This is a genomic window from Caenimonas soli (assembly GCF_013155545.1).
In the GTDB taxonomy this organism is placed as follows: domain Bacteria; phylum Pseudomonadota; class Gammaproteobacteria; order Burkholderiales; family Burkholderiaceae_C; genus Ramlibacter; species Ramlibacter soli.
Genome location: NZ_JABJVV010000001.1, coordinates 1 through 55,592 on the forward strand (window position 1 = coordinate 1; position 55,592 = coordinate 55,592).

The following is a 55,592-nucleotide window of genomic DNA, read 5'->3' on the forward strand; positions in this document are numbered from 1 at the left end:
GGACAACGGCAGCGCCTACCGCTCCAGGCTGTTTGCCAAGACCTGCCAGGCCCTGGGCATCAAGCACACCTTCACCAGGCCGTATAGACCGCAGACCAACGGCAAGGCCGAACGGTTCATCCAGACCTGCCTTCGTGAATGGGCCTACGGGCGCACCTGGAGCAACAGCGCTGAACGCACTGGCTGGTTGCCCGCGTTCCTGGCCTACTACAACGCCCGCAGGCCCCACTCGGCCCTGGGCTATAAGCCTCCAGCTTCCCGTCTCGGCGGGAACAACCTATTGCAACTCAACAACTAGCGCGCCGCCGCTAGGTCGGGTAGCGCCGGGCACAACCGGTTTCCTGGCAGACCAGCCGCGTGGCCTCCGCGGCTGGAATAATCGGGCGCATCAAGTTAGAAAGCTCTACATGCTGCTCGATGCCGAAGATTCCCAACTGGTGCTGGTGGACTACCAGGACCGCCTGATGCCCGTCATCCATGAAAGCGAGGCCGTCCTGCGCAACGCGCTGCGCCTGGGCCGGCTGGCGCAACTGCTGGAGGTGCCGGCGTGGGGCACGGAGCAGAACCCGGACAAGCTGGGCCAGAACCCGGCCGAATTGCGCGCCCTGTGCCGCAAGACGCTGGCCAAGATGCATTTCAGCGGGGTGGCGGACGGCCTCACGGATCTGCTGCGGGCTCCGGCCCGGCCGCAGCAGGGCGGCAATGCGCGCAGCCTGCCCAAGCACCTGCAAAAAGCCCCCCAGCCCCAGGAGCAGCGCAACACCATCGTGGTGGCGGGCTGCGAGGCGCACGTCTGCCTGCTGCAGACGGCCCTGGACCTGCTGGAAGAGGAGTTCGACGTCTGGGTGGTGACCGATGCCTGCAGCTCGCGCACCGAGCGCAATCGCGACGCCGCCTTCGACCGCCTGGCGGGGGCGGGTGCCGAATTGGTGACCACTGAAATGGTGGCCTTCGAGTGGTTGCGCACCGCCGAGCACGAGGCCTTCCGCGACGTGCAGGCGCTCATCAAATAAGGAGAGGAACATGGGCTACGCAGAGTTCTACCGCCGCTCCATCGACGACCGCGATGCCTTCTGGGCCGAGCAGGCGCGGCTGATCGACTGGAAAGAGCCGCCCCGGACCATCTGCGACCACAGCCATCCTCCTTTCACGCGCTGGTTCGCCGGCGGCACCACCAATCTCTGCCACAACGCGGTGGACCGGCACCTGAAGGACCGTGCCGACCAGCCCGCCCTGATCTACGTCTCCACGGAAACCGGGGCCGAGCGAACCTATACCTTTCGCGAGCTGCATGGCGAGGTGCAGCGCGCTGCCGCGGCGCTCAAGGACCTGGGCGTCCAGAAGGGCGACCGGGTACTGATCTACATGCCGATGATCGCGGAAGCTGCGTTCGCGATGCTGGCGTGTGCGCGCATAGGCGCGATCCATTCGGTGGTGTTCGGGGGCTTTGCCTCGGTGTCGCTGGCCTCGCGCATCGAGGACGCTACGCCCAAGGTCATCATCAGCGCCGACGCCGGCTCGCGCGGCGGCAAGGTGCTGGCGTACAAGCCCTTGCTGGATGAAGCCATCCGCTTGTCCAGCCACAAGCCCGAATCGGTCTTGCTGGTCGATCGCGGCCTGGCGCCGATGGAGCGCGTGGCCGGGCGTGACCACGACTGGGCCGAGCTCACTGGGCGCCACAGCCCAGCCGCGGTGCCGTGCGAATGGCTGGACTCCACCGCCATCAGCTACACCATCTATACCAGCGGTACAACGGGCAGGCCCAAGGGCGTCCAGCGCGACGTCGGCGGCTACGCCGTAGCGCTCGCGGCGAGCATGAAGCACATCTTTTTGGGCGAGCCGGGCGAAACCTACTTCTCCACCAGCGACATCGGCTGGGTGGTCGGCCACAGCTACATCGTCTATGGGCCACTGATCGCCGGCATGGCCACCATCATGTACGAAGGGCTGCCGATTCGCCCGGATGCGGGCATCTGGTGGAGCCTGGTGGAAAAATACAAGGTCAGTGCCATGTTCAGCGCCCCCACGGCGGTGCGCGTGCTCAAGAAGCAGGACCCGGCGTTCCTGAAGAAGTACGACCTGTCCAGCCTCAAGGCCCTGTTCCTCGCCGGCGAGCCGCTGGACGAGCCCACGGCGCGCTGGATCAGCGACGGCCTGGGCGTCCCCATCATCGACAACTACTGGCAGACCGAGAGCGGCTGGCCCATTCTGACCATCGCCAACGGCGTCGAGAAGAAGTCCAGCAAGTTCGGCAGCCCGGGCGTGCCCATGTACGGATACGACGTCAAGCTGGTGCATGAGAGCACCGGCGAGGAACTGACCCGCCCCGACGAAAAGGGCGTGGTGGTGATCGAAGGACCCACGCCTCCCGGTTTCATGCAAACCGTGTGGGGCGACGACGAACGCTTCGTGAAGACCTACTGGCAGACCGTGCCGGGCCGGATGGTCTACAGCACCTTCGACTGGGGCATCCGGGACGAGGACGGCTATTTCTACATCCTGGGCCGTACCGACGACGTGATCAACGTCGCCGGCCACCGCCTGGGCACCCGGGAGATCGAGGAGAGCATTTCCAGCCACCCGAACGTCGCCGAGGTCGCCGTGGTCGGCGTCGCCGATCCGCTCAAGGGCCAGGCCGCCATGGCTTTCGTGGTCGCGCGCGATGCCTCGGCCCTGACCGACGACAAGGCCAAGCTCAAGCTGGAGGGTGACATCATGAAGTTGGTGGACGAGCAGTTGGGCGCTGTAGCCCGGCCGTCGCGCGTCCATTTCGTCAACCTGCTGCCCAAGACCCGCAGTGGCAAGCTGTTACGCCGGGCCATCCAGGCCGTGGCGGAAGGCCGGGACGCCGGCGACCTGACGACGATCGAGGACCCGTCGGCCCTGCAGCAAATCCGCGATCTCATGGGTCCCATCCAGAAATAGGCAGACAGCCGTCAGGATTAGGTGGCACAATCCGGGTCGCAACCAAGGCCCCTTCCAGCCCCACAGTCGCATCCGCCATCCGGTTCAGCCGTGTCGCGGAAGGTTTCCTAAACCAGCTAAATGTCTCCTGCAGGGGGACGGAAAGTAGCGCAAGCATGAGTGAGACCAGCACCGTCTACACGGCCTATCACGGCAATTCCTATCTCTTCGGCGGCAACGCGCCCTATGTCGAGGAGATGTACGAAAACTACCTCGCCAACCCCGGCAGCGTCCCCGATAACTGGCGCGATTACTTCGACGCGCTCCAGCACGTACCCGCCGCCGACGGCAGTTCCGCCAAGGATGTGCCGCACTTGCCGGTCATCAATGCCTTCGCCGAGCGTGCCAAGCAGGGCGGCACCCGGGTTGTCGTGGCAACCGGCGCTGATTCCGAACTGGGCCGCAAGCGCACCGCCGTGCAGCAGCTCATCGCGGCGTACCGCAACGTCGGCGCCCGTTGGGCCGACCTCGATCCGCTCAAGCGCGCCGAACGCGAGCACATTCCCGAGCTCGATCCTTCCTTCTACGGCTTCAGCGACGCCGACCAGGAAACCGTCTTCAATATCAGCAACACGTTCTACGGCAAGGAGACGATGTCCCTGCGCGAGCTGATCAACGCGTTGCGCGAAACCTACTGCGGCAGCATCGGCGCCGAGTACATGTACATCAGCGACCAGCACAAGAAGCGCTGGTGGCAGCAAAAGCTCGAATCGATCCGCAGCAAGCCGAATTTTCCCCCCGAGAAGAAGAAGCACATCCTCGACCGCGTCACCGCGGCGGAGGGGCTGGAGCGCTTCCTGCACACCAAGTACGTGGGCCAGAAACGCTTCTCGCTGGAGGGCGGCGAGAGCTTCATCGCCTCGATGGACGAACTGATCCAGGAAGCCGGTGTCAAGGGCGTGCAGGAGATCGTGATCGGCATGGCCCACCGTGGCCGCCTGAACGTGCTGGTCAATTCGCTGGGCAAGATGCCGGCCGACCTGTTCGCCGAGTTCGACCACACGGCCAAGGAAGACCTTCCCGCCGGTGACGTCAAGTACCACCAGGGATTCAGCTCGGACGTGACCACTCGCGGTGGCCCGGTCCACCTGAGCCTGGCTTTCAACCCGTCGCACCTGGAAATCGTGAACCCGGTGGTCGAAGGCTCGGTGCGCGCCCGCATGGACCGCCGCGCCGATCCCCAGGGCAAGCAGGTGCTTCCCGTGCAGGTGCACGGCGATGCGGCGTTCGCGGGGCAGGGCGTCGTCATGGAAACGCTGGCGCTGGCCGAGACCCGCGGCTATTTCACCGGCGGCACGGTTCACATCGTCATCAACAACCAGATCGGCTTCACCACCAGCGATCCGCGCGACAGCCGCTCCACGCTGTATTGCACCGACGTGGTCAAGATGATCGAGGCGCCGGTGCTGCACGTGAACGGCGACGACCCGGAGGCGGTGGTGCTGGCGACGCAGCTGGCGCTCGAGTACCGCATGGAATTCGCCAAGGACGTCGTGGTGGACATCGTCTGCTTCCGCAAGCTCGGCCACAACGAGCAGGACACGCCTGCGCTCACCCAGCCGCTGATGTACAAGAAGATCGCGGCGCACCCCGGCACGCGCAAGCTGTACGCCGACAAGCTGGCCGCGCAGGGCCTGGGCGAAACGCTGGGCGACGACATGGTCAAGGCATATCGCGCCGCCATGGACGCCGGCAAGCACACGGTCGATCCGGTGCTGACCAATTTCAAGAGCAAGTACGCGGTCGACTGGAGCCCGTTCCTGGGCAAGAAGTGGACCGATGCCGCTGACACCGCCATCCCCATGGCCGAATGGAAGCGCCTGGCGGACAAGATCACCACGGTGCCGCAGAACTTCACGCCGCACCCCCTGGTGAAGAAGGTGCTGGACGACCGCGCAGCCATGGGCCGCGGCGACGTCAACGTGGACTGGGGCATGGGCGAGCACATGGCTTTCGCCTCGCTGGTGGCCAGCGGCTACCCGGTGCGGCTCTCGGGCGAGGACTGCGGCCGCGGCACGTTCACGCACCGGCACTCGGTGCTGCACGACCAGAACCGCGAAAAGTGGGACACCGGCACCTATCTGCCGCTATCGAACGTCGCCGAGAACCAGGCTCCGTTCGTCGTGATCGACTCAATCCTGTCCGAAGAAGCGGTGCTAGGTTTCGAATACGGCTACGCCTCCAACGATCCCAACACCCTGGTGATCTGGGAAGCGCAGTTCGGCGATTTCGCCAACGGTGCCCAGGTCGTGATCGACCAGTTCATCGCTTCGGGCGAAGTGAAGTGGGGCCGCGTCAACGGCATCACCTTGATGCTGCCCCACGGCTATGAAGGCCAGGGCCCCGAGCACAGCTCGGCGCGCCTGGAGCGCTTCATGCAGCTGTCGGCCGACACCAACATGCAGGTGGTGCAGCCCACCACCGCCAGCCAGATCTTCCACGTGCTGCGCAGGCAGATGGTTCGCAGCCTGCGCAAGCCCTTGGTGATCATGACGCCCAAATCGCTGCTGCGCAACAAGGACGCCACGTCGCCGCTGTCCGAGTTCACGAAGGGCACCTTCCAGACCGTGATCCCGGAGAACAAGGAGCTGAAGGCCGACAAGGTCAAGCGCATCGTCGTCTGCTCGGGCAAGGTGTACTACGACCTGGCCAAGAAGCGCGAGGAAAAGGGCATCGACGACACGGTCATCCTGCGGGTGGAGCAGCTCTATCCGTTCCCGCACAAGGTCTTCGCGGCCGAGCTGCGGAAGTACCCCAACGTCACGGATATCGTCTGGAGCCAGGACGAGCCCCAGAACCAGGGCGCCTGGTTCTTCGTGCAGCACTACATCCACGAGAACATGGTCGAGGGGCAGAAGCTCGGTTACTCCGGACGGGCCGCTTCGGCTTCGCCGGCCGTGGGGTACTCGCACCTGCACCAGGAACAGCAAAAGGCACTGGTCGACGGCGCTTTCGGCAAGCTCAAGGGCTTCGTTCTCACGAAATAACGACGGGTCGGCAAGGCCGGGCTGCGCCCGGCCTTGTCCTTGCGCGTCAAAAGAACTTTAGGAAATACAAATGTCTATCGTAGAAGTGAAGGTCCCCCAGCTGTCCGAATCAGTTGCCGAAGCGACCCTGTTGCAGTGGAAGAAGAAGCCCGGCGAGGCCGTGGCGCTCGACGAGATCCTGATCGAGATCGAAACCGACAAGGTGGTGCTGGAAGTGCCGGCGCCCGCAGCCGGTGTGCTGGCTGAGATCGTGCAGGCTGACGGCGCCACTGTGATGGCCGAGCAGGTCATCGCGAAGATCGACACCGAAGGCAAGGCTGGTGCGGCAGCGCCCGCGGCAGCGGCAGCCCCTGCTGCGGCACCCGCCGCCCCGGCTGCGGCTGCGGCAGTCGCTGGATCGAAAGCCGGCATCGCGATGCCGGCCGCCGCCAAGATCATGGCCGACAGCAACCTGGCCTCGGGTTCCGTGCCGGGCACCGGAAAAGACGGCCGCGTGACCAAGGGCGATGTGCTGGGTGCCATCGCCGGTGGCGCCAAGCCGGTCACCGCACCGGTCGCCGCGCCCACCGGCGCACCCAAGGCAGCGTTGCCTCAGGTCAGCGCGCCCGTGTCGGCCCCCGACCTGGGCGATCGCCCGGAGCAGCGCGTGCCCATGAGCCGCCTGCGCGCCCGTGTCGCCGAGCGCCTGCTGCAGTCGCAATCCACCAACGCTATCCTCACCACGTTCAACGAAGTGAACATGGCGCCGGTGATGGAGATGCGCAAGCGCTTCCAGGAGAAGTTCGAGAAGGAGCACGGCGTCAAGATCGGCTTCATGAGCTTCTTCGTGAAGGCCGCGGTGCACGCCCTCAAGAAGTACCCGGTGCTGAACGCCTCGGTGGACGGCAACGACGTCGTCTACCACGGCTATTTCGACATCGGCATCGCCGTCGGATCGCCGCGCGGCCTGGTGGTGCCCATCCTGCGCAATGCCGACCAGATGGGTTTTGCCGACATCGAAAAGAAGATCGCCGAGTACGGCGCCAAGGCACGCGACGGCAAGCTGGGCATCGAAGAGATGACCGGCGGCACCTTCTCGATCTCCAACGGCGGTGTGTTCGGCTCCATGCTGTCCACCCCGATCATCAACCCGCCGCAGTCGGCCATCCTGGGCGTGCACGCCACCAAGGACCGTCCGGTGGTGGAAAACGGGCAGGTCGTGATCCGTCCGATCAACTACCTGGCCATGTCCTATGACCACCGCATCATCGACGGCCGCGAAGCCGTGCTGGGGCTGGTGGCGATGAAGGAAGCGCTGGAAGATCCGGCCCGCCTCCTGTTCGATATCTAAGGAGACTCAGATGTCGAAGAATTTTGACGTGATCGTCATCGGCGGCGGTCCTGGTGGCTACATCGCCGCGATCCGTGCGGCGCAACTCGGCTTCAACACGGCCTGCATCGACGAATGGAAGAACAGCAAGGGTGGCCCGGCGCCGGGCGGCACTTGCACCAACGTCGGCTGCATCCCCTCCAAGGCGCTGCTGCAGTCGTCGGAGCACTATGAACATGCCGGCAAGCATTTCGCCGACCACGGCATCGAGGTCAAGGGGCTGAACCTGCAGCTCGACAAGATGCTGGCCCGCAAGGACCAGGTGGTCAAGCAGAACAACGAGGGCATCCTGTTCCTGTTCAAGAAGAACAAGGTTTCGTTCTTTCACGGCCGCGGCTCGTTTGGCAAGGCGAGCGACGGGGGTTACGAGATCAAGGTCGGCGAGGAGACGCTGGTTGGCAAGCACGTCATCCTGGCCACCGGCTCCAATGCCCGTCCACTGCCGGGCGCTGAATTCGACGAAGAGAACATCCTCTCCAACGATGGCGCCCTGCGGATCCAGGGCGTGCCGAAGAAGCTGGGCCTGATCGGCTCCGGCGTCATCGGGCTGGAGATGGGTTCGGTCTGGCGCCGGCTGGGCTCCGAAGTGACCGTGCTCGAAGCACTGCCCACCTTCCTGGGTGGGGTGGACGAGCAGATCGCCAAGGAAGCCAAGAAGGCCTTCGACAAGCAGGGCCTGAAAATCGAATTGGGCGTGAAGGTCGGCGAGATCAAGAACGGCAAGAAGGGCGTGTCGGTGGCCTGGACCAACGCCAAGGGCGAGGCCCAGACGCTGGAAGTGGACAAGTTGATCGTTTCGATCGGCCGCGTGCCCAACACCATCGGGCTGAACGCCAAAGGCGTCGGCCTGAAGCTGGACGAGCGTGGCGCCATCCTGGTCGACGACGAGTGCAAGACCAACCTGCCCAACGTCTGGGCGGTGGGCGACGTGGTGCGCGGGCCGATGCTGGCGCACAAGGCCGAGGAAGAGGGCGTGGCGGTAGCCGAGCGCATCGCCGGCCAGCACGGCCATGTGAACTTCAACACCATCCCCTGGGTGATCTACACCAGCCCCGAGATCGCGTGGGTCGGCCAGACCGAACAGCAGCTCAAGGCGGCCGGCGTGAAGTACAAGGCCGGCACCTTCCCGTTCATGGCCAATGGCCGGGCGCGCGCGCTGGGCGACACCACCGGCATGGTGAAATTCCTGGCCGATGCCACCAGCGACGAAATCCTGGGCGTGCACATCGTGGGCCCAATGGCCAGCGAACTGATCTCCGAAGCCGTCGTGGCGATGGAGTTCCGCGCTTCGGCCGAGGACATCGCCCGCATCTGCCACGCGCACCCCTCGTTGTCGGAGGCGACCAAGGAAGCGGCGCTGGCCATCGACAAGCGGACGCTGAACTTCTAGTCGGCACCACAAAGTGCCCTCGGTCCGTGAAGTCTACGAAGCCGAGCTGAAGGCGCGCGGCTACGCCAGCGACCCGGCGCAGCTGCGTGCCGTCGCTGCGCTGGACCGCTGCGCCCGCGAGTGGGCGGAGTTCAAGGAGCAGCGCTCCAATGTGTTCAAGAAGCTGATCAACCGGCCCGAGATTCCGCGCGGCGTCTACATGTACGGCGGCGTGGGCCGCGGCAAGAGCTTCCTGATGGACTGCTTCTACACGGCGGTCCCGCTGGTGCGCAAGACACGCCTGCACTTCCACGAGTTCATGCGCGAAGTGCACCGCGAGTTGGCCGACTTGCAGGGAACGGTCAATCCCCTGGACGAACTCGGTGAGCGCATGGCGAAGCGCTATCGCCTGATCTGCTTCGACGAGTTCCACGTGGCCGACATCACCGACGCGATGATCCTGCACCGCCTGCTGGACGCCTTGTTCGAAAACGGTGTGGGCTTCGTCACCACGTCCAATTTCAAGCCCAATGATCTCTACCCCGACGGCTTGCACCGCGACCGCATCCTGCCGGCCATCGCATTGCTGAACGACAAGCTCGAGGTGATCAGCGTGGACAACGGGGTGGACTACCGGCGCCGCACCATGGAGCAGGTCAAGCTGTACCACACGCCGCTGGGGCCGGAAGCCGACGCCCAGATGTACGAGGCGTTCACCCGCTTGGCCGAAACCCACGACGAAAACGCTATCCTGCACATCGAGGCGCGCGAAATCCGGGCCCGGCGCAAGGCTGGAGGCGTGGTCTGGTTCGACTTCAAGACGCTGTGCGGCGGGCCCCGGTCGCAGAACGACTACCTGGAGATCGCCACCCAGTTCCACACCGTCCTGCTCAGCGACGTGCCCTACATGCCGGTGCGCATGGCTTCCGAGGCCCGGCGCTTCACCTGGCTGGTGGATGTGCTGTACGACCGCAGGGTGAAGCTGATCATGTCGGCCGAGGCACCGCCCGAGGCGTTGTACACCGAAGGGCCGCTGGCCCATGAATTTCCGCGGACGGTTTCGCGGCTCAATGAAATGCAGTCAGCCGAATTCCTGGGGCTGCAACACCGCATGGTCGACACCCGCCTCACATGAAAAAGCTGCTTGTCATCCTCGCCCTGCTGGGGCCCGCCTGGGGCTGGCCCGCGCAAGAAGCCGACGGAGTGGCCGCCGAGAAGGCGCGGATCAGCGCCGAGCGCGCCCAGGCGGAGGCCGTCTTTCAGGCCGAGGAAAAGGCCTGCTACCGCAAATTCGCCGTCAACGATTGCATCGACAAGGCCCGGGCCAAGCGGCGCGAAGTGATGGCGGAACTGCGGCGACACGAGATCGCGCTCAACGATGCCGAGCGCAGGCGCAAGGCCGAGGAGCGCGTGCGCGAAATCGAGGAACGCAACGCAGGCGACGCGCAGAGCGGCCAAGCCGAACAGCGAGCCAAGGCCCTGGCCCAGCAGCAGGGCCGAGAGGACCGCGCCGCCGCGAAAGCGGCCGAGCGCGCCGCCCGCGAAGAGCGTGCGGCACCCGTCGCGCTGCAAAAGACCAAGCAGGGCAAGGGCCAGGCGCAAAAAGACAGCGAGGCAGAGCGCAATCGCATGCAGCAGGAACAGCGGATGGCGCAAGCACAGGAGCGCAAGGCCAAGTTCGAGAAGCGGCTGGCCGAGCGCAAGAAGCCGGCCGCCGCGCCGCTGCCCGTGCCGCGCTAGCTGTCGAGCGGGTCGAGCTTGACGATCACCAGCGACAGGTTGTCGCCGCCCCCACGGCCGCGCGAGCGAGCCTTTTCGATAAGGAACTCAGTGGCTTCGCGCGGGGACAACGAAGACAGCACCGAGCCCAGCTCGCTGGGGCTGAAGTAGTGCCAGACGCCATCGCTGCAGGCCAACAGCACGTCGCCCGGCTTCAGCTGGGGAATGAAATGCAGGTCGGCAGGCGGATCGTCTTCGGCGCCGAGGCAGCCCATCAGGATGTTCGACTGCGGATGGACGTTGGCTTCCTCTTCGGTCAGCTCGCCCCTGTCCACCAGCGTCTGGACATACGAATGGTCCATGGTGCGCTTGACCAGCTGGCCGCCATGGAAATGGTAGATGCGCGAGTCGCCGGCATGCACCCAGTGGCAATCGCCCGCCGGGTTGATGAGGAAGGCGGCGAAGGTGCTGTGCGGCTCCTGCTCGGAGGAGATGGCGGTGAGCTTGATGACGATGTGGGCTTCGTGCACCATCTGCTTGAGCAGCGAGGAGGCGTCGTCGTGATCGGGCGAATAGCGCTCGAACAGCTGTTTGGCCGTCATCATGACCTGGTCGGAGGCCTTGCGGCCCCCGCTGCGGCCGCCCATGCCATCGGCGACGATCCCCAGCACACAGCCGGTCAGGCGTGGGTGGCTGATCAGGGCGATCTGGTCCTGTTGGTATTCGCGGTCACCCTTGTGGATGCCCGTGGCTGCGGTGAGTCGATAACCCTTGCTGACCATGCTCGATTATTGCCTGCGAAACACGTATTATTGAACGAACCCGACCGTGGGCGCGCCAGCGCCCCAGATTACTTGGATTCCAACCTTCATTCCCCCGAGCGCCGCCTGATCGAATTGCGAATGGAGCATGCCGATCTGGACGCCCTGATCGACCGTGCCGCCGAAGAGACTCCGGTCGACGAGCTCATGATGCGCCGGCTCAAGAAGCGCCGGTTGGCGCTGCGCGACCAGATCGCCCGCCTGGAGCTGGCGCTAGACCCCAAAGAACCCGCGTGACGAGTCTCGAAACGCCGGTGGCGGCGGCTTTCGCGCCCGAAGGGGTGCTGTCGCGAGCCGCCGACCACTTCCGCCCCCGCAGCGGCCAGACCGACATGGCCATGGCGGTGGCACGCACCATTACCGACGGCGGCGCTCTCGTCGTGGAGGCGGGTACGGGTGTGGGCAAGACCTTCTCGTACCTGGTGCCCGCGCTGCTGAGCGGCGAGCGTGTGCTGCTGTCCACCGCCACCAAGACGCTGCAGGACCAGTTGTTCGGCCGCGACTTGCCGCGGCTGGTCGAAGCCCTGGGCTTACCGGTGCGCACGGCCCTGCTCAAGGGCCGCGGCAGCTACCTGTGCCTGCATCGCATGGAACTGGCTCGACAGGAGATGGCCCCCACGGTCGGCCCATGGGCCTCTCCGGACCGCGCCTCGGTGCGGGCTCTGGCGAAGATCGAGGAATGGTCGATCGTGACGCGCACCGGCGACCTGGCCGAACTGCCCGGCCTCGACGAGCGCTCGCCCCTGATTCCGCTGGTGACGTCGACACGCGAGAACTGCCTCGGTGCTCAATGCCCGAAGTTCCGCAGCTGCCACGTCAACCAGGCGCGCCGCGAAGCATTGGCAGCCGATGTGGTGGTCATCAACCACCACCTCTTCTTCGCTGACCTGGCGGTGCGCGAATCCGGCATGGCCGAATTGCTGCCCACCGTCCGCGTGGCGATCTTCGACGAAGCCCACCAGCTCAACGAAACAGGCGTCCAGTTCCTGGGCGTGCACCTGTCCACGGGCCAGTTGCTCGATTTCGGGCGCGACATGCTGGCCGCCGGCCTGCAGCTGGCGCGCGGGCTCGTGGATTGGCAGCAGGTGGTTTCAACGGTGGAGCGCGCAACGCGCGACCTGCGTCTCGTCGTCGGCAAGAACGCGCCCGGTGCCCGGTTGCGCTGGGTCGATGAGGCTCCTGGCCAAGTGTCCCCGCAGGACTGGCGGCAGGGATTGGATGATTTGCATGTTGCCTGTTCGCAAGCCGTGGCGGCGCTGTCTACCGTGAGCGAGATCGCACCGGATTTCGTTCGGCTGTTCGAGCGTGCCGAAGAGCTTGTCTCGCGTGTGCAGCGCTTTGCCGGACCCTGCGAGCCGGGCGCCGTGCGCTGGGTGGACGTGGGCACGCAATTGCGCCTGGTGGAGTCTCCGCTGGACATCGCGCAGGCCGTGCAGGACAAGCTGTTGCGCACGGGCCAGGAAGAAGCCTCGACCCGGGCCTGGATCTTCACCTCGGCCACCCTCGGCGACGACGCGCGCTTGTCGTGGTTCACCGAGCCATGCGGCCTCTCGCAGGCCGAGATACTCAAGGTAGGCAGTCCCTTCGACTACGCGACCCAGGCGGCCGTGTATGTGCCGCGCGACTTGCCCAAGCCGAATGATCCGGCCCACAGCACCCAGGTCGCGTTGCTTGCGGCCGAAGGCGCGCGCCGGCTCGGAGGCCGGACGATGGTGCTGACGACTACCTTGCGTGCCTTGCGCGCCATCGGCGAGGAACTGCAGCGCAAGTTCGAGGGTTCAGGCGAAGTGGAGGTCCTGGTGCAGGGCCAATGGCCCAAGCGCCGCCTCATCGAACGCTTTCGCGAGGGCAGCTCCCAGGGGCGGCCGGGTTGCATGCTGGTAGCCTCGGCTTCATTCTGGGAAGGCGTCGATGTGCCGGGCGACGCCTTGCAATTGGTGGTCATCGACAAGCTGCCGTTCCCGCCGCCCGGCGATCCGCTGGTGGAAGCGCGGGCGCAACGCCTGGAATCGCAGGGCCGAAGCGCTTTCAACGACTATTTCGTACCCGAAGCCGCGGTGGCGCTCAAGCAGGGCGCGGGCCGCCTGATACGGCGCGAATCGGATCAAGGCGTGCTGGTGGTCTGCGACACGCGCCTGGCGACGATGGGCTATGGCCGGCGCCTGCTGGCCGCGCTGCCGCCCATGCGCAAGCTGGGCTCGAAAGAGGAATTCCTGGAAACGCTGGACGGCTTTGCAGCCGTTACCAGAACTTCCACCACGGATCCTGCGTGGACTTGACGCCGCGGGTCAGGTACTCGCTCTGCGGATAGGTCTTCTCCATGACCCGGCGGGTGTCGTCGCGCAGCTGGGTCATGCCCAGGGCGTCATAGGAGCGCATCAGGATGAATAGCGCCTCTTCCAGCGCGGGCACGTCCTGGTAGTCGGTCACGGCATGCTGCGCCCGGTTGATCGCTGCCACGTAGGCACCGCGGCTGTAGTAGTAGCGCGCCACGTGCACTTCGTACTGGGCCAGCGAATTGACGATATAGGTCATGCGCGCCCGCGCGTCCGGTGTGTAGCGCGACTCCGGGAAACGCGTCACCAGTTCCTTGAACGACTCGAAAGATTCCTTGGCGGCTTTCTGGTCGCGCTCGGACAGGTCCTGGCGCGTCAGGAACGAGAACATGCCCAGGTTGTCGTTGAAGTTGACGATGCCCTTGAGGTACAGCGCGTAATCGAGCGCTGGGCTGGCCGGGTGCAGCTTGATGAAGCGGTCGAGCGTCGCGTGCGCGGACGCCTGGTCGTTGGCCTTGTACTGGGCATAGGCTTTTTCCAGCTGCGCCTGCTGCGCCAGCGGCGTGCCGGCGGCGCGCCCTTCCAGTTTTTCGAACAACGGGATCGCCTTGTCGTAGCCGCCCGAGTTGAGTTCGTCCTTGGCTTCGGCGTAGATCTTGTTGGGGCTCCAGGTCGCGGTTTTGTCTTCCGGCGTCGAAGAGCAGGCCGACAGCACGGCGGCAGCGGCCAGCGCCATCGCAGGGACCACCGATAATTTGGCTCGGAACATTACTACGCAACTTTCTTGAAACAGGGCAAATTCATTATATCGGCCGACCCCCAGCCCCCAGAGGCGCCAGGCGGGCTCGAGGACGCTGCGGACGCGGGCCCTGATGCGGAACTGCGGCCCTTCGTGATCGAGGCAGCGCATCACGGCGACAGGCTCGACCGCGCCCTGGCCGCCTTGGCGCCGGAGTTCTCGCGCAGCTACCTGCAGCAGCTGATCGAATCCGGGGCCGTCACGCTCAACGGTGCGCCGGCCACCCGTTCGGCCGGCAAGGTGAAGGCCGGCGACGAAGGCGAGATCGAGCTGCGGCCCACGCCGCAAAGCCAGGCCTTTCGCCCCGAGCCCATGGCGCTGGACGTGGTGTTCGAAGACGAGCACCTGCTGGTGGTCAACAAGCCCGCGGGGCTGGTGGTTCATCCGGCGCCGGGCAATTGGAGCGGCACGCTGCTCAACGGGTTGCTCGCTCGCGATGCCCAGGCCGCGCTGATGCCGCGGGCCGGGATCGTGCATCGGCTGGACAAGGACACCAGCGGCCTGATGGTGGTGGCCCGCACTCGCGCCACCATGGACGCATTGGTGCAGCTGATTGCCGCGCGGGACGTGGCACGGCAGTACGTGGCACTGGCTAATCGCGCCTGGGGTGGGGCCAGGATTCGCCATGTCGAGGCGCCGATCGGCCGGGATCCGCGCAACCGCCTGCGCATGGGTGTGGTCGAGAACGGCAAGGCGGCTTCCACGGCGTTCGAGCTGCTCCAGGACGCGCCCGCCGGCTGCTGGGTACGCGCCACCCTGCAAACCGGCCGCACGCACCAGATCCGGGTCCACATGGCCCATATCGGCCATCCCCTGGTGGCCGATGAGCTCTACGGGGGCGCTCCGGCGGCGGGAATGGCCCGGCAGGCGCTTCATGCCTACCGTCTGGCCTTCCAACATCCCGCCACTGGGGAAATGCTCGAGTTTCACGCTCCGCTGCCGCCGGATTTACGGCAGGCCCTGGGGTCGTGGGGCCTGCGTTACAATGAACTTGAATGGCTCACGAGCCAGGCCCCCTAGCCAGCGGGGCGTGTGCTGCGCAACTCCGGTTGCCCGCGGCGCCGCGAAAAAGAAAATCGCCCCTGTTTAGCCCTTTGATTTCCCTTTGATTTGTGCGCCCGGTGGCGCCTTTTCCCGGAACGGCCAGACCATGAATACGACGGATGCGAAGCGCGTCCTCGAAACAGCCTTGATTTGCTCGCAGCAGCCTTTGCCGGTGCGCGAGCTGCGTGTCCTGTTCAATGACGAACTGGGCGCGGACACGATCAAGGCGCTGCTCGCGGACCTACAAAACGACTGGACCCAGCGTGGGGTCGAACTGGTGCATGTCGCCAGCGGCTGGCGCTTCCAGAGCCGGCCCCAGATGCGGGAATACCTGGACCGCCTGCATCCCGAGAAGCCGCCCAAGTACACGCGCGCCGTGCTCGAGACGCTGGCGATCATTGCCTATCGCCAGCCGGTCACGCGCGGCGACATGGAAGATATCCGCGGCGTCACGATCAACGCGTTGATCTTGAAGCAGCTGGAGGATCGCGGCTGGGTCGAAGTCATTGGCCACCGCGAGGCACCGGGCCGCCCGGCCCTCTTCGCCACCACGCGCCAGTTCCTCGACGACCTGGGCATTGAATCGCTGGACCAGCTGCCCCTGCTGGACAGCCCTGGCCAGCAGGCGGCCCTGGCCGCGTCGCTGGGGCCTGTAGCCGATGAGGCTCAGCCCGGCCTTGCGATCGAGGGCAACCCGGAACCGGAAAGCAACGATGCGGCGCAAGCCGTCGAGACATAAAGCATGAACGAACCCCTGCCTGACACCGTGCGCGTACCCGCGGACGATGAGATCGAAGAGAAGCCGAGGGCGGCTGTGGGCGCGCCTGCCCCCGAGCCAGCCGTTCGCCTGCGCACCGAAGAGGAGCAGGACGCCGACTACGACGAGGACCGCGACGACGACGATTACGACGACGAGCGCCGGGAGCGAGAGGCCGGAATCACCCAGGCGGCAGAGCCGCCCGCGCCGCCGATCAGCTTCGCCGACGTGGTCTCCGGCCAGTTCGATGCCGAAGTCGAAAGCCCCGAGGTCGCGCTGCCCAAGCGCGTGCTCTTGCCCCAGGCCGAGACGCCCAAGCTGCACAAGGTGCTGGCCCAGGCCGGGCTGGGATCGCGGTTGGAGATGGAGCAGCTCATCATGGAAGGGCGCATCTCGGTCAACAACGAGCCCGCCCACATCGGCCAGCGCATCCAGTTCGGCGACCAGATCAAGGTCAACGGCAAGCCCATCCGTTTTCGCATTGCGCCGCCCCCGGCGCGCGTCATCGCCTATCACAAGCCGGTCGGCGAGGTCGTGACCAACGACGACCCGCAAAACCGCCCCACAGTGTTTCGCAAGCTGCCCAAGCTGCCGCAGGGCAAGTGGCAATCGGTCGGACGGCTCGATCTCAACACCGAAGGCCTGTTGCTGTTTACCAGCTCGGGCGAGTTGGCCAACCGGCTCATGCATCCGCGCTTCGGCCTGGAGCGCGAGTACGCCGTCCGGGTGCTGGGCGCGCTCAGCAATGAGGAAAAGCAGCGCCTGCTTGACGGCATCGACCTGGAAGACGGCCGCGCGCAGTTCGGTTCGATCGAGGACGGTGGCGGCGAGGGTGCCAACACCTGGTACCGCGTCACCATTTCCGAAGGCCGCAACCGCGAGGTGCGCCGCCTTTTCGAAGCGCTGGGCCACGCCGTCAGCCGCCTGATCCGCATCCGCTACGGCGCCATGATGTTGCCGCGCGGCCTCAAGCGCGGTGCGTGGATGGAGCTGGACGAGCGCGATATCCGCGCGCTGATGCAGGCGGCCGGTGATAACGGCGGGCCCAGGATGCCGCGTGAAGGCGCGGGCGAGGGCGACGCAGGGCAGGGCCCGGGCCGCAACCGCCGCCGCGGCAACCGCAATGGCGGCCGTGGCCCCGGCAAGGAAGGCCAGCCGCGCAACCAGGGCCAGCCAGGGCAGGGCGCCAATGGCGGCGGCCAGGGCCAGCAACGGCGCAAGGACCGCGGGGGCGACCGCGGCGACCGCCAAGGCGGCGCCGGCGCCCAGCCCGATCCGATGAAGACCTCGCTGGGATACATCGGCGCGGACAGTTTCACCCGCCAGCGCCAGGGGCAAGGCCAGGGCCAGCGACGGGGTGGCGGCGGTGGCGGTGGAGGTTTCGGCGGCGGTGGAGGTGGCGGGCGCGGCGGTGGCGGTGGCTCGGCGGGCGGCTCAGGTGGCGGCCAGCGTCGCGGCGGCCGGAGCCGTTAGAGCAGCTGCCTCAGCCCCCCGTCACGACAAGGTCACCCTCGCGGGTTAAAATTCGAGGCTTTGCCGAACTTTTGCATTCTGGCGAAACCTATAACTTCAAGTTCAGGAAAATCTAATGGCTATCGAACGCACCCTCTCCATCATCAAGCCCGACGCCGTGGCCAAGAACGTGATCGGCCAGATCTACGCCCGCTTCGAGGCCGCCGGCCTGAAGGTCATCGCCGCCCGCATGGCCCACCTGTCGCGCGGCGAGGCCGAGCAGTTCTACGCCGTGCACAAGGAGCGTCCCTTCTTCAAGGACCTGGTTGAGTTCATGATCTCCGGCCCGGTGATGATCCAGGCCCTGGAAGGCGAGAACGCGATCATGAAGAACCGCGACCTGATGGGTGCCACCGATCCCAAGAAGGCCGCTCCCGGCACCATCCGCGCCGATTTCGCCGACAGCATCGACGCCAATGCGGTGCACGGTTCCGACGCCCCCGAAACCGCCAAGGTCGAAGTCAGCTTCTTCTTCCCGGGCATGAACATCTATTCCCGTTAACACGGGAATCTCCCATGCGATGACGGCCAACCTTCTCGATTTCGACCTGGAGGGTCTGGCCGCGTTCTGCGAGCGCCTGGGCGAAAAGCGCTTTCGCGCGACGCAGCTGTTTCGCTGGATCCACCAGCGCGGTGCGCGCGATTTCGACCAGATGAGCGACCTGGCGAAGTCGCTGCGCGAAAAACTCAAGACCAGCGCCCGCATCGAGGGCCTGTCCGTCCTCACCCAGCACGAATCCACCGACGGCACCATCAAGTGGCTGTTCGACGTCGGCAACGGCGATGCCGTGGAAGCGGTGTTCATCCCCGAGGACGACCGAGGCACGCTTTGCGTCTCGTCTCAGGCTGGCTGCGCCGTGGGCTGCCGTTTCTGCTCCACCGGCCACCAGGGTTTTTCACGCAACCTCACCACCGGCGAGATCGTCGCCCAGCTGTGGTTTGCCGAGCATTTCCTGCGCGGCCACCTCAAGAAGGACGAGCGCGTCATTTCCAACGTGGTGATGATGGGCATGGGCGAGCCGCTGCAGAATTATTCGGCGCTGGTTCCCGCCTTGCGCGTGATGCTCGATGACCATGGCTATGGCCTGTCCAGGCGCCGTGTCACGGTCTCCACTTCCGGCGTGGTGCCCATGATCGACCGGCTCGGCGAGGATTGCCCGGTGGCCCTCGCGGTATCGCTGCACGCGCCGAACGACGAACTGCGCGACAACCTGGTTCCGCTGAATCGCAAGTACCCGCTGGCCGAACTGTTGGATGCGTGCAACCGTTATCTCGCCCACGCGCCGCGCGATTTCATCACCTTCGAATACTGCATGCTCGATGGCGTCAACGATCAGCCGGAACATGCGCGCCAGCTGGTGGAATTGGTGCGCCACCACGCCGGCAATGGTGTGTCGTGCAAGCTCAATCTCATTCCCTTCAACCCGTTCCCGCAGTCGGGCCTGACGCGTTCGCCCCACAAACAGGTGCTCTCCTTCGCAAAAATCCTGAGTGATGCTGGTATCGTCACCACTGTGCGCAAGACCAGAGGGGACGACATAGACGCCGCCTGCGGCCAGCTGGCCGGCGACGTCAAGGACCGCACCCGGGTGGGCGAGCGAATCGCCCAGCAGCGCACCGTGATGCTGAAACAGGTGCCGGCGCTGGCGACCGGCGCGAAGGAGACATGAACTCATGACAACGACCGCCCCGGGATCCCGGGATTCCAGGAGACGCCTGGCTTGGGCGGCTATCGGCGCAACGCTGCTGGCCCTGGCCGGCTGCGCCTCCACACAGTCCGGCGATACCGGCGGCTCGCGTGACATCGTCACCGAGTCCGACGAACCCGAGGCCCGCAGGCGCGCCCGCATCCGCATGGAACTGGCGGTGGGCTATTTCGAGCAGGGCCAGACCAACGTGGCGCTCGACGAACTCAAGCAGGTGATCGCCTCCGATCCCAGCTTTCCCGATGCGTACAACCTGCGCGGCCTGATCTACATGCGCCTGAACGACGTGCGGCAGGCGGAGGAAAGTTTTCGCCGGGCCGTCGCGCTCAACCCGCGCGATTCCAATGTGCAGCACAACTACGGCTGGCTGTTGTGCCAGCAGGGCCGCTACCCCGAGTCCCAGCGCGCCTTCGACATCGCCATGTCCAACGGTCTTTACGGCGGCCGCGCCAAGACGCTGATGGCCCAGGGCCTGTGCCAGGCACGCGCCGGCAACGTGGCGGACGCCGAGCGCAGCCTCTCGCGCTCTTACGAGCTGGATGCCGGCAATCCCATCACCGGCTACAACCTGGCCGGCCTTTTGTACAAGCGCGGCGATTTTGTCCGCGCCCAGTTCTATACGCGGCGCCTGAACAATAGCGAATTCGCCAATGCGGAGACTCTGTGGCTTGGCATCAAGGTCGAACGCCGCATGAACGACCAGGTCGCGATGAACCAGCTGGGCGAACAGCTGCGCAAGCGTTTCTCCCAATCGCGCGAGGCTACCGCCTATGAGCGGAGGGCGTTCGATGAGTGAAGACGGCGTGACCGCGGGCGTATTGCTGCGCCGCGCGCGCGAAGCGGCGGGCTTGCACGTGGCGGCCCTGGCGGTTTCGCTCAAGGTGCCGGTGCGCAAGCTCGAGGCTTTGGAAGAGGACCGGTACGACTTGCTGACCGATGCCGTGTTCGTGCGCGCGTTGGCTTCGAGCATATGCCGCACACTCAAGGTCGACCCCCAGCCGGTGCTGGACCGCCTGCCGCAAACCACCGTGCCCCGGCTCGCACGCGACGTCGACGGCATCAACGCACCGTTCCGCGCCCCCAACGATAGCGGGCCGCCCGGGTGGCTGCACCAGCTGACTCGGCCGGTATTCCTGGCGGTGTTTGGCTTGTTGCTCGCCGCACTGGTGGTCGTGCTGTTGCCCGCTCGCCAGCAAGAGAGCAGCGCGGCAGACGTGACCCAGCCGCCAACGCCAGGCTTGCCTTCGCCGGTGGTGAGCACGGTGGCGCCGGCTGAACCGGCGGTTTCGCTGCCGCCCGCCGGCCAAGCGGTTACCACCGTGGTGTCACCCGTCGTCACGGCGCCGCAGCCGGTGGATGCGGTCGCCGCCGCGTCCGCCCCCGCAACCGCAGCTTCCGGGACCGTGGTCTTGAAGGCCAAGGCGCCCTCATGGGTTGAAGTAACCGATGCCAAGGGCGTCGTGGCTGTCCGCAAGCTCCTGGCCGCCGGCGAAGCCGCGGGCGCTTCCGGCGCGCTGCCCTTGCAGGTAACCATCGGCAGGGTCGATGCCACCGAGGTGGAGGTGCGCGGCAAACCGTTCGACCTGCGGCCGGTCTCGCGCGACAACGTCGCCCGCTTCGAGGTGAAATGATGCAATTCTGCTTGCCAATAGAACCTGCGTCGCCCAAGCCGCGCCGTTCGCGGCAAGCGAACGCGGTCTGGGGGTCGCGCGTAGTCACGCTGGGTGGCGACGCGCCGGTGCGCATCCAGTCCATGACCAACACCGACACCGTGGACGCCATCGGTACGGCGATCCAGGTGAAAGAGCTGGCTGTCGCCGGCTCAGAGCTGGTGCGCATCACCGTCAACACCCCCGAAGCGGCGGCTCAGGTTCCGTACATCCGCGAGCAACTCGACCGCATGGGCATCGACGTGCCCCTGATCGGCGACTTCCACTACAACGGCCACCGCCTGCTCACCGACTACCCCGACTGCGCCCAGGCCCTGTCGAAGTACCGCATCAACCCGGGCAACGTGGGCAAGGGTGACAAGCGCGACAAGCAGTTCGGCCAGATGATCGAGGCCGCCATGCGCTGGGGCAAGCCCGTGCGCATCGGCGTGAACTGGGGCAGCCTGGACCAGGAACTGCTGGCGCACCTCATGGACATCAACAGCGCCCGGCCGGATCCCTGGGACGCCAAGTCGGTCATGTACGAGGCGCTGATCACGTCGGCCATCGAATCCGCGCATCGTGCGCAGGAAATGGGCATGGATGGCAACCAGATCATCCTGTCGTGCAAGGTCAGCGGCGTGCAGGACCTGATTTCCGTTTACCGCGAACTGGCCAAGCGCTGCGACTATGCGCTGCACCTGGGCCTCACCGAGGCCGGCATGGGCACCAAGGGCACGGTCGCGTCCAGCGTGGCGCTGGGCATCCTGCTGCAGGAGGGCATCGGCGACACGATCCGCGTTTCGCTGACACCGCAACCGGGCGAGTCGCGCACCCAGGAAGTCGTGATCGCATCGGAGATCATCCAGTCGCTGGGCCTGCGCAGCTTCGTGCCCAGCGTCACGGCCTGTCCCGGCTGCGGGCGCACCACCAGCACCACTTTCCAGGAACTGGCCAAGCAGATCGATGACTACCTGCGCGCGCAGATGCCTGTCTGGCGCGCCAAATACCCCGGCGTCGAGAAGATGAAGGTGGCCGTGATGGGCTGCATCGTCAACGGCCCCGGCGAGAGCAAGCATGCCGATATCGGCATCAGCCTGCCCGGCACCGGCGAGGCGCCCGCAGCGCCGGTGTTCATCGACGGCCAGAAGGCGCTGACCCTGCGCGGCGACAACATCGCCAACGAGTTCCACCAGATCGTCGAAAACTACATTGAGAAGCGCTTCGGCCAGATCGCCGAACACGCCTGAAGAACAACATGGCTGAGAAACTGAGTGCCGTCAAGGGCATGAACGACATATTGCCGCCCGACTCGGCGCGTTGGGAATGGCTGGAGGACAAGGTTCGCGCGCTGATGGCGCGCTACGCCTACCGCAATGTGCGCACACCGATCGTCGAGCCCACGGCGTTGTTCGTGCGCGGGCTGGGCGAAGTGACCGACATCGTCGAGAAGGAGATGTATTCCTTCGAGGACCGCCTCAATGGCGAGCAGCTGACATTGCGCCCCGAAAACACCGCCGGCCTGGTGCGGGCCGTGGCCGAACACTCCATGCTCTACGACGGCGGCAAGCGCCTCTACTACATGGGCCCCATGTTCCGGCACGAGCGTCCGCAGCGTGGCCGCTATCGCCAGTTCCACCAGATCGGCGCCGAAGCCCTGGGTTTCGCCGGGCCCGACGTGGACGCCGAAATCATCCTGCTGGCCGACGCGCTCTGGAAGGAACTGGGCATCTCGGACGTGCGCCTGGAAATCAACAGCCTGGGCCAGCCCGAAGAGCGCCGGCAGCACCGCACCGAGTTGATATCCTATCTTGAGAAGCATTCCGACACGCTCGACGAAGACGCCCGCCGGCGCCTGCACAGCAACCCGCTGCGCATCCTGGACACCAAGAATCCGGCCATGCAGGCCCTGGTGGAGGGTGCTCCCAAGCTGATCGACTTCCTGGGTGAGGCGTCGCTCGCCCACTTCAATGGCCTCAAGGCCATGCTCGAGGCCAATGGCATTGCCTACAAGGTCAATCCGCGCCTGGTGCGCGGCATGGACTACTACAACCTCAGCGTCTTCGAATTCATCACCGACAGCCTGGGCGCCCAGGGCACGATCTGCGCAGGCGGCCGCTACGACTACCTCATAGAGCAGATCGGCGGCAAGCCCGCTCCCGCCGTGGGCTGGGCTTTGGGCGTGGAGCGCGTGCTGGAACTGGTCAAGGAACGCGGAACGCCGGTTCCCGTGCCGACGCCCGATGCCTATGCGGTCGTTCCCGACGCGGCGGCGATGCCGCTGGTGCTGCGCAGCCTGCAGGCCTTGCGCGCCGCCGGTGCCAGCGTCCAGATGCACGCCAGCTCGGGCGAAGGCATGGGCAGCATGAAGTCGCAGTTCAAGAAGGCCGACGCCAGCGGCGCGCGCTATGCGCTGATTTTCGGCGCCGACGAACTGGCGCAGGGCCAGGTAACAGTCAAATCGCTGCGCGATGGCTCCGGTGGCCAGGTACAGCGGCCCTTGGCCGATCCGGGCGCCTGGGCCGCCTCCTTGCTCACCTAACTACAATCGCAGGCTCCCGGCAGGACAACGAACACAATGGCAAAACATCTCGACCTCGAAGAACAGGAACAGCTTGACGAGATCAAGCACTTCTGGAGGGAATACGGCAACCTCATCACCTGGGCGCTGATCGCCGTCTTCGGCTCCATCGCCGCCTGGAACGGCTGGCAATACTGGCAGCGCACCCAGGCCGCGCAGGCCGCGACGATGTACGACGAGGTCGAACGGGCGGCGCAGGCCGGCGATACGGCCAGGGTCGAGCGCGCGTTTTCCGACATGAAGGACAAGTTCGGCGGCACGACCTACGCGCAGCAGGCCGGCATGCTGGCGGCCAAAGTGCTCATCGAAAAGGGCAACACCGACGCAGCCAAGTCCGCACTGGCCTGGGTCGCCGACAAGTCGTCGGACGAGGGCTACCAGGCGGTGGCGCGGCTGCGGCTGGCCGGCGTGCTGGTGCAGGCCAAAGCCTATGACGACGCGCTCAAGCAGCTGTCGGGCCCATTCCCCAAGTCCTTCGAGGCGTTGGCGGCAGACCGGCGCGGTGACGTGTACAACCTGCAAGGCAAGAAGGCCGAGGCCAAGGCCGAATACATCAAGGCCTACAAGATTTCCGACGAGCGCGCGGAGTACCGCCGCCTGATCGAGGTCAAGCTCAGCGCTCTTGGCGTGGACGCGAAAGGGCTGGTGGCGGCACCCGCGCCTGCGGCGTCCGGAGCCAAACCATGATGCGATTGCGCCTAGGGCATTTCACTCGCGCGGCTTGCGTGACCGCACTCGCCGTCGGGCTGGCCGGCTGTTCGATGCTGCCCAACCTGCCGTTCTTCGGCGGGGCGGAAAAGCCCAAGCCCGCCGAATTGCCGCCCAACGCGGCCCTGATCGCCGTGCGGCCAGCCTGGAACGCCCGTGTGGGCGAAGTGAACCTGCCGCTCACCGTGAACGTCAACGGCAGCACGGTCGCCGTTGCCAGCAGCGACGGCACCATCGCCGCCATCGACGGAGCGACGGGCCGCGATATCTGGCGCACCAACATCAAAGCGCCGCTGGCAGCCGGGGTCGGCAGCGATGGCAAGCTCACTGCGGTGGTGACCCGCGCCAATGAACTGGTCGCGATATCGGGCGGCACGGAAGCCTGGCGCCAGAAGCTCGGAGCCGTGTCCTACGCCCCGCCGCTCGTGGCCGGAGGCCGGGTCTTCGTGCTCACCGCCGACCGCGCCGTCAGCGCTTTCGATGGCCAGACGGGCCGCAAGCTCTGGACCCAGCAACGCCCTGGCGAGCCCCTGGTGCTGCGCCATGCGGGCGTGATCACGGCGGTGGGCGATACCCTCGTGGTGGGCCTGTCCGGCCGCATGGCGGGACTGAATCCCCTGAACGGCAGTGTGCGCTGGGAAGCCCCGTTGGCGTCTCCGCGCGGCATCAACGACGTGGAACGCCTGGTGGATCTGGTGGGCAGTGTCTCCCGGGTCGGCGATGTGGTCTGCGCGCGGGCCTTCCAGGCCAACGTCGGCTGCGTCGACGCGGGCCGCGGCAATCTGCTCTGGACCAAGCCGGCCAATGGCGCAGAAGGCGTGCACGGTGACGACAAGCTGGTGTTCGGCAGCGAAGCCGACGGCAAGGTCGTGGCCTGGCGCCGCGAAAGCGGCGAGCGCGCCTGGGTGACTGACAAGCTCCAGTACCGCGGGCTTAGCGCGCCGCTGGCCCTGGGTCGCTCCGTCGTCGTGGGTGACAACACCGGATTGGTCCACATGCTGTCGCGCGAAGACGGCTCAATGCTCAATCGCCTGCCCACGGACGGCTCGCCGATCGTGGCCGCGCCCGTCGTCGCCGGCAATACCCTCGTGGTTGTAACCCGCAACGGCGGCATCTACGGCTTCGTGCCCCAGTAAAGATATCTTGAAACCAGTCATGGCCCTCGTGGGCCGTCCCAATGTCGGCAAGTCGACGCTCTTCAATCGCCTGACCAAGTCGCGCGATGCGATCGTGGCCGACTTCGCGGGGCTCACGCGCGACCGCCACTACGGCAATGCCAGGCAGGGCAAGCTCGAATTCATCGTCATCGACACGGGTGGCTTCGAGCCGACGGCCGAGAGCGGCATCTACATGGAGATGGCCAAGCAGACGCGGCAGGCCGTGGCCGAAGCGGATGTCGTGGTCTTCGTGGTCGATGCGCGCGGCGGCTTGTCGGCGCAGGACTATGACATCGCCAAGTACCTGCGCAAGCTGGGCAAGCCGACGTTGCTGGCGGCCAACAAGGCCGAGGGCATGACCGAGGGCGTGCAGCTGCCCGAGTTCTACGAACTGGGCCTGGGCGAAGTGCACCCCGTTTCCGCCGCGCACGGCCAGGGCATCCGCAGCCTGGTCGACAACGCCTTCGAGCCGCTGAATCTTCCGGACGAGGACGAAGAGGGCGAAGCCGAGGAGCCCGGCGTCATCAAGCTGGCGGTCGCCGGGCGTCCGAACGTCGGCAAGTCCACCCTGATCAATACCTGGCTGGGTGAAGAGCGCCTGGTCGCCTTCGACCAGGCGGGCACCACGCGCGACGCCATCTCCGTGCCCTTCGAGCGGGGCGGGCAGAAGTTCGAGCTCATCGATACCGCGGGACTGCGGCGCAAGGGCAGGGTGTTCGAAGCGATCGAGAAGTTCTCGGTCGTCAAGACGCTGCAAGCCATCGAGTCGGCCAACGTCGTGCTGCTGTTGCTGGATGCGACGCAGGGGATCACCGATCAGGACGCGCACATCGCCGGCTACATCCTGGAAAGCGGCCGCGCCGTGGTGCTGGCCATCAACAAATGGGACGCGGTGGACGAATACCAGCGCGAGCAGCTGCAGCGCCAGATCGAAACCCGCCTGGCCTTCCTGAAGTTCGCGCCGCTGCATTTCATTTCGGCCAAGAAACGCCAGGGCCTGGGCCCGGTCTGGACGGCGATCGGCCTGGCCCACAAATCGGCGATGGTGAAGATGCCCACGCCGGTGCTGACCCGCCTGCTGCTGGAAGCCGTCCAGTTCCAGCAACCGCAGCGCTCGGGCATGTACCGCCCCAAGATGCGTTACGCGCACCAAGGTGGGATGAACCCGCCGGTCATCATCGTGCACGGCAATTCGCTGGAGCACGTCACCGAAGCTTACAAGCGCTTCCTGGAGGGCCGGTTCCGCAAGGAATTCAACCTGGTCGGCACGCCCCTGCGCATCGAGATGAAGACCTCGAAAAACCCATACTCAGGCAAAGAGAACTCCTGAGCTCTTGAAGCCGCCGGGACTGTCACCAAATAGTGAGCTCTGCAGGCACCTGCCTACTTGCATGGCCCTGTTGCTGTGGTAAGGTGCAGTTTCCAACAACACATTCCGAATGCGGAACACGGAGAATATCGTGAGCAACAAAGGGCAGCTTCTACAAGACCCATTTCTAAACACCTTGCGTCGTGAGCACGTGCCAGTGTCGATTTACCTCGTCAACGGCATCAAGCTGCAAGGCCAGATCGAGTCTTTCGACCAGTACGTTGTGTTGCTGCGCAACACCGTGACCCAGATGGTCTACAAGCACGCCATCTCCACCATCGTGCCCGGACGCGCCGTGAACTTCTCGACGGCCGAAGGTCCCGAAGCCGGCGCGGCTTGACCTTCACGCGCCAGGCGCCCGGCGCCTACCTGATCTCCTGGACTTGAGTTCCGAATCGCCCGACCGCCCAACCGCTCCCACCATCCTGGTGGGTGTTGACCTGGGCTTGCCCCATTTCGACGCCGAGCTGGAAGAGCTCGGCCTGCTCGCGCAAACCGCGGGCCTGCAGCCGGTTGCGCGCGTGGCCTGCAAACGCAAGGCGCCGGATGCCGCGCTGTTCATCGGCAAGGGCAAGGCCGACGAGATCAAGGCCCTGGCCGAGGAGCTGGGCGCCACCGAGATCCTTTTCGACCAGGCGCTGAGCCCGGCGCAGCAGCGCAACCTTGAACGCCACATGGACCTTCCGGTCAACGACCGGACACTGCTGATCCTTGAAATCTTCGGCCAGCGCGCGCGCAGCCATGAGGGCAAGCTGCAAGTGGAATTGGCCCGGCTGCAATACGTCAGCACCCGGCTGGTACGCCGCTGGTCCCACTTGGAACGCCAGACCGGCGGCGCAGGCGTACGCGGCGGTCCGGGTGAAAAGCAGATCGAACTGGACCGCCGGATGATCGGCGACGCGATCAAGCGCACCCGCGAGCGGCTGGAAAAGGTCAAGAAGCAGCGCAACACCCAGCGCCGGCAGCGCGAGCGCCGCGGCGCCTTCAACATTTCACTGGTCGGCTATACCAACGCCGGCAAGTCCACGCTGTTCAATGCGCTGGTCAAGGCCAGGGCGTACACCGCCGACCAGCTGTTCGCCACGCTCGACACCACGACGCGCCAGCTCTACCTGGCCGATGCCGAAAGCACCTCGGGGGCCGGGCGATCCGTTTCGCTCTCCGATACGGTCGGCTTCATCCGCGACCTGCCGCACGGCCTGATCGACGCCTTCCAGGCCACCCTGCAGGAGGCGGCCGATGCCGATTTGCTGCTGCATGTGGTGGACGCCGCCAATCCCAATCACCCCGAGCAGATTGTCGAAGTCCAGCGCGTGCTGCACGAAATCGGCGCTGCGCAGGTGCCCCAGGTGCTGGTGTTCAACAAGATGGATGCGCTGGCGCCGGGCCAGCAGCCGCGCCAGGCCAGCGATTTGTTCGAGCTCGAGGGCATTGCCGTGCCCCGCCTGTTCGTGAGCGGGCGCACATCCGCCGGGGTGCCGGAGCTGCGGCGCCAGTTGGCGCAAGAGGTGAACCAGCGCAATGGCGATGCGGCCCAAGCCCCCCAAAATCCCGAAACTCACGAAACCACCGCCTGATTGGGCACAATGCGGCTGAGAATGAAATCCCCCCAAGAGACCAACAACAAATGAACCTTCATTTACCCAGCCTTGCAGGGCTGAAAGGCCGGATCAGGGGCATGTTCAACCTGAACGATCCGCGCTGGGGGCGAGGCGGGGACGACAAGCAGGAAAACAACCGGCCCGATCCGCAGAAACCCGAGAACGGCCGAGGCCAGGGACCCAACCAGGGCCCGCCGGACCTGGACGAGCTGTGGCGCGACTTCAACCGCAAGCTCGGGGGCCTGTTCGGCGGCAAAGGCAAGCGCCCCGACAACGGCGGCGGCTTTGGCGGCGGCGGTGGCTTCCAGCCCGACATGAAAAGCGCCGGCATCGGCGCCGGCCTGGTGGCCGCTGTGGTCGTGCTGATCTGGCTGGGCACCGGTTTCTTCATCGTCCAGGAAGGCCAGCAGGCCGTGATCACGCAGTTCGGCCGCTACAAGTCGTCGGTCGGCGCGGGCTTCAACTGGCGCCTTCCGTACCCTATCCAGCGCCATGAGCTGGTGTTCGTCACCCAGATCCGCTCCGTGGACGTGGGCCGCGACACCGTGGTCAAGGCCACCGGCCTGCGCGATTCGGCCATGCTCACCGAGGACGAGAACATCGTCGAGATCAAGTTCGCCGTGCAGTACCGCCTGAACGATGCCCGCGCCTTCCTGTTCGAGAGCAAGAACCCGGCGGACGCCGTGGTTCAGGCCGCCGAAACGGCCGTGCGCGAAGTGGTCGGCAAGATGCGCATGGACTCGGCCCTGGCCGAGGAGCGCGACCAGATCGCACCGCGCGTGCGCAACCTGATGCAGGCCATCCTCGATCGCTACAAGGTGGGCGTCGAAGTCGTGGGCATCAACCTCCAGCAAGGCGGCGTGCGTCCGCCCGAGCAGGTGCAGGCCGCTTTCGACGACGTGCTCAAGGCCGGCCAGGAGCGCGAGCGCGCCAAGAACGAGGCGCAGGCCTATGCCAACGACGTGATTCCCCGGGCCGTCGGTTCGGCAGCTCGCCTGAAGGAAGAAGCCGACGCCTACAAGGCCCGCATCGTGGCCCAGGCCCAGGGTGATGCGCAGCGCTTCAAGTCCGTGCTGGCCGAGTACCAGCGCGCTCCCCAGGTCACTCGCGACCGTATGTACCTGGACACGATGCAGCAGATCTACAGCAGCGTGACCAAGGTCCTGGTCGAGTCGCGCCAGGGCTCGAACCTGCTGTACCTGCCGCTGGACAAGATCATGCAGCAGGTAGCAGGAGGCGGCGTGGTCGCTCCTGAATCGCCCGCCGCCGCTCCCACGGCGCCCAGCGCTCCCGCCGGCAGCCCCGCCGACTCACGCACCCGCGACAACTCGCGCACCCGCGAGCGCGAAACGCGCTAAGCACCGGGAGAAAAACACATGAACAGAATCGGATTCATCGTCTCCACGGCCCTGGTGAGCTTGGCGTTGCTCAGCTCCATGCTCTTCGTCGTGGACCAGCGCCAGTTCGGCGTGGTCTATGCGCTGGGCCAGATCAAGGAAGTGATCACCGAGCCGGGCCTGAACTTCAAGCTGCCGCCGCCGTTCCAGAACGTGTCGTATATCGACAAGCGCCTGCTCACGCTCGACAGCCCCGACCAGGAACCCATGCTGACGGCCGAGAAGCAGCGCGTGGTGATCGACTGGTACGTTCGCTGGCGCATCACCGATCCGCTCCAGTACATCCGCAACGTGGGCCTGGACGAGGCGGCGGGCGCCAACCAGCTCAACCGGGTGGTGCGCAATGCCTTCCAGGAAGAGATCAACCGGCGCACGGTGCGCGAGCTATTGTCGGTCAAGCGCGAACAGCTCATGAACGACGTCAAGCGCGAGGTGCTCGAGGTCGTCAAGGGCGCCAAGCCTTGGGGCGTGGACGTGGTGGACGTGCGCATCACCCGCGCCGACTACGTCGATGCCATCACCGAATCGGTGTACCGCCGTATGGAGGCCGAGCGCAAGCGCGTGGCCAACGAGTTGCGCTCCACCGGCGCGGCGGAAGGCGAAAAGATCCGTGCCGATGCCGACCGCCAGCGCGAAGTGGCGATCGCCAATGCCTACCGCGATGCACAGAAGATCAAGGGTGAAGGCGATGCGCAGGCGGCTTCCATTTATGCCGAAGCCTTCGGGCGCGACCCGCAATTCGCCCAGTTCTATCGCAGCCTGGACGCCTACAAGGCCAGCTTCAACAAGAAGGGCGACGTGGTGATTCTCGACCCGTCCGGGTCCGATTTCTTCAAGGCGTTCCGCAGCAGTGGCAGCGGTGCGGCAGCTGCCGCTCCCGCAAAGAAATAACTTGGACAGCGACACGTTCTGGGCGGCGCTGGCCCTGGTGTTGGTGCTCGAAGGGCTGTTCCCGTTCATTTCCCCGGGCGGCTGGCGCAACACCTTCCAGCGGCTGCTTGCCATGCAGGACGGGCAGCTGCGCTTCTTCGGGCTGTGCAGCATCCTGCTGGGCTTGCTGCTGCTCTGGGTGGTCTCCTAAAAGGGGCTGTCTCGCGGGGCCGGTAAAATACCGTTTTTAACAGCCTCCCCCTTTTCACATGTCCGCCTGGGTCCTTCCGGATCACATCGCCGATGTATTGCCCTCCGAGGCCCGGCACATCGAAGAACTCCGACGCGAATTGCTAGACACGGCGCGCGGCTACGGTTACGAATTGGTCATGCCACCGTTGCTGGAGCACCTGGAGTCGCTGCTCTCCGGCACCGGCGAAGCGCTGGACCTGCAGACCTTCAAGCTGGTGGACCAGCTGTCGGGCCGCATGATGGGCCTGCGGGCCGACACCACGCCGCAGGTCGCCCGCATCGACGCCCATCTGCTCAATCGTCAGGGCGTGGCGCGCCTGTGCTACTGCGGCCCGGTGCTGCACACCCGCCCGGATCGCCCCCATGCCACGCGCGAACCTTTGCAGTTCGGCGCCGAAATCTATGGCCACGCCGGCCTGGAAGCCGACCTGGAAGCGCTGCTGCTGGCCCTGGACTGCCTCAAGGCCACGCAAGTCACCGACCTGACCGTCGATATGGCCGATGCCCGCATCGTCGTGTCGCTGCTGGCCGGGGTGGCGGTGGACGCAGCGACGCTGGCCCGGCTGCATGCCGCACTTGCCGCCAAGGACTCCAGCGAGCTGGCTGCGCTGACGAAGAATTTTCCGGCGGCGGCGCGCGAGGGCCTGCGGGCGCTGGTGTCGCTGTACGGCGATGAGAAGGTCCTGCTCGAAGCCAACAAATGCCTGCCGCCCGGGCCCGCCCTGCACGAGGCCCTGGCCAACCTGAAATGGCTGGCGGGCCACCTGCAGGGAGCCAAGGTCAGCTTCGACCTGGCCGACATGCGCGGCTACGCCTACTACAGCGGCGCCCGTTTCGCGGTCTATACGCCGGGTGCCAGCGACGCGCTGGTGCGGGGCGGCCGCTACGACGAGGTGGGCGCCGTGTTTGGCCGCAACCGGCCCGCCGTGGGCTTCAGCCTCGACGTGAAGGAACTGGTGGCCGTCGTCGCCAAGCGGCCGCTCAAGGCGGTGATCCGCGCCCCCTGGCTGGACGGCACGAAGGACGCGGCCGAACTGCGCACCGCCATCGCGGCATTGCGCGGGCAGGGCGAAACCGTGGTCTGCGTGCTGCCGGGCCATGAGAGCGAAATCGACGAATTCCAATACGACCGCGAGCTGACCAAGAACGGCAGCGCGTGGATCGTCAGGCCCCTTTGATGTGGCCCCCACGCTTGCCACTCCGTGCCGCGCTGCCCCCCGAGGGGGCCCAGCCGCCTTGGGGCGGCCCGGCGGCGGCTGATCTTTATTTTTTGGATTGAGGTTTTGATGACGAAGACAAAGGGCCGCAACGTGGTCGTGGTCGGCACCCAATGGGGCGACGAGGGCAAGGGCAAGCTGGTGGACTGGCTGACCGAGATGGCGCAGGGCGTGGTTCGGTTCCAGGGCGGCCACAACGCCGGCCACACGCTGGTAATCAACGGCGTGAAGACGGCGCTGCATTTGATCCCCAGCGGCATCATGCGCCCGGGCGTCAAGTGCTACATCGGCAACGGCGTGGTGCTGTCGGCGGCCAAGCTGTTCGAGGAGATCGAGGGGCTGGAGAAAGCCGGCGTCGAGGTGCGTTCACGCCTTCGCATCAGCGAGGCCTGCCCACTGATCCTGCCGTTCCACGCGGCGCTGGACATTGCGCGCGAGACGCTGCGCGAGCAGGGCGGCACCGAGAAGATCGGCACCACCGGCCGCGGCATCGGCCCGGCCTACGAAGACAAGATCGCCCGCCGCGCGCTGCGCGTGCAGGACTTGAAGCATCCCGATCGCTTCGGCGAGAAGCTGAAGGTGGTGCTGGAACTGCACAACTTCGTGCTGACGAAGTTCCTGAATGCGCGGCCCGTGGACTACCAGGCGGTGTTCGACGAGTCGATGAAGCACGCTGAGCTGCTCAAGCCCATGATGGCCGACGTTTCGCGCGAGCTGAATGAAGCCCACATCCACGGTGACAACCTGCTGTTCGAGGGCGCCCAGGGCACGCTGCTGGACGTGGACCATGGCACCTACCCGTACGTGACCTCCAGCAACTGCGTGGCCGGCAACGCCTCGGCCGGCGCCGGCGTGGGCCCCGGCATGCTGCACTACATCCTGGGCATCACCAAGGCCTATTGCACCCGCGTGGGCGGCGGGCCGTTCCCGACCGAGCTCGACTGGGAAAAGCCCGGTACCGTGGGCTACCACCTGTCGACCGTGGGCGCCGAAAAGGGCGTCACGACCGGCCGCAGCCGCCGTTGCGGCTGGTTCGACGCGGCGTTGCTCAAGCGCAGCGCCCAGGTCAACGGCCTGTCGGGCCTGTGCATCACCAAGCTCGACGTGCTGGACGGCATCGAGCAATTGCAGTTGTGCACCGGCTACAAGCTCGACGGTGAATACACCGACATCCTGCCGCTGGGCGCCGACGAGATTTCCCGCTGCGAGCCCGTCTACGAAGTGATGGAAGGCTGGAGCCAAAGCACGGTGGGTGTCACCCAATACGAGAAGCTTCCTGTCAATGCGCGTTTGTACCTGCAGCGAATCGAGCAGGTAACCGGCGTGCCCATCGATATGATCTCGACCAGCCCGGACCGCGATCACACGATCATGATGCGGCACCCCTATTTGCCTTGAGCCCTTGAGCAGGAGCAGTTGCGTATGTTGACGGAAGACGGCAAGCACCTTTACGTAAGCTATGACGAGTACCACAACCTGACTGAAAAGCTCGCCATCAAGGTGCATCAGTCGGGTTGGCGGTTCGACACCATCCTGTGCCTGGCACGCGGCGGCATGCGGCCCGGCGACATCCTCTCGCGCATCTTCGACAAGCCGCTGGCCATCATGTCCACCAGCTCGTACCGGGCCGAAGCCGGCACGGTGCAGGGCCACCTGGACATCGCGCACTACATCACCACCCCCAAGGGCGAGATCGCCGGACGTGTGCTGCTGGTGGATGACCTGGCCGACTCGGGCCACACGCTGCACGCCGTGATCGAGATGCTGAAGAAAAACTACAAGCTGATCACCGAGCTGCGCAGCGCCGTGATCTGGACCAAGGGCTTGTCGAAGTTCACCCCGGACTATTCGGTCGAATACCTGCCGACCAACCCCTGGATCCACCAGCCCTTCGAGGCCTACGACAGCATGGGCCCCGAGAAGCTCCTCGAAAAGTGGAAAGTCTGAGGCCGCGCTAACATGGCTGGATGAGCAAGCCGATCACTGACCTCATCCACCATCCCTACGTTCCGCCGGGCAGCTTCGGGGCGCCGCAGCCGGGCGTCTACAAAGCCTCCACCGTCTTCTTCGCCAACGTCGCAGCCATGCGGGCGCGCGACTGGAAGCACAAGCAGGGCTACACCTACGGCCTGCACGGCACGCCCACCACCTTCACGCTGGAAGAGCGCATCGCGACGCTCGAGGGCGGCACGCACTGCATCCTGGTGCCCAGCGGGCTGGCGGCCATCGCCAACGTCAGCATGGCGCTGCTCAAGACCGGTGACGAGGTCCTGATCCCCGACAACGCCTACGGGCCCAACAAGGCGTTTGCCGACGGCGAATTGAAGAATTGGGGAATCACCTACCAGTTCTACGACGCCATGAACCCGGCCGATCTGCAGGCGCGTATCGGCCCGCAGACCAAGCTGGTCTGGCTGGAGGCGCCCGGCTCGGTGACCATGGAGTTCGTGCCGCTGGCGCACCTGGCCCATATCTGCCGCGAACGAGGCGTGCTCACGGCGCTGGACAACACCTGGGCGGGCGGCATCGCCTTCAATGGTTTCGACCTGGGCCATGGCGAGCGCCGCGTGGCCGGCAGCGGCGCCGACGTGGTCGTGCATGCCTTGACCAAGTATCCCAGCGGGGGCGGCGATGTGTTGATGGGCGCAATCGTCACCCGTGACGAAGAACTTCACCAGCGGCTCAAGCTGACCCATATGCGCGTCGGCTGGGGCGTCGGGCTCAACGACGTCGAAGCCATCCTGCGTTCGTTGCCCAGCCTGCCGCTGCGGTACCGTGCGCACGATGCTGCTGCGCGCGAGCTGGCAGCCTGGCTGCAACATCGTCCGGAAATCGCGCAATTGCTCCATCCCGCATTCGAAGGCTCGCCGGGCCACGAGCATTGGCGCGCGCTGTGCGGCGACGATGGCTTGGCCGCCGGCCTGTTTTCGGTGGTCTTCCAGGAGCGCTACAGCACGGCCCAGGTCGATGCGTTCTGCGATGCCCTCAAGCTCTTCAAACTCGGCTATTCCTGGGGCGGCCCGGTGAGCCTGGTGGTGCCTTACGACGTTCCGTCGATGCGCAGCGCCAGGTTGGGCTGCTGGACGCACAAGGGCATTCTGGTGCGGTTTTCCGTGGGCCTGGAGGCGGTCGAGGACCTGCGCGCCGATGTCGAGCAGGCGCTGGGTGCCTTGGCTTAGCTGTCGGCTATCCGGGACGCCTTTTATCGCTTACATTGGCCCCATCGACAGATAGAAACGGAAGGCCCTGTGGCTACACCCAATTACGGATACGAGAAGCGGCAGAAAGAGCTGGCCAAGAAGCGCAAGAAGGAAGACAAGCTGAAGGCCAAGGCCGACCGCAAGACTGGCCCCGGCGAGAGTGATGCTTCGTCCGACGAACCCGGCGGGGCCGGGCCTGGCAACCAGCCACCGAACACCCCGCCGCAGACCTAGCCCATTCGCAGGATTTCCCGGGCCAACTCAGCCATAGCTTCCGCCGACCGGTCCGCCGGTGCAATGGATTTCGCATCGGTGTACTGCGTGAAGTTGCGGGCTATCGACGATGCATAACCCGGGTCGTAGTGTTTGAGCAGCAACTCGCGCACCACCGCCTCGATCTCGCCCGCCGCCACCTGCGCCTGCCAGCCTTCGACCACGGCCTTGCCGCGCAGTTGGATCAGTGCATCCAGCCGTTCGCAAAAGAGCTTCTGGTCCTTCACGAAGAAGTCGTAGTCCTCCAGAAGCAATGACACCCGCTCGTCGTCGGGCAGTTCCAGCCGCAGGCAGGCGCTGGCCCGCATGCGCTCGATCAGGGCGTCGGGCACTGCCAGGTTGCCGACTTTCCGGCTTTCGCTTTCCACGAACACGGGCCGCGCCGGATCGAACCGGCGCAGCTGGTCCCAGACCAGTGTGTCGAAGCGCTTTTGCGTGGGCTGCGGCTGGCCGGGAATCATGCCGAGCACTGAACTGCGATGGCTGGCCAGGGCTTCGAGATCCAGCACCTGGGCGCCGGCTTGCGCCAACGCCTGCAACAGGCGTGTCTTGCCGGAACCGGTGGGCCCGCAGATGACGCGGTACTCGAATCGCGCCGCCAGCTCGGGCAGCGCGGCCAGCACCGCCGTGCGGAAAGCCTTGTAGCCGCCCTCGATGACGCTGACCTTGAAGCCGATCTGCCCCAGTATTAGCGCCAGGGAGCCGCTGCGCTTGCCGCCGCGCCAGCAATAAGCCAGTGGCTGCCAGGTGCGCGGCTTGTCGATCACCTCGCGCTCGATGTGGCGCGCGATGTTGGCTGCCACCAGGGCGGCGCCGCGCTTCTGCGCCTCGAAGGGGCTGACCTGCTTGTAGATCGTGCCTATGAGCTTGCGCTCCTCGTCGTTGAGCGACGGCCAGTTCAGCGCGCCGGGCAGGTGGTCCTCGGCGTATTCACCCTCGCTGCGCACGTCGATGATGGCGCCGAAATCGTCCAGGCGCTCGATCGCCTCCGCCGCGGGAACCTTGTGCACGCTCACTTGACCAACTTTTTCAGCTCAGGCCACACGGTGTCGAGGATCAGCGGCTGCGCGGCCTCGGTGGGGTGGATGCGGTCGGGCTGGAACATGCGCATGGGCTCCGGGCCATCGAACACGCCCTTGAGCATGAAGGGCACGACCGCCGCCTTGTGCTTCCTGGCGACCTTGTCGTAGAGGCCGGCGAAGCGGCTCGAGTAGTCGGCGCCGTAGTTCGGCGGCACCTGGATGCCGACCAGCAGCACCCTGGCGCCCGCTTTCTGCGCGGCCTGGGTCATGTGCGACAGGTTGTCCTCGGTCATCGCCAGCGGCAGGCCGCGCAAGCCATCGTTGCCACCTAGCTCCAGCACCAGGATGTCGGGCTTGTGCTTGTCGAGCAGGGCCGGAAGGCGCGAGCGGCCGCCGGACGTCGTTTCGCCGCTGATGCTGGCATTGACGACCCGGGCGCCCGATGTCTCGGCCACCAGCCTCTTTTCCAGCAGCGGCACCCAGCCCGTGCCCCGCTTCAGGCCATACTCGGCGCTGATGGAGTCGCCAAGAACCAGAATCGTCTTGCCCGCCGCGGCCACGGCCGGCAAGGCATAACAGCCAGCTAACCCAGCCGCGATAAAGTGGCGGCGGTTCCAATTTCCAGCAAACATGTCTGATCCCATTATTTCCGTCGAGCACGTCCACAAATCGGTCACAGACTCGACGGGTACGCTCGACATTTTGCGCGATATCGACTTCACCCTGGCACCCAAGGAAACCGCCGCCATCGTCGGCGCCTCGGGCTCTGGCAAAAGCACCTTGCTGTCCATCATCGCCGGCCTGGATACGCCCAGCCGCGGCACGGTGCGCCTGGCCGGCAACGACCTGTTCAGCATCGACGAGGACGAGCGGGCCGCGCTGCGCGCCCGGCAGGTGGGTTTCGTCTTCCAGAGCTTTCAGCTGCTGGGCAACCTCACGGCCCTGGAGAACGTGATGCTGCCGCTGGAACTGGCAGGGCGCAAAGACTCGCGCAAGGCCGCGTCCGAGATGATGGCCCGCGTCGGGCTGTCATCGCGCCTTGGCCACTATCCCAAGGTACTGTCGGGCGGCGAACAGCAGCGTGTGGCGCTGGCGCGGGCCTTCGTGGTGCAGCCGGCCGTGCTGCTGGCCGACGAGCCCACCGGCAGCCTGGACTTCGCGACCGGCGAGACCGTGATGGAACTGATGTTCGATCTGAACCGGGAACAGGGCACGACCCTGGTGCTGGTTACTCACGACCGCGCGATCGCGGCGCGTTGCGAGCGCCGCATCACCATCGAAGCCGGCCGCATCGCCGACTAGGGCCGGCGCCTACTGCTGGCGCCGGGGCAGGGCGCGTTTGAGGGCTTGGAGGAACAGCTTGCGCTGCTGGGGGTGATCGACGTTGCCCGCGATCGCCTCGATGAAATCCTTGAAGGTGCCGGCGCGGCCCGTTTCCTTGCGGATCAGCATCTTGGCCATGGGGCCGATGAACTTGCTGAGCGTCTGCTCGATGACGGTCAATTCGTCCGCGGCGACCTCGAGGAGGCGGCCCCCGGTACGGCTGGAAATCGACGGCTTGTTCAAGCTGCCGGAAGATTTGCTCACGGGCAGGCTTTGGCTGGATTGGCTTTGCGTGCCGAGGACGAAAGCTTCGCGGGCCTTCGGCTCCTGGATCGACGGCGCCAGCGCTTCGCGCAGGGCCTGAATGGTCGGCGCCAGGGGCTGTGCCTTGCGCACCAGCACCCGCGCCAGTGGGCCGATGTTGCGGGCGAGATCCATCTCGACCTCGTGCACTTCGTCCGGCTCCAGCGCCCTGATGCTCTTGACCGGCAGCGTCTGCGTGTAGCCGGTGGACGGGCCTTCGCGACGCGTGTTGCCACCCCGCTGGTTGGCCACGGCGTACACCTCGTGCAGGCGGCCGTGCTTGTCTTCGTATTGGCCCAGGTACTGGAACAGGTCGGCGGTGTCGTCGGTGATGCGCGAGATCACGTCGTAGTACGAGCGAGAGACCAGCACCTGGTTGCCCTGGGCGAAGTCCATCACGCGCTGCGCCACATTGATGCCGTCGCCCACCACGTTCACGCGGTCGTTGATGTCGGAAATGACGCGCACAGGCCCCATGTGCAGGCCGATACGCGCGGACAGCAACCTGCCATAGCGCTGGCCCAACAGATCGCGCAGCAGCATGGCGGAGTGCAGGGCCTCTTCCGGGTCGCCCATGAAGCAGATGGCCGCGCCGTCGCCGGTGTCTATGGAAATCCGCGTGTCCTCGGGGACGCTTTTGAGCGCCTTGGCGATCAACTCGTTGAACAACTTCTTGAGCGTCACCTGGTCATCGACGGAGCGCACCGAGTAGCCCACCAGGTCCAGGAACATGATGGTGCACAGCAGGTTGCGACGTTGTGAGCTGGTGGGCCCGGATGTGGCGGTGCCGGTGCTAGGCACGGAAGCGGCCTGGCCCGCAGCGGTGATGGCGGGCCGGTCGGGCTGCTGCTGGGGCTGCGACTGCGCGGCGTCGGACTTTTCCGAGCCCTGGATCGCGGCCCTGAACAGGGCCAGGGTCTGCGGCCGGCGGCTTTCGTCCGGGTGCATCGCCCATTCGATCGCATCGAGCAAGGTGGCGCCGTACACGCTGACCTCGGCCAGGCTGGAAGCCGGCAGCATGGTGTCGTTCTTCACGCGGGCCGCCGATTCGACCGGCTTCTTGCCCGTGGTCATCCAGTACATCACCGCGCCGAGCGAGTAGATATCGGTCCACGGGCCCTGGTTGCCCTGCGAATGGTATTGCTCGAAAGGGGCGAAGCCGGGGCTGACGATGTTGGTCATGTCCCGGTCGACCGTGACGCGGCGGGCCGCGCCGAAATCGAGCAGCACCGGCGTGCCGTCGGCGCGCACGTAGATGTTGTCTGGCTTGATGTCGCGATGCAGGAAACCCGTCTTGTGGACGGCCTCCAGGCCATCGAGCACCGGATAGACGATGGACAGCAGGGCGCGCCGCGACAGCGGTGCGTTCTGCGGCACCCAGCGCTTGAGCGACAGGCCCGACTCGTACTCCATCACGATGTAGGCGGTGCCGTTCTCGCGGAAGTAGCGCAGCACCCGCACGATGTTGGGGTGGCGGAAGGTGGCCAGCGCCCGCGCTTCGTCGAGGAAGCGCTCCAGGCCCCAGTCGTACTGTTCCTGGTGCTCGGGCTTGGCGCCGCGCACCTGCACTTCCTGGTTGGGGCCGCGCGTGACCAGGTCGCTGGGGAAGTATTCCTTGATGGCGACGGGCAGCTGCAGGTTGCTGTCGCGGGCGAGGTAGGTGATGCCGAAGCCGCCGCCGCCCAGCGGCCGCTCGATGTTGTATTCGTTGATACGGTAGCCGGCAGGCAAGCAAGCGGCGTCCGCCGGCGGCGCCGTCGGTGCTTTGGGCGTGACTGCTGCGTCAGCCACAGGCCTACTGGTCGCCGATCATCTGCATGGCCTTCTCGAGGCTGCGGCGCATGCGATTGAACGAGCTGCCCAGGACGGCGACCTCGTCACCGCCTTTTTCGTTGAACTCGGGCTCGCCGAATTCGCCGGTGCTGATCTTGTCGGCCGACTCCGACATCTTGCGGATGGGACGCACGATCAGCCACGACAGCATGATGTTCAGCACGATGAAGACCGCGACGAATACCGCAGCCAGCGAAGCCATGAAGGTGGTGAAGGCGCGGTCGGCGTTGCGTAGCGGCACTTCCATCGGCACCGTGACCACTTGGGCGCCAACGATCTCGTTGTGCTTCCAGCCGAAGCCATTGGCCTCGCCGTAGATCTTGAGCATGCTGGGCGGCGCGGCTGCGGGGGTGCTGTGGCACTGCAGGCAGGCCGGGTTGCTGATCTGGATCGGGTGGGCGATGAAAAGGCTGCGGCCGGTGGACGAGGCGCGCTCTGCCACCACTTCCTTCACGTCCGCGTAGTTGCGGAACCGGTTGACCACGTCGGCCTCCCAGTCCAGGGTGCGGTTGCGCGGGTTGGTGGGGTTGAGCGTGGCCTCTTTGTAGCTGTATTCCTTGTACTTCTTGCGCAGGTGGTTGGTGGCCTCGGTGGCGGCGAAGGCCGGCACCGTTTGCGGCAGGAACACTTCGTCCATCATCTGGATCAGGTGCGGGCGGACTTGTTCGACGGTGTAGGTGCGCACCGAAATGGCGGCTTCCATCATCAGGCGGGCATCGCGAATCACTTCTTCGCGGGCGTTTTCTTGCAAAAGTTGGCGCGAAACCAGGCCGGCCGCGGCAAAGCCGGCCAAGAAGACGACAATCAACACAAGATTGAACTTAAGCCTGAGCCCCATACCCTCTCTCCTAATAATGAACACCATTTTATACAGGGGTAGCACTCAAGACCACGGGATAATTCTGTGATGTCCTCACCAAAAGTGCTATTCGGATTCCACGCAGTCGGCGTTCGGCTCAAAACCTTCCCGCGTTCCGTCATCGAGATTTACGTCGATCCCACCAGAAAAGATGCGCGGATGCGGCAGTTTCTGGATCGCGCCAACGAGGCTGGCGCCCGCGTGATCGAGGCCGACGGCATGCGCCTGGCCAAGCTGGCCGGCAGCCACGGCCACCAGGGCGTAGCCGCCCGGGTGGAGGTGCTGAAGGCGGCCAACTCGCTGGACGACCTGCTGGACGGAATCAAGGAGCCGCCGTTGCTGCTGGTCCTGGACGGCGTGACCGATCCCCACAACCTGGGCGCTTGTCTGCGCGTGGCAGACGGCGCGGGCGCGCACGCCGTGATCGCCCCCAAGGACCACGCCGTAGGTGTGAACGCCACTGTCGCCAAGGTGGCAAGCGGCGCGGCCGAAACCGTGCCGTATTTCATGGTCACCAACCTGGCGCGAACCCTGGGCGAGCTCAAGGAACGCAGCATCTGGTGCATAGGAACCAGCGACGACGCCCCCAGAACCGTTTACCAGGCCGACCTGAAGGCCCCGGTGGCCCTGGTGCTGGGTGCCGAAGGGGCGGGCATGCGCCAGCTGACCCGCAAGACCTGCGACGAACTGGTGAGCATCCCGATGCGGGGCTCCGTGGAAAGCCTGAACGTCTCGGTGGCCAGCGGCGTCTGCCTGTACGAGGCGCTGCGGCAACGAACATGATCGAGCAGGCCCGCGGTTGGCTGGGTGCGGCCAGGCGTGTCGCCGTGTTGACGGGCGCCGGCATGAGCGCGGAATCGGGCGTGCCCACTTTCCGCGATGCCCAGACCGGGCTGTGGGCCCAGTTCGATCCGCAGCAACTGGCGACCGAAGAAGCCTTCCGCGCCAACCCGACGATGGTGTGGGACTGGTATGCCATGCGCCGCGAGATGGTCGCCAAGGTCGAGCCCAATGCCGGCCATCGCGTCTTGGCCACCTTCGCGAAGCGCCATCCGCAGCGCCTGACACTGATCACGCAGAACGTGGATGGCCTGCATCAGCGGGCCGGAAGCGTCGGCGTGCTGGCCTTGCACGGCAACATCTCCGAAGACAAATGGCTGGACGAGCCCAAGGCCTGCTGCAACGCAAGCCAGCCCGCTGCGGCCCGGCCGCCGTATTGCAAGGTCTGCGGCAACCTGCGGCGGCCGGCCGTGGTGTGGTTCGGCGAAATGCTGCCGCTGGAAACTTTGGCTGCCGCCGAAGCCGCCGCACAAGAATGCGACCTGATGCTGGTGGTGGGCACCTCGGGCGTGGTCTATCCGGCGGCCGGCCTTGCGCGCATGGCCGCGGGCAAAGTAGTGATCGTCAACCCCGAGCCCACCGAACTCGACGACGCAGCCGACGCCGTGCTGCGTGGCAAGGCGGCGCAATTGCTGCCGCAACTCCTGGAGGATTAGTCATGCGCTACACCATCATCACCGCCCTGGCGGCCACGCTGCTGCTGGCCTCTTGCACGCAGGAGCAGCAAAACAAGCTGGGCCGCGACATCCAGAACTGGACCGGCACCAACGGCGTGCTGGAGGTTTACGCCGGCGACAAGGTCGTGCGGCGCTGGCTGAAGGTGGACAAGCTGAGCACCGCACTAGGCACCGACGATAACAAGCCGCGCGCCTATCGTTTTGGCTATGGCGTGCTGGACGAGAACCTGAACTTCGTAGCCGAGCCGACGGAGAAGAAGGTGTACTTCGAAGTCAGCGATTTCAGCCACTACGTGTTCTTCGAGAACCCGCACTAGTTGTCATGCCCCCGGGGAGGTTGTCATGCCGGACTAGATCCGGCATCCATGCCTTTCACCCCAACTCGAAAAACGTCATCACCACCTTATCCGGGTACCGCGCCCCGGTCCCCACAAACATCCGCTCATTGATCCACCCCAGCGACGCTGACACAGTCTCAAAGCTAGGGCTGCAGCGAAAGTAGATCAACGCCGGATCCACCGGCTCGCCCCCCACCAGCCGCGCCATCAAATCAGGAGAGCCCGAACGAATGGCCCGGTTCTGCACATAGATCATGTCGCCGCCATCGGTCTCCAGGACGTACCGCGCATCGAGTTCAGCCAGGGTGTCGCTCACCACCAACTGAAAGTCCGCCCCGCCCGGCAGCACCCGCGCGTGCCAGCCGTCGCCGATGGCTTCGCCGCCCAGGATGGGAATAAGCCGGCGCAAACCGCGAGCAGTGCGTCCGATTTCCTGCGGCTTGTCCACCAGCACGGTGAGGTCGGCGAATAGCTTGAGGGGAGGAGGGGGGAGGGTCATGGCGTGATTATCGGGATGCGTCTGGCACAGGCCGAGCTGTTGCCCATCGCTTGCCAGGGACCCCCGTGAGGCCGCGGCACACCTGCGCCACGCCAAAGGCCTTGTCCTCATTGGGGGAAAATCCCTGTCGAGGTGTCCATTCAGATTGGGCCGTGACACTTGCTATCGCCCCCGGCGGCTCGCAGAATCCATTCTGGTACGGCACACTGCCTACGATTGCACGTCATGAGCCCCGATCCTGTCCCTCCCCTCGCGCTGGTGGTGGACGACGAGCCTGTGACCCGCCTCCTGGTGAAGCGCGCACTGGAAAGCTTCGGCTGCGCTCCGGTCCTGGAGGCTGCCGACGGCGTCGCGGCGCAGCAGGTCCTGCGCGAGCGCCCGGACGTCGCCCTGGTGCTCACGGACATCATGATGCCGCGGATGGACGGGCTGGAACTGCTGAGCTGGGGACGCGAGGCGGTGCCAGGCGCCACGTGGATCGTCCTCTCCGGGCTGGAAACCTTCGACTCGGCGGTGGCTGCGATCCGGCTGGGGGCATTCGACTTCCTGCCAAAGTCGCCGCGGAAGGAAGAGATGGAGGTCGCGGTTCGCAACGCGCTCGAGCGGCGGCGGCTCGTCGCGGAGCGCGAGCGGCTGCACGGGGAACTTCAGCGCAAGGTGCGCGAGCTCGAGGAAACCTCCGAGCTGCTGCGTCGCGACCTGGAGCGAGCGGAGGTGATCCAGCGCGCGCTGCTGCCGCGCAGTCCACCATCCCTGGAAGGGTACTGCATCCAAGCCGTCTACCGGCCGGGGCAGCATGTGGGCGGCGACCTCTATGACGTAATCCGGCTGGGCGAGCGGTACCTGGCCTTCTACCTGGCCGACGCCACGGGCCACGGCGTCACTTCGGCGATGCTTTCGGTGCTGTTCAAGCAGCGGCTGGTCCTGGTGGATCCCGAGACGGACCTCGTGTTGCCGCCGGCGACGGTGCTGGAGACGGTGAACCGCTCGATCTGCCAGTCGCACGCCGCGCCCGGATTGTTCCTGACGGCCGTCCTGGGCCTGCTGGACACGGCGGACGCAAGCCTCACGCTGGCATCCGCGGGCCACCCGCCCGTGCTGCACCTGTGCGAAAACGGGGAAACGCGCCTCATCCGCCGCACGGGGCCCGCGCTCGGGCTCGCGCCGGACGCGCAGTTCCGGCAGGAGCGTCTGCAGATCGCGGCGGGCGACCGGATCTTCCTCTACACCGACGGGCTGCTTCCCTCGGGTTCGGAGCAGGACCTGCAACGATTGGAGTGGGTGCTCTCGCGACCACTCTCCAGCGCGCAGGAAGTGATGGCGCAGCTTGACCTTGGCGCGGCGGCCGGCGCAGAGCGTGATGACGTGACCATCCTCCTCATCGACGCGCATGCAGGGATCTCCTGGTTCGACAACGGCGCCGCGCTTCCCGCTGCTGCCGTGCCAGCCGTGGCGCCACCGGGTGGCGAGGTGGTGTTCTACGGCGAGACGGAGAACGCCGCGTATCTCGCGCTGCGGCGCCGGGCCACATGGATGCACTGCGATGCCTTCCATGAAACGGCGCAGGCCGTGCTGGACGAGGGGCACGCGCTGGTGCTGGACCTCTCCGACTGCGAATATCTGGACAGCACCTTCCTCGGCACCGTGCACGAGCTGGTAGCCCGGGGCGGAGTGGTACTGACGGGGGTGACGCCGGGAGTGCGTGCGCTGTTCGAGGAACTGAGCATGGAGCAGGTGCTGGCCTGCATCCGCGAGGACGTTCCCGCCCCGCGCCAACTCTATGCGCTGGGCTCCGGGTCCGATCCGGCGGCGGTGCGTAAGCGGATCCTGCATGCGCACGAAGCGCTTTCGGCGCTGAGCGAGAGCAACCGCGAGGAATTCCGCGGGGTGGTGGAGTCACTTCGCGGCGACACGGGTTGATCCGCGCTCGCTCACCAAAGGCCGACATGAACGCCGCCATTCGACTGCTGCATCTGGAAGACGACCCGCTCGACGCCGAACGCCTGCGGCTCAGGTTGCAGGCCGACCACCCTGCCTGCGAGATCGTGTGGGTGCGCGGCAAGGGGGATTTCGAATCCAGCCTGCAAGGGCAAGCCTTCGATGTGGTGATATGCAACTATGAACTGCCGGGCTACAGCGGCCTGCAGGCGTTGCGCCATGTCCGCGAGCAGCAGCCGGAGCTTCCGGTGATCATCAGTTCCTCAGGCCTGAGGAGTGAGGAAGACGCGGTGGAGTGCATGAAGGCTGGCGCCACCGATTACGTCCTCAAGCAGCGGCCGTGGCGGCTGGGCGCCCAGGTTCGGCGAGCGCTGATCGAGAAAGAGGAGCGCGCGGCGCTGCGCCGTGCGGAAGAAGACCTTCGCGCCTTGAACGCCGAGCTGGAGGAGCGCGTGCGATCGCGCACCGCCGAACTCGAAACGGCCAACAGCTTCCTGAATTCGGTGATCCAGCACATCCCGCACATGGTCATCGTAAAGAACGCCAGCGACCTGACGTTCGTTCGCGTCAATCGCGGCTACGAGCAAACGTCGGGGCGCAGCGCGCAGGAGGTGATCGGCAAGACCGCTTACGACATCCACCCCAGGAAGGAAGAGGCCGCCTTCTACACAGCGAGCGACAAGCAAGCCCTGGCGCTGGGCCGCGAGTTGGACGTCCCGGCGGCGACGCTGCACCCGCCCGGTGGGGGCGAGCGCATCCTGCACATGAAGAAAATCCCCATCTTCGATGACGCCGGACAGCCGCGGTACGTGCTGACCATCGCGGAGGACGTGACGGAGAAGGTGAAAAAGGAGCGTGAGGTCGAGCGGCTGAATGCGACCCTGGCGCAGCGCACCGCGGATGTCGAAGCGGCCAATCGCGCCAAGAGCACCTTCCTGGCCACCATGAGCCACGAGATCAGGACACCCATGAACGGCATGCTCGGCATGCTGGAACTCCTGAGCCTGACCGACCTGGATGCGGAGCAGCGTGAGACCCTCGGGATCGTGCGCGCATCGAGCAAGTCGCTGCTGCGCATCATCGACGACATCCTCGACTTCTCGAAGATCGAGGCCGGCAAACTGGAGGTCCGCCCCGATGTGGTCTCCATCAGGCAGGTCATCGAGGAGGTGCAGAGCATCTACCTGGGCAACGCCAGCAGCAAGGGCCTGATCGTCCGGCGGATCGTCGATCCTCGCATCAGCCCGGCGCTTTGGGTCGATCCGGTGCGGCTGCGCCAGATCCTCAACAACTTCGTCAGCAACGCGATCAAGTTCACCCCTATAGGCTCGATCGAGATCAGTGCGCAATGGGTGGGGCGGGCTGACGGACAGGAGAGCCTGCGCTTCGTGGTGAAGGACACCGGCATCGGCATCTCGCAGGAGGACCAGCAGCGGCTGTTCCAGCCTTTCAGCCAGGCGCTCGGTGACCGGAACTCGGGCGGCGCGGGATTGGGGTTGGTCATCTCCCGCCAGCTGGCGCAGATGATGGGCGGCACCATCTCCCTGGAGAGCGAGCCTGGCAAGGGCACGACCCTGATCCTGAGCCTGTCGCTGCCGATCGTCGAGGCGCTGCCAGACAGCGGCGCCCAAAGCGCGCGCGCGCTGCCGGCGGCCATCTCCGCGCGCCGCACGGCTCCCAGCATCGCGCAGGCGGAGACGGAAGGGACGCTCGTGCTGCTGGTGGATGACCACCCGGTCAACCGCATGCTGCTCCTGCGCCAGGTGCAAACGCTGGGCTATGCCGCCCAGACCGCCGAACACGGCATCGAGGCCCTGGAGAAGTGGAAGTCGGGCCGCTTCGGGCTGGTGATCACCGACTGCCACATGCCGCAGATGGATGGCTACGAACTGGCGCGCAGCGTCCGCAGCCTCGAATCCGCCAAGGACCTCAAGCGCGTTCCGATCATTGCCTGCACCGCCAACGCGCTGCAGGGAGAGGCCGAGGCATGCCGGGCCGCCGGCATGGACGACTACCTGGTCAAGCCGGTCGAGTTGTCGCAGCTCACCGAAAAGCTCGATCAGTGGCTGCCGATTCCGCCGGAGCCCGGCGCGCCTGCCGCGGCCGCCGGTCCAAGCGAGGACGCCGAGCCCTCCGTCACCCCGATCGATCAGGCGTTTCTGATGAAGAACTGCGGCGGTTACGCAGCGGTCGTGAACGAGGTCCTGGCAGCCTTCCGGAACACGTGCGAGGAGGACGCGGCCGTCCTCAAAGACGCGCTGGAAGCCGGCGACGTTGCCCGGGTGACGCAGTCCGCCCACCGCATGGCGGGCGCCAGCAAGATGATCGGCGCGCTCGGTTTTGCTGCTGCCTGCGAGCACATCGACCGCGCCAGCCGCGCCGGCGACTGGAAGGCGATCCTGAGCGGCATGCCCGCGTTCGAGCGGGAACGGATGCGCCTGGCTGCCTATTTCAAGTCTCGCGAGGAAACAGCTTGACGGACACCCGGTCCCTCGCGCTGGGGGGCGATCGCCATGCCGTGGGCGAGAATGCGGTCTAACCCTTCCATTGAGCCGACGCCTCCATTCTTGAAAGAGGATCATGAAAAAAATATCGGAACGGAGAACGCGATGCGAACGCACTGGTTGATGGCAGGGATACTTGGACTGCTTCTTACGGGCTGCGCGGGCATCCACACTGCGCCTGCTCCGGAAGCACGACAAGCCCTGGCCCCAACCGGAAAACTTCGAGTTGGGCTGTATCTGGGAAATCCCTTGTCCGTGGTGCGGGACTCCGCATCGGGTGAAATGAAAGGGGTGGGATTTGACCTGGGAAAAGAGTTGGCCCGACGCATGGCAGTTCCGTTTGAGCCGGTCGTGTACCCATCGGTCGCAGCCCTCGTCGGCAGCGCCAAATCCGGCGGTTGGGACGTCGCCTCTATTGCATTAAGTCCTGCGCGAGCGAAGGACATGGATTTCACCGCGCCGCACCTGGAAGTCGAATTAGGCTACCTCATCCCTGGCAGTTCTTCCATCGCAACCGCGGCTGATGTGGATCGGCCTGGCATTCGAGTTGCCATGCAGGAGAAGGGCCTTGCGGACACCTTGCTTTCTCCCACACTGAAAAATGCCGTGGTGGTTCGAGCATCAAGCATCGCTGGCACGTTGGAGATTGTGAGATCCGGGAGAGCAGACGTATTTGCCGGCAACAAGCCAAGCTTGTTCGAAATATCGGATCAGATGCCCGGTTTTCGAGTTCTCGACGGTCGGTTTGCTACCGATCCGGTGGCCATGGCCATCCCGAAGGGTCGGGAGCTCGCAATGGCCTATGCACGAAAATTCGTTGAGGACGCGAAGTCGGAGGGGCTGGTCAAAGCCGCGCTCGAGAGGGCCGGAATACGCGGCGCGGTTGTGGCCGCACCGAACCCAGCTCAGCGATGAACCGCGTAGCACTACTCCTGCTCTCCCACGCTGCGGTAGCCCTTGTCGGCTTCGCGGCGGGCATCTACGTCTTGCCGATCCTGACTGCGCCTTCTTCGCCAGAGGCGTCCGCGTTGCGCTCCACCGCCGAGCGGGCCGCATACAAGGGCGAGTTCCGGCGCAACCTCAAAGACAGCGACCCGCTGCACTGGGGCGAGGGAGCTGTCAGCATCGGGCGCGAGGCGATTTCGCTTCAAGGGAGAATCGCGCCTGGGCCCGACTACAAGCTGTACCTCTCGCCCCAGTTCGTCGAGACCGAGGCCGACTTCATGCGCCTCAAGCCCCAGATGGTTCGGGTGGGTGATGTGAAGACTTTCGACAACTTCATAGTCCCGGTGCCTGCCAATGTCGACCCGGGCAAGTTCACGACGGTCATCGTCTGGTGTGAGTCGTTCAGCCAGTTCATCACTGCCGCCCAGTACAAGTAACATGCAGCGGCAAGATGAATGAGTCGCGGATCGTCGTCAGTCTTGGGGATCAAACCCTCTGCCTTTACCGGCAGAACGAAGTCGCGCGCCGCTATCGCATCTCCACAGCCAAGAACGGCCCCGGCGAGCAGCAGGGCACCGGCTGCACGCCCCGCGGCCTTCACGTCATCCGCGCCAAGATAGGGGCGGGCCAACCGGAGGGCGCCGTGTTCGTCGGCCGGCGGCCCACGGGGGAGATCTATTCCGACGATCTGGCCCAGGCCAATCCCCAGCGAGACTGGATCCTGACCCGCATCCTTTGGCTGTGCGGCCGCGAGCCGGGGAAGAACCGGTTCGGCCCTGTCGATACCATGCGCAGATACATCTACATCCACGGCTGCCCGGACAATGCGCCCATGGGTGTTGCTCTGTCTCATGGGTGCGTGCGAATGAAGAACCGCGAGATTGTCGATCTGTTCGATCTGGTCGAGACCGGCACCGAGGTTTTGATCCAGGAATGACCGATGCCATACCAGCAACTCGCCGATGCCGTGCTCGCGCTGCACGTCGCCGTGGTGCTGTTCGTGGTGGCCGGACTGGTGCTGGTGATTGCGGGCAACTTGCGCGGCTGGCGCTGGGTTAACCAGCTCTGGTTTCGCCTGGCCCACCTGGGCGCCATTGCAGTGGTCGTGGCCGAGACCTGGTTTGCCATCACGTGCCCGCTCACCACGCTGGAGATGTGGCTGCGCGCCAAAGGCGCCGGGCTCACCTACAGCGGCAGTTTCATCGAGCATTGGCTGCAGCGCTTGCTCTACTACGACGCGCCGGCCTGGGTCTTCACACTGGTTTATTCGCTGTTCGGCCTGCTCGTGCTGGCCACCTGGTGGTACTTTCCGCCGGGTGCGGGAAGGTCGCGTCGATGATGCGAGGCACGGTCGTCGTCGTGGCCCTTGCCGCCTTCGTGTACCTGGCTGCCTGCGCGGCGCTGTTCTTCTTCCAGCGTTCGCTGATCTACTTTCCGCAGCCAAGCTTGCTCGGCAGTTCCTCGCAAATCCAGCTGCCCGTCCATGGCGCCGAACTGCGGGTTTCGGTGCGGCCCCGCGCGGGCCCCGACGCCTTGATCTATTTCGGCGGCAATGCGGAGGATGTCTCAGCCAGCCTGCCATCGCTCGCGACCGCGTTTCCCGATCACGCGCTTTTCCTGATGCACTACCGAGGCTACGGCGGCAGCTCGGGCGCTCCGTCCGAGCCGGCGCTGCAAGACGATGCCCTGAAACTGTTCGACAAGATTCATGCGGACCACCCCAATGTCGTGGTGGTGGGCCGCAGCCTGGGGACGGGCATCGCCATCCGGCTGGCGGCCCAGCGGCCGGTGTCACGCCTGGTACTGGTCACGCCGTACGACAGCCTGCAGGACCTTGCGGCGGCGCAGTTCCCGATCTTCCCGGTGCGCTGGCTGCTCTACGACAAATACGAATCCGGCCGTTACGCGCCGCTGGTCACTGCGCCCACCACCATCGTTGCGGCCGAGCACGATGAGGTGATCCCGAGGTGGAGCACCAACCAGCTTCACGCCCGGTTCGCGCAGGGCGTTGCGCGGTTCGTCATCCTGCCCGGCACCGGACACAACACGATTTCGATGAACCCGGTCTACCTGGACATCGTGCGCGGCGCCCGATGAACCCGGGGGCGCCTCACACCCAGCCCATCCACCCCAACACGGCGCCGGCGCCCAGCAGCCAGAGCAAATGCACCTTGGTGCGCCAGACCACGATGGCCGTGACGATGGCCACCGCCCAGATCGGCCAGTCGCGCACCGCGTAGTTGCTGCCGGTGGCGAGAATCCAGCCGGTGGCGATCAGCAGCGCGATGACGATGGGCGCCATGCCTTGCTTGAAGGCCCGCACCGCGCGCAACTCGCGGTTCTCGTGGCCCCAGCGGGCGGCCAGGTAGGTGAGGGTGGTGCTGGGGATCATGATGCCGACCATCGTGACGGCCAGGCCGAGAAACGCCGTGGGCAGGCCGCCGGCATTCAGGCCCACGTTCCAGCCCAGCAGGCCGACAAACAGCACGTTGGGGCCGGGGGCAGCCTGGGCGATCGCGATCGAGGCGCTGAACTGCGGATCTGTCAGCCAGCCTTGGCGATCCACCAGGTAGCGATGCATGTCGGGCGCCGTGGTGATGGCGCCGCCCACCGACAACAGCGACAGCGAAAGATAGTGAACGAAGAGGGACAGCCAGTCGGCGCCGGTCATGGTGATCGTCATGCGCCGGTCTTTCCCATCTTGCGGTAGGTCATGGCGCAGGCCAGGCCACCCAGGCCGAGCAGCACATACACCAACGGCCATCGCAGCAGCGCGATGGCCACGAACGAGGCGATGCCGAACACGATGCACACCGGCACGCCCATCGGATGTTTTTTGATCGCGGTGGACAGTTTGAGGCCGGTCGCCGTGATGAGGCCGGCAGCCACCGCGCCCATGCCGCGCAGCGCGCCGGCGACTTCAGGCTTGTCCGCAAACTGGCCATAGACCAGCGCCAGGCCCAGCACCACGATTAGGGGAACGGTCAGCATGCCGGCCAGTGCCGTCATGGCGCCGCGCAGCCCGAAGTAGCGGTCGCCGATCATCAGCGACAGGTTGACCACATTGGGGCCCGGCATGATCTGGGCCACGGCCCAGTCCTCCACGAACTCCTCGCGCGTCATCCAGCGCTTCTTTTCCACCAGTTCGCGCTGCACGACGGCGAGCACGCCGCCAAAGCCTTGCAGGGCCAGGATGGTGAACGAAAAAAACAGGTCGGAAAGGGAATTGGGCTGAGGCCGCTTCTCGATTGACGCATCGGCGGGCGCCTCGGGCGATAAACTCATGAGCCCATTATCGCGCCGGTGTCGGCCGAGTTGCCAGCCATAGCCCGGCTGCGACCAGTGCCAGCGCGCCGAGGTCAGCGGAATGCAAGCCTTCTCCGAGCAGCGCCCATCCCAGCAGCGCTGCCGTCACGGGGTTGAGAGCCAGGAACACCGTCACCCGCGTCGGGGACTCGTGCTTGAGCGCGAAGAGCCACCAAAAATAGCCGACGCCGCTGGAAACGCCGATGAAAACAATCGCCGCCCAGGCCTGGCCGCTGAACGTGGGCACACGGGCGGGCCATTGCTCGCCCAGCGCCACCACCGCCAGGAACAGCACCGAGGACAGCATGGCGAATGCCGACACGGGCACGGTGGGGTAGCGCTGCAGGTAGGGGCGATACAGCACGGTGCACAGCGCGCCAATGGCGGCCGAGGCCGCCACTGCCAACTCTCCCCACCAATGCCCGGCATGGCTCGCACCCACCTTGGAGGCGAGCGCCATGGCCACGCCCGCGATCGAGATCAGGACGCCCAGCGCAAGCATCCAGCTGATGCGTTCCCGGCCCAATGCGGCAGAGAGCAGCAGTGTCAGCAAGGGGAACAGGCTGAAAATCAGCGCCGCCTGGGCTGCGCCAACGTGTTGCAGGCCGAAGTTCAAGAGGGCGATGAGCACGCCGAACTGCCCAATGCCCAGCGCCGCCATGGCCCACAGGTCGCGGCCACGCATGCGCGGCAAGCCGCTCCAGGCGAACGGCAGCAGGCAGCAAAAACCGATGGCGTAGCGCAGCATCGCCAGCGTCAGCGGTGGCACTTCCGCCACTGCGAAACGCGAAGCTACGATGCCCGCGCCCACCAGCACGCTGGCGCCGGCAGCGGCGACGAGGGCGCGGTTTATAGCTTCAACTCCCAGATCTCGCTGATCAGGTCCTGAGCGTAGGCATGGAAAGGTTCGCTCTGGACGAGCTTGAAGCCACGCGACTTGTAGATGGCGCGCGCCGCCTCCAGGTGCCCGTTGGTCCACAGCGTCATCTTGCGATAGCCCTTGCTGCGCGCAAAGGCGATGCATTCGTCGGTGAGCCGCCCGCCCAGCCCGTGGCCGCGTGCGCCGGGCGTGAGGATCAACAGACGCAGTTGCGCGACGGTGGCGGACTTACGTACCACGAAGACCGAGCCGACCCGCTCGCCATCGATCTCCGCGATCCAGCCCTTTTCCCAGGCGGGGTCGAAGTTCCTGATGAACTTGGCGGCGACATCGGCCACCAGCGCCTCGAATTCGTTAGTGAACCGATATTCGCGCGAGTAGATCTCGCCGTGCTGCATCACCACCCAGCCCATGTCGCCCGGGCGCGGATCGCGCAGCACCACGGTGCGGGTTGCGGTGGCGGGTTTGTGCGAGGCGTCAAGCAGCTGCTGGACCGTGTCCATCGCGGCGATCAGTTTGTCGCGTTCGGGGGCGGACAACTCGGCCAACAGAGCTGCCGCTTCGTCGCGCGACTTTTGCTGCAAGGGCGCAAAGGCTTCATGGCCGGCCTCGGTGAGCTTGAGCAGGCTCTGCCGCGCATCGGCCGGGGAGGGCGCGCGGGCGAGCCAGCCGCGGGTCTCGAAGCGGCGCAGGATGCGGCTGAGGTAGCCGGCGTCCAGCGCCAGGTCACGGCCCAGTTCCGTCGCCGTGGGCTGGTCGCGGTGCGCCAGTTCGTACAGCACGCGAACCTCGGTCAGCGACAGTTCGCTGCCGAGATAGGGGTCGAGCACGCCAATGCGCTGGGTGTAGAAGCGGTTGAAGCCGCGCACGGCCTTGACCTGGGCCGGCTCGACCACGGAAGCGGTGGGGGGCATACCTGACATCGTCATGCAATTGCTTGCCGTCGTCAAGTAATTAGCATTCCCCCCAATGACAACGCACTTCGATTGGCTTATGCTGGATTTGCAAACATAGCTGGAGGCAACATGAGCACTTCGCCCATCAATCTCACCCGCCGCCACCTCCTGGCCACCGGCGCCGGCGCTCTGGCCACTGCCGGCCTGGCACCAGTGACGACTCAAGCGCAAGCGCAAACACCGGCGGCGACACCGCCTGGCGCCAAGCCGCTTCCGGCCTACGTGAGCTGGAAGAATGCCGAGCTCCTCATCCAGCACACCGCCACGACCATAGAAACCAAGCGCAGTGCGTTCGGCACCAGCGTGATCACGCCCAACGATCGGCTGTACATTCGCAACAACCTGCCGGCTCCGGACGTGGCCATCGTCGCCGACCGCGATGCCTGGGCGCTCGCCGTCGAGGGAGTGCGCGGGCCGCGCATACTCACCGTCGCCGAGCTCAAGGCAATGGGCATCGAAACCATGGCCACGGTGCTTCAATGCTCGGGCAATGGGCGCGGCTACTTCGCCGGCAAGCCCAGCGGCACCAAATGGCAGGTGGGCGCGGCCGGCTGTGTCATCTGGAGCGGCGTGCCGGTGCGCACCGTCGTGGCCGCGCTCGGCGGTCTTGCCGACGGCGCGCGCTTCATGACGGGAACCGGCGGCGAGAAGCTGCCCGATGGGCTGGACCCCAAGAGCGTGATGGTGGAGCGTTCGGTTCCGCTGAAGACGATGGAAGATGCCTTGCTCGCCTGGGAAATGAACGGCGAGCCACTGCCCCACGCGCACGGCGGGCCGTTGCGCCTGATCGTGCCGGGCTACAGCGGCGTCAACAACATCAAGTATGTCAAGCGGCTTGCGTTCACGGCCCAGGAAACCGACGCGGCCATCCAGAAGACTGGCTATCGCATGTCGCCGCCGGGGCAGAAGGGCGAACCGAGCCATCCCGCGGTTTGGGAGATGGATGCCAAGTCGTGGATCAACGGGCCTGCGCCCGAAGCGGGCCCGCTCAAGGCCGGCTGGGTACAGATCCACGGCGTGGCCATGGGCGGCATGCAGGCCGTGCGCCGCGTGGACGTTTCCACTGATGGTGGTCAGACCTGGCGCGAGGCGCGGCTGGTCGGCCCCGACCTGGGCCGCTTCGCCTGGCGCCAATTCGTGCTGCCGGTGAAGCTGGAGCCTGGCAACTACGTGCTGGCTTCGCGCGTGCAGGACGTCAAGTTCAGCTGGCAGGCCGAGACCACGCCGGAAAACGCAGGTGGCTATCTCAATAGCGGCTGGCGCGCCCACGCATTGCCCGTCACAGTGGCCTGACGATGCGGATGTTTTGGCGCGCAGCCCTGCTGCTGTCGCTGGTTGCGGCCGCTTCGGCCAGCATGGCTGCCGAGGAAGAGGGCAAGCGCCTGTTCATGGGCGGCGCCTCGCCCGCCTGCATGCTGTGCCACGCGCTCAAGGATGCGGGGGCGGAGGGCGCGGTGGGCCCTTCGCTGGACGAACTCAAACCCGATGCGGCGCGCGTGGTGAAGGCACTGAAGAACGGCATCGGACAGATGCCCGCCTATCCGCAGCTCACGGAAGCGCAGATCCAGGCGCTGGCGCGCTACGTCGAGCAGGCAACCAGGAAGTAGCCGCCGCTAGGCGTCGTTTGTAAACTGGTTAGTACGTCGGTTGGTGGTTCCGGATGGCTTCCTTGACGTTGGCCGTGACTGAGAATCCGGGGCCGTACTTGTCCGCCAGTTCAGCCGCGCGTGCGCAGAACGCGTCGATGCCGGTGCCGTAGATGAATTGCATGG

General features: G+C 65.7%; 57 protein-coding genes (1 of these 57 running past the window's edge). 45 read left to right on the forward strand and 12 right to left on the reverse strand.

The features are described from left to right. The 8 genes from HNE04_RS00005 to HNE04_RS00040 all read left to right on the forward strand — a co-directional run. A partial coding sequence (locus tag HNE04_RS00005) for an integrase core domain-containing protein (RefSeq protein WP_172215579.1) occupies positions 1-298 on the forward strand: 298 nt, incomplete at its 5' end. Positions 299-407: 109 nt separating this feature from the next. Further along, complete coding sequence (locus tag HNE04_RS00010; protein ID WP_172215581.1) at positions 408-1,013, forward strand: isochorismatase family protein; 606 nt, start codon at positions 408-410, stop codon at positions 1,011-1,013. A gap of 10 nt (positions 1,014-1,023) precedes the next feature. Beyond that, positions 1,024-2,925 carry a propionate--CoA ligase gene (locus HNE04_RS00015; protein WP_172215590.1) on the forward strand — a complete coding sequence of 634 codons (1,902 nt, stop codon included), beginning with the start codon at positions 1,024-1,026 and terminating at the stop codon, positions 2,923-2,925. Positions 2,926-3,080: 155 nt separating this feature from the next. Then, positions 3,081-5,951 carry a 2-oxoglutarate dehydrogenase E1 component gene (locus HNE04_RS00020; RefSeq protein WP_172215592.1) on the forward strand — a complete coding sequence of 957 codons (2,871 nt, stop codon included), beginning with the start codon at positions 3,081-3,083 and terminating at the stop codon, positions 5,949-5,951. Positions 5,952-6,021: 70 nt separating this feature from the next. Next, a complete protein-coding gene (odhB, locus tag HNE04_RS00025; RefSeq protein ID WP_172215594.1) occupies positions 6,022-7,281 on the forward strand; it encodes a 2-oxoglutarate dehydrogenase complex dihydrolipoyllysine-residue succinyltransferase in 1,260 nt (419 codons plus the stop codon). A gap of 10 nt (positions 7,282-7,291) precedes the next feature. Beyond that, positions 7,292-8,710, forward strand: coding sequence for a dihydrolipoyl dehydrogenase (lpdA, locus tag HNE04_RS00030; RefSeq protein ID WP_172215596.1), 1,419 nt, complete (start codon positions 7,292-7,294; stop codon positions 8,708-8,710). 13 nt (positions 8,711-8,723) lie between these two features. Beyond that, complete coding sequence (gene zapE / locus HNE04_RS00035; RefSeq protein ID WP_172215598.1) at positions 8,724-9,824, forward strand: cell division protein ZapE; 1,101 nt, start codon at positions 8,724-8,726, stop codon at positions 9,822-9,824. Beyond that, on the forward strand, positions 9,821-10,429 hold the full coding sequence (locus HNE04_RS00040; protein ID WP_172215600.1) for a hypothetical protein: 609 nt from the start codon (positions 9,821-9,823) through the stop codon (positions 10,427-10,429). The genes zapE and HNE04_RS00040 overlap by 4 nt, the downstream gene beginning before the upstream one ends. On the opposite strand, the gene HNE04_RS00045 is transcribed toward HNE04_RS00040, so the two are convergent. Beyond that, positions 10,426-11,190, reverse strand: a complete 765-nt coding sequence (locus tag HNE04_RS00045) for a PP2C family protein-serine/threonine phosphatase (protein WP_172215602.1) — start codon at positions 11,188-11,190, stop codon at positions 10,426-10,428. The genes HNE04_RS00040 and HNE04_RS00045 overlap by 4 nt on opposite strands. 72 nt (positions 11,191-11,262) lie before the next feature. Here HNE04_RS00045 and HNE04_RS00050 point away from each other — a divergent pair, with 72 nt between their 5' ends. Continuing rightward, positions 11,263-11,466, forward strand: coding sequence for a YdcH family protein (locus HNE04_RS00050; protein WP_172215604.1), 204 nt, complete (start codon positions 11,263-11,265; stop codon positions 11,464-11,466). A 95-nt stretch (positions 11,467-11,561) separates the two neighbouring features. Then, positions 11,562-13,508: an ATP-dependent DNA helicase gene (locus tag HNE04_RS00055; protein ID WP_235964725.1), complete on the forward strand. Its 1,947-nt coding sequence runs from the start codon at positions 11,562-11,564 to the stop codon at positions 13,506-13,508. Here the strand turns inward: HNE04_RS00055 and HNE04_RS00060 are convergent. After that, complete coding sequence (locus HNE04_RS00060) at positions 13,471-14,274, reverse strand: outer membrane protein assembly factor BamD (RefSeq protein ID WP_172215608.1); 804 nt, start codon at positions 14,272-14,274, stop codon at positions 13,471-13,473. The genes HNE04_RS00055 and HNE04_RS00060 overlap by 38 nt on opposite strands. A 15-nt stretch (positions 14,275-14,289) precedes the next feature. Between HNE04_RS00060 and HNE04_RS00065 the strand changes: the two genes are divergently transcribed. From HNE04_RS00065 to HNE04_RS00170, 22 genes are all read left to right on the forward strand, one after another. Further along, the gene (locus HNE04_RS00065) at positions 14,290-15,324 is read left to right on the forward strand and encodes an RluA family pseudouridine synthase (protein ID WP_172215610.1); all 1,035 of its coding nucleotides are present in this window, start codon (positions 14,290-14,292) and stop codon (positions 15,322-15,324) included. A gap of 130 nt (positions 15,325-15,454) precedes the next feature. Beyond that, positions 15,455-16,087 (forward strand): SMC-Scp complex subunit ScpB, encoded by a 633-nt coding sequence (gene scpB / locus HNE04_RS00070; RefSeq protein WP_172215612.1) that lies wholly within the window; start codon positions 15,455-15,457, stop codon positions 16,085-16,087. A 3-nt stretch (positions 16,088-16,090) separates the two neighbouring features. Next, on the forward strand, positions 16,091-17,578 hold the full coding sequence (locus tag HNE04_RS00075) for a pseudouridine synthase (protein ID WP_235964688.1): 1,488 nt from the start codon (positions 16,091-16,093) through the stop codon (positions 17,576-17,578). 115 nt (positions 17,579-17,693) lie between these two features. Then, positions 17,694-18,119 (forward strand): nucleoside-diphosphate kinase, encoded by a 426-nt coding sequence (gene ndk / locus HNE04_RS00080; RefSeq protein WP_172215614.1) that lies wholly within the window; start codon positions 17,694-17,696, stop codon positions 18,117-18,119. Positions 18,120-18,138: 19 nt separating this feature from the next. Next, positions 18,139-19,287 carry a 23S rRNA (adenine(2503)-C(2))-methyltransferase RlmN gene (gene rlmN / locus HNE04_RS00085; protein ID WP_172215616.1) on the forward strand — a complete coding sequence of 383 codons (1,149 nt, stop codon included), beginning with the start codon at positions 18,139-18,141 and terminating at the stop codon, positions 19,285-19,287. A gap of 4 nt (positions 19,288-19,291) precedes the next feature. Further along, the gene (gene pilW, locus HNE04_RS00090) at positions 19,292-20,119 is read left to right on the forward strand and encodes a type IV pilus biogenesis/stability protein PilW (RefSeq protein WP_172215618.1); all 828 of its coding nucleotides are present in this window, start codon (positions 19,292-19,294) and stop codon (positions 20,117-20,119) included. Beyond that, entirely contained in the window at positions 20,112-20,954 is an 843-nt protein-coding gene (locus HNE04_RS00095; RefSeq protein WP_172215620.1) for a helix-turn-helix domain-containing protein, read from the forward strand. Before pilW ends, HNE04_RS00095 begins: the two co-directional genes overlap by 8 nt. After that, the gene (gene ispG / locus HNE04_RS00100) at positions 20,954-22,222 is read left to right on the forward strand and encodes a flavodoxin-dependent (E)-4-hydroxy-3-methylbut-2-enyl-diphosphate synthase (protein WP_172215622.1); all 1,269 of its coding nucleotides are present in this window, start codon (positions 20,954-20,956) and stop codon (positions 22,220-22,222) included. The genes HNE04_RS00095 and ispG overlap by 1 nt, the downstream gene beginning before the upstream one ends. An 8-nt stretch (positions 22,223-22,230) precedes the next feature. After that, entirely contained in the window at positions 22,231-23,514 is a 1,284-nt protein-coding gene (gene hisS / locus HNE04_RS00105; RefSeq protein WP_172215624.1) for a histidine--tRNA ligase, read from the forward strand. Between the two features lie 36 nt (positions 23,515-23,550). Beyond that, complete coding sequence (locus tag HNE04_RS00110) at positions 23,551-24,240, forward strand: YfgM family protein (RefSeq protein WP_172215626.1); 690 nt, start codon at positions 23,551-23,553, stop codon at positions 24,238-24,240. Beyond that, positions 24,240-25,397 carry an outer membrane protein assembly factor BamB gene (bamB, locus tag HNE04_RS00115; protein ID WP_172216720.1) on the forward strand — a complete coding sequence of 386 codons (1,158 nt, stop codon included), beginning with the start codon at positions 24,240-24,242 and terminating at the stop codon, positions 25,395-25,397. Before HNE04_RS00110 ends, bamB begins: the two co-directional genes overlap by 1 nt. A 7-nt stretch (positions 25,398-25,404) precedes the next feature. After that, entirely contained in the window at positions 25,405-26,748 is a 1,344-nt protein-coding gene (gene der / locus HNE04_RS00120; protein ID WP_172215628.1) for a ribosome biogenesis GTPase Der, read from the forward strand. Between the two features lie 130 nt (positions 26,749-26,878). Further along, positions 26,879-27,127 carry an RNA chaperone Hfq gene (hfq, locus tag HNE04_RS00125; protein ID WP_407926576.1) on the forward strand — a complete coding sequence of 83 codons (249 nt, stop codon included), beginning with the start codon at positions 26,879-26,881 and terminating at the stop codon, positions 27,125-27,127. A 37-nt stretch (positions 27,128-27,164) separates the two neighbouring features. Continuing rightward, positions 27,165-28,364 (forward strand): GTPase HflX, encoded by a 1,200-nt coding sequence (gene hflX, locus HNE04_RS00130; RefSeq protein ID WP_407926581.1) that lies wholly within the window; start codon positions 27,165-27,167, stop codon positions 28,362-28,364. 50 nt (positions 28,365-28,414) lie between these two features. After that, positions 28,415-29,746 (forward strand): FtsH protease activity modulator HflK, encoded by a 1,332-nt coding sequence (hflK, locus tag HNE04_RS00135; RefSeq protein ID WP_172215632.1) that lies wholly within the window; start codon positions 28,415-28,417, stop codon positions 29,744-29,746. Between the two features lie 18 nt (positions 29,747-29,764). Then, positions 29,765-30,676, forward strand: coding sequence for a protease modulator HflC (gene hflC, locus HNE04_RS00140; RefSeq protein WP_172215634.1), 912 nt, complete (start codon positions 29,765-29,767; stop codon positions 30,674-30,676). Position 30,677: 1 nt separating this feature from the next. After that, complete coding sequence (locus HNE04_RS00145; RefSeq protein ID WP_172215636.1) at positions 30,678-30,866, forward strand: DUF2065 domain-containing protein; 189 nt, start codon at positions 30,678-30,680, stop codon at positions 30,864-30,866. A gap of 58 nt (positions 30,867-30,924) precedes the next feature. Beyond that, positions 30,925-32,085: an ATP phosphoribosyltransferase regulatory subunit gene (locus HNE04_RS00150; protein ID WP_172215638.1), complete on the forward strand. Its 1,161-nt coding sequence runs from the start codon at positions 30,925-30,927 to the stop codon at positions 32,083-32,085. Positions 32,086-32,193: 108 nt separating this feature from the next. After that, positions 32,194-33,522: an adenylosuccinate synthase gene (locus HNE04_RS00155; RefSeq protein WP_172215640.1), complete on the forward strand. Its 1,329-nt coding sequence runs from the start codon at positions 32,194-32,196 to the stop codon at positions 33,520-33,522. 24 nt (positions 33,523-33,546) lie between these two features. Continuing rightward, positions 33,547-34,071, forward strand: a complete 525-nt coding sequence (locus tag HNE04_RS00160) for a phosphoribosyltransferase (protein ID WP_172215642.1) — start codon at positions 33,547-33,549, stop codon at positions 34,069-34,071. A 20-nt stretch (positions 34,072-34,091) separates the two neighbouring features. Beyond that, on the forward strand, positions 34,092-35,303 hold the full coding sequence (locus HNE04_RS00165; protein ID WP_172215644.1) for a PLP-dependent transferase: 1,212 nt from the start codon (positions 34,092-34,094) through the stop codon (positions 35,301-35,303). 69 nt (positions 35,304-35,372) lie between these two features. Further along, the gene (locus tag HNE04_RS00170) at positions 35,373-35,558 is read left to right on the forward strand and encodes a hypothetical protein (RefSeq protein WP_172215646.1); all 186 of its coding nucleotides are present in this window, start codon (positions 35,373-35,375) and stop codon (positions 35,556-35,558) included. On the opposite strand, the gene mnmH is transcribed toward HNE04_RS00170, so the two are convergent. Together mnmH and HNE04_RS00180 are read right to left on the reverse strand one after the other, a co-directional pair. Further along, positions 35,555-36,613: a tRNA 2-selenouridine(34) synthase MnmH gene (mnmH, locus tag HNE04_RS00175; protein ID WP_172215648.1), complete on the reverse strand. Its 1,059-nt coding sequence runs from the start codon at positions 36,611-36,613 to the stop codon at positions 35,555-35,557. The genes HNE04_RS00170 and mnmH overlap by 4 nt on opposite strands. Further along, positions 36,610-37,251: an arylesterase gene (locus HNE04_RS00180; RefSeq protein WP_172215650.1), complete on the reverse strand. Its 642-nt coding sequence runs from the start codon at positions 37,249-37,251 to the stop codon at positions 36,610-36,612. Before HNE04_RS00180 ends, mnmH begins: the two co-directional genes overlap by 4 nt. On the opposite strand from HNE04_RS00180, the gene HNE04_RS00185 reads away from it, so the two are divergent. After that, positions 37,250-37,921 (forward strand): ABC transporter ATP-binding protein, encoded by a 672-nt coding sequence (locus HNE04_RS00185; RefSeq protein ID WP_172215651.1) that lies wholly within the window; start codon positions 37,250-37,252, stop codon positions 37,919-37,921. The two genes, HNE04_RS00180 and HNE04_RS00185, sit on opposite strands and share 2 nt — an antisense overlap. A 9-nt stretch (positions 37,922-37,930) precedes the next feature. On the opposite strand, the gene HNE04_RS00190 is transcribed toward HNE04_RS00185, so the two are convergent. Both HNE04_RS00190 and HNE04_RS00195 read right to left on the reverse strand, forming a co-directional pair. Then, positions 37,931-40,036, reverse strand: a complete 2,106-nt coding sequence (locus tag HNE04_RS00190) for a protein kinase domain-containing protein (protein ID WP_172215653.1) — start codon at positions 40,034-40,036, stop codon at positions 37,931-37,933. 4 nt (positions 40,037-40,040) lie between these two features. Then, positions 40,041-40,916, reverse strand: coding sequence for a Tll0287-like domain-containing protein (locus HNE04_RS00195; protein ID WP_172215655.1), 876 nt, complete (start codon positions 40,914-40,916; stop codon positions 40,041-40,043). 69 nt (positions 40,917-40,985) lie between these two features. On the opposite strand from HNE04_RS00195, the gene rlmB reads away from it, so the two are divergent. From rlmB to HNE04_RS00210, 3 genes are read left to right on the forward strand one after another with little or no spacing between them, the layout of a single operon-like run. Further along, a complete protein-coding gene (rlmB, locus tag HNE04_RS00200) occupies positions 40,986-41,720 on the forward strand; it encodes a 23S rRNA (guanosine(2251)-2'-O)-methyltransferase RlmB (RefSeq protein ID WP_172215657.1) in 735 nt (244 codons plus the stop codon). Further along, positions 41,717-42,433, forward strand: coding sequence for an SIR2 family NAD-dependent protein deacylase (locus tag HNE04_RS00205; protein ID WP_172215659.1), 717 nt, complete (start codon positions 41,717-41,719; stop codon positions 42,431-42,433). Before rlmB ends, HNE04_RS00205 begins: the two co-directional genes overlap by 4 nt. Positions 42,434-42,435: 2 nt before the next feature. Next, the gene (locus HNE04_RS00210; protein ID WP_172215661.1) at positions 42,436-42,771 is read left to right on the forward strand and encodes a hypothetical protein; all 336 of its coding nucleotides are present in this window, start codon (positions 42,436-42,438) and stop codon (positions 42,769-42,771) included. A gap of 55 nt (positions 42,772-42,826) precedes the next feature. On the opposite strand, the gene HNE04_RS00215 is transcribed toward HNE04_RS00210, so the two are convergent. Further along, on the reverse strand, positions 42,827-43,291 hold the full coding sequence (locus HNE04_RS00215) for a DUF3237 domain-containing protein (protein ID WP_172215663.1): 465 nt from the start codon (positions 43,289-43,291) through the stop codon (positions 42,827-42,829). Between the two features lie 225 nt (positions 43,292-43,516). Between HNE04_RS00215 and HNE04_RS00220 the strand changes: the two genes are divergently transcribed. From HNE04_RS00220 to HNE04_RS00250, 7 genes are all read left to right on the forward strand, one after another. Further along, on the forward strand, positions 43,517-45,211 hold the full coding sequence (locus HNE04_RS00220; RefSeq protein ID WP_172215665.1) for a SpoIIE family protein phosphatase: 1,695 nt from the start codon (positions 43,517-43,519) through the stop codon (positions 45,209-45,211). Between the two features lie 26 nt (positions 45,212-45,237). Further along, positions 45,238-47,706, forward strand: a complete 2,469-nt coding sequence (locus HNE04_RS00225) for a response regulator (RefSeq protein WP_172215667.1) — start codon at positions 45,238-45,240, stop codon at positions 47,704-47,706. Positions 47,707-47,796: 90 nt separating this feature from the next. Then, positions 47,797-48,648: a transporter substrate-binding domain-containing protein gene (locus HNE04_RS00230; protein WP_235964690.1), complete on the forward strand. Its 852-nt coding sequence runs from the start codon at positions 47,797-47,799 to the stop codon at positions 48,646-48,648. Beyond that, positions 48,645-49,115: a DM13 domain-containing protein gene (locus HNE04_RS00235; protein ID WP_172215669.1), complete on the forward strand. Its 471-nt coding sequence runs from the start codon at positions 48,645-48,647 to the stop codon at positions 49,113-49,115. Before HNE04_RS00230 ends, HNE04_RS00235 begins: the two co-directional genes overlap by 4 nt. Before the next feature lie 14 nt (positions 49,116-49,129). Next, positions 49,130-49,615: a L,D-transpeptidase gene (locus HNE04_RS00240; RefSeq protein WP_172215670.1), complete on the forward strand. Its 486-nt coding sequence runs from the start codon at positions 49,130-49,132 to the stop codon at positions 49,613-49,615. A 3-nt stretch (positions 49,616-49,618) separates the two neighbouring features. After that, positions 49,619-50,017 carry a DUF2784 domain-containing protein gene (locus HNE04_RS00245; RefSeq protein WP_172215671.1) on the forward strand — a complete coding sequence of 133 codons (399 nt, stop codon included), beginning with the start codon at positions 49,619-49,621 and terminating at the stop codon, positions 50,015-50,017. Then, positions 50,014-50,775: an alpha/beta hydrolase gene (locus HNE04_RS00250; RefSeq protein ID WP_207717386.1), complete on the forward strand. Its 762-nt coding sequence runs from the start codon at positions 50,014-50,016 to the stop codon at positions 50,773-50,775. The genes HNE04_RS00245 and HNE04_RS00250 overlap by 4 nt, the downstream gene beginning before the upstream one ends. 13 nt (positions 50,776-50,788) lie before the next feature. On the opposite strand, the gene HNE04_RS00255 is transcribed toward HNE04_RS00250, so the two are convergent. Genes HNE04_RS00255 through HNE04_RS00270 form a run of 4 tightly spaced genes read right to left on the reverse strand, consistent with a single transcriptional unit; the run spans position 50,789 to position 53,787 of the window. After that, a complete protein-coding gene (locus tag HNE04_RS00255) occupies positions 50,789-51,361 on the reverse strand; it encodes a chromate transporter (RefSeq protein WP_172215672.1) in 573 nt (190 codons plus the stop codon). After that, positions 51,358-51,963 (reverse strand): chromate transporter, encoded by a 606-nt coding sequence (locus HNE04_RS00260; RefSeq protein ID WP_172215673.1) that lies wholly within the window; start codon positions 51,961-51,963, stop codon positions 51,358-51,360. The genes HNE04_RS00255 and HNE04_RS00260 overlap by 4 nt, the downstream gene beginning before the upstream one ends. A 7-nt stretch (positions 51,964-51,970) precedes the next feature. Then, positions 51,971-52,852, reverse strand: coding sequence for a DMT family transporter (locus HNE04_RS00265; protein ID WP_268904840.1), 882 nt, complete (start codon positions 52,850-52,852; stop codon positions 51,971-51,973). Beyond that, positions 52,834-53,787, reverse strand: coding sequence for a bifunctional helix-turn-helix transcriptional regulator/GNAT family N-acetyltransferase (locus HNE04_RS00270; RefSeq protein ID WP_172215674.1), 954 nt, complete (start codon positions 53,785-53,787; stop codon positions 52,834-52,836). Before HNE04_RS00270 ends, HNE04_RS00265 begins: the two co-directional genes overlap by 19 nt. A 102-nt stretch (positions 53,788-53,889) precedes the next feature. Between HNE04_RS00270 and sorT the strand changes: the two genes are divergently transcribed. Then, on the forward strand, positions 53,890-55,113 hold the full coding sequence (gene sorT / locus HNE04_RS00275; protein WP_172215675.1) for a SorT family sulfite dehydrogenase catalytic subunit: 1,224 nt from the start codon (positions 53,890-53,892) through the stop codon (positions 55,111-55,113). Positions 55,114-55,121: 8 nt separating this feature from the next. After that, the gene (sorU, locus tag HNE04_RS00280) at positions 55,122-55,427 is read left to right on the forward strand and encodes a SorU family sulfite dehydrogenase c-type cytochrome subunit (RefSeq protein WP_235964691.1); all 306 of its coding nucleotides are present in this window, start codon (positions 55,122-55,124) and stop codon (positions 55,425-55,427) included. Between the two features lie 28 nt (positions 55,428-55,455). Here sorU and HNE04_RS00285 read toward each other — a convergent pair whose 3' ends face one another. Next, positions 55,456-55,592 carry the final stretch of a 3-hydroxyacyl-CoA dehydrogenase NAD-binding domain-containing protein gene (locus HNE04_RS00285; protein ID WP_172215677.1) on the reverse strand. The gene runs 2,011 nt beyond the window's last position, so the window shows 137 of its 2,148 coding nt (coding positions 2,012-2,148); its start codon lies off the right edge, out of view — the gene reads right to left on this strand; the stop codon is at positions 55,456-55,458.

What these genes read in the sequence shown, in the direction of transcription:
- HNE04_RS00010 (WP_172215581.1), top strand. Translation starts at nt 408, where the DNA reads ATGCTGCTCGATGCCGAAGATTCCCAACTGGTGCTGGTGGACTACCAG.
- HNE04_RS00015 (WP_172215590.1), top strand. Translation starts at nt 1,024, where the DNA reads ATGGGCTACGCAGAGTTCTACCGCCGCTCCATCGACGACCGCGATGCC.
- HNE04_RS00020 (WP_172215592.1), top strand. Translation starts at nt 3,081, where the DNA reads ATGAGTGAGACCAGCACCGTCTACACGGCCTATCACGGCAATTCCTAT.
- odhB (WP_172215594.1), top strand. Translation starts at nt 6,022, where the DNA reads ATGTCTATCGTAGAAGTGAAGGTCCCCCAGCTGTCCGAATCAGTTGCC.
- lpdA (WP_172215596.1), top strand. Translation starts at nt 7,292, where the DNA reads ATGTCGAAGAATTTTGACGTGATCGTCATCGGCGGCGGTCCTGGTGGC.
- HNE04_RS00040 (WP_172215600.1), top strand. Translation starts at nt 9,821, where the DNA reads ATGAAAAAGCTGCTTGTCATCCTCGCCCTGCTGGGGCCCGCCTGGGGC.
- HNE04_RS00045 (WP_172215602.1), bottom strand. Translation starts at nt 11,190, where the DNA reads ATGGTCAGCAAGGGTTATCGACTCACCGCAGCCACGGGCATCCACAAG.
- HNE04_RS00055 (WP_235964725.1), top strand. Translation starts at nt 11,562, where the DNA reads ATGGCCATGGCGGTGGCACGCACCATTACCGACGGCGGCGCTCTCGTC.
- HNE04_RS00060 (WP_172215608.1), bottom strand. Translation starts at nt 14,274, where the DNA reads ATGTTCCGAGCCAAATTATCGGTGGTCCCTGCGATGGCGCTGGCCGCT.
- scpB (WP_172215612.1), top strand. Translation starts at nt 15,455, where the DNA reads ATGAATACGACGGATGCGAAGCGCGTCCTCGAAACAGCCTTGATTTGC.
- HNE04_RS00075 (WP_235964688.1), top strand. Translation starts at nt 16,091, where the DNA reads ATGAACGAACCCCTGCCTGACACCGTGCGCGTACCCGCGGACGATGAG.
- ndk (WP_172215614.1), top strand. Translation starts at nt 17,694, where the DNA reads ATGGCTATCGAACGCACCCTCTCCATCATCAAGCCCGACGCCGTGGCC.
- rlmN (WP_172215616.1), top strand. Translation starts at nt 18,139, where the DNA reads ATGACGGCCAACCTTCTCGATTTCGACCTGGAGGGTCTGGCCGCGTTC.
- pilW (WP_172215618.1), top strand. Translation starts at nt 19,292, where the DNA reads ATGACAACGACCGCCCCGGGATCCCGGGATTCCAGGAGACGCCTGGCT.
- HNE04_RS00095 (WP_172215620.1), top strand. Translation starts at nt 20,112, where the DNA reads ATGAGTGAAGACGGCGTGACCGCGGGCGTATTGCTGCGCCGCGCGCGC.
- ispG (WP_172215622.1), top strand. Translation starts at nt 20,954, where the DNA reads ATGCAATTCTGCTTGCCAATAGAACCTGCGTCGCCCAAGCCGCGCCGT.
- hisS (WP_172215624.1), top strand. Translation starts at nt 22,231, where the DNA reads ATGGCTGAGAAACTGAGTGCCGTCAAGGGCATGAACGACATATTGCCG.
- HNE04_RS00110 (WP_172215626.1), top strand. Translation starts at nt 23,551, where the DNA reads ATGGCAAAACATCTCGACCTCGAAGAACAGGAACAGCTTGACGAGATC.
- bamB (WP_172216720.1), top strand. Translation starts at nt 24,240, where the DNA reads ATGCGATTGCGCCTAGGGCATTTCACTCGCGCGGCTTGCGTGACCGCA.
- hflK (WP_172215632.1), top strand. Translation starts at nt 28,415, where the DNA reads ATGAACCTTCATTTACCCAGCCTTGCAGGGCTGAAAGGCCGGATCAGG.
- hflC (WP_172215634.1), top strand. Translation starts at nt 29,765, where the DNA reads ATGAACAGAATCGGATTCATCGTCTCCACGGCCCTGGTGAGCTTGGCG.
- HNE04_RS00150 (WP_172215638.1), top strand. Translation starts at nt 30,925, where the DNA reads ATGTCCGCCTGGGTCCTTCCGGATCACATCGCCGATGTATTGCCCTCC.
- HNE04_RS00155 (WP_172215640.1), top strand. Translation starts at nt 32,194, where the DNA reads ATGACGAAGACAAAGGGCCGCAACGTGGTCGTGGTCGGCACCCAATGG.
- HNE04_RS00160 (WP_172215642.1), top strand. Translation starts at nt 33,547, where the DNA reads ATGTTGACGGAAGACGGCAAGCACCTTTACGTAAGCTATGACGAGTAC.
- HNE04_RS00165 (WP_172215644.1), top strand. Translation starts at nt 34,092, where the DNA reads ATGAGCAAGCCGATCACTGACCTCATCCACCATCCCTACGTTCCGCCG.
- HNE04_RS00185 (WP_172215651.1), top strand. Translation starts at nt 37,250, where the DNA reads ATGTCTGATCCCATTATTTCCGTCGAGCACGTCCACAAATCGGTCACA.
- HNE04_RS00180 (WP_172215650.1), bottom strand. Translation starts at nt 37,251, where the DNA reads ATGTTTGCTGGAAATTGGAACCGCCGCCACTTTATCGCGGCTGGGTTA.
- HNE04_RS00195 (WP_172215655.1), bottom strand. Translation starts at nt 40,916, where the DNA reads ATGGGGCTCAGGCTTAAGTTCAATCTTGTGTTGATTGTCGTCTTCTTG.
- rlmB (WP_172215657.1), top strand. Translation starts at nt 40,986, where the DNA reads ATGTCCTCACCAAAAGTGCTATTCGGATTCCACGCAGTCGGCGTTCGG.
- HNE04_RS00205 (WP_172215659.1), top strand. Translation starts at nt 41,717, where the DNA reads ATGATCGAGCAGGCCCGCGGTTGGCTGGGTGCGGCCAGGCGTGTCGCC.
- HNE04_RS00210 (WP_172215661.1), top strand. Translation starts at nt 42,436, where the DNA reads ATGCGCTACACCATCATCACCGCCCTGGCGGCCACGCTGCTGCTGGCC.
- HNE04_RS00215 (WP_172215663.1), bottom strand. Translation starts at nt 43,291, where the DNA reads ATGACCCTCCCCCCTCCTCCCCTCAAGCTATTCGCCGACCTCACCGTG.
- HNE04_RS00220 (WP_172215665.1), top strand. Translation starts at nt 43,517, where the DNA reads ATGAGCCCCGATCCTGTCCCTCCCCTCGCGCTGGTGGTGGACGACGAG.
- HNE04_RS00225 (WP_172215667.1), top strand. Translation starts at nt 45,238, where the DNA reads ATGAACGCCGCCATTCGACTGCTGCATCTGGAAGACGACCCGCTCGAC.
- HNE04_RS00235 (WP_172215669.1), top strand. Translation starts at nt 48,645, where the DNA reads ATGAACCGCGTAGCACTACTCCTGCTCTCCCACGCTGCGGTAGCCCTT.
- HNE04_RS00240 (WP_172215670.1), top strand. Translation starts at nt 49,130, where the DNA reads ATGAATGAGTCGCGGATCGTCGTCAGTCTTGGGGATCAAACCCTCTGC.
- HNE04_RS00245 (WP_172215671.1), top strand. Translation starts at nt 49,619, where the DNA reads ATGCCATACCAGCAACTCGCCGATGCCGTGCTCGCGCTGCACGTCGCC.
- HNE04_RS00250 (WP_207717386.1), top strand. Translation starts at nt 50,014, where the DNA reads ATGATGCGAGGCACGGTCGTCGTCGTGGCCCTTGCCGCCTTCGTGTAC.
- HNE04_RS00255 (WP_172215672.1), bottom strand. Translation starts at nt 51,361, where the DNA reads ATGACGATCACCATGACCGGCGCCGACTGGCTGTCCCTCTTCGTTCAC.
- HNE04_RS00260 (WP_172215673.1), bottom strand. Translation starts at nt 51,963, where the DNA reads ATGAGTTTATCGCCCGAGGCGCCCGCCGATGCGTCAATCGAGAAGCGG.
- HNE04_RS00270 (WP_172215674.1), bottom strand. Translation starts at nt 53,787, where the DNA reads ATGTCAGGTATGCCCCCCACCGCTTCCGTGGTCGAGCCGGCCCAGGTC.
- sorT (WP_172215675.1), top strand. Translation starts at nt 53,890, where the DNA reads ATGAGCACTTCGCCCATCAATCTCACCCGCCGCCACCTCCTGGCCACC.
- sorU (WP_235964691.1), top strand. Translation starts at nt 55,122, where the DNA reads ATGTTTTGGCGCGCAGCCCTGCTGCTGTCGCTGGTTGCGGCCGCTTCG.